The organism is Pseudomonas sp. NFACC14 (genome assembly GCF_900106885.1).
Taxonomy (GTDB): domain Bacteria; phylum Pseudomonadota; class Gammaproteobacteria; order Pseudomonadales; family Pseudomonadaceae; genus Aquipseudomonas; species Aquipseudomonas fluorescens_AA.
In genome coordinates this window covers 16,463-72,198 of record NZ_FNOA01000026.1, presented here as the reverse complement: position 1 = coordinate 72,198, position 55,736 = coordinate 16,463, and the positions used below count along the sequence as shown (strand labels likewise).

The window sequence follows — 55,736 nt, the reverse complement described above, 5'->3', positions numbered from 1 at the left end:
CTGCCAGGGTGACAAGGAGCACGGCATGATCCGCAGCGGTTTTGATGAAATGTACGATGCCGACGGCCAGGTCCGCCCGCACTATCAGGCATTTGCCCGCTGGCTGGCCGACACGCCTGACGAGCTGCTGGCGCAACGCAGGCGCGAAGCCGATCTGTTGTTTCACCGTGCCGGCATTACATTCACGCTCTATGGGGACGAGCAGGGGACCGAGCGCCTGATCCCGTTCGACACTATTCCGCGCAGCATCCCGGCCAGCGAATGGCGGGTGGTCGAACGTGGCTGCATCCAACGGGTCAAGGCGCTGAACATGTTCCTGGCCGACCTCTACCACGAACAACGGATCATCCGGGCCGGCATCATCCCCGCCGAACAGGTGCTGGCCAACGAGCAATACCAACTGGCGATGCAAGGGCTTGATCTGCACCGTGACATCTACGCGCACATTTGCGGTGTCGACCTGGTACGGGACGGTGACGGCACCTACTACGTGCTCGAAGACAACCTGCGTACGCCCAGCGGCGTCAGCTACATGCTCGAAGACCGCAAGATGATGATGCGCCTGTTTCCCGAACTGTTCGCCGCCCAGCGCATCGCCCCCATCGATCATTATCCGAACCTGCTGCTCGACACCCTGAAAAGCTCCAGTCCGCTGGACGACCCCAGCGTCGTGGTACTGACGCCGGGGCGTTTCAACAGTGCATTTTTCGAGCACGCCTTCCTGGCCCGGGAGATGGGCGTGGAGTTGGTGGAAGGCGCTGACCTGTTCGTACGGGATGACAAAGTGTTCATGCGCACCACCGACGGGCCGAAGGCGGTGGATGTGATCTACCGTCGCCTCGACGACGCGTTCCTCGATCCACTGGCCTTCAATCCGGATTCGATGCTCGGCGTACCGGGGCTGTTGTCCTCCTACCGTTCCGGCAATGTGGTGCTGGCCAATGCCATCGGCACGGGGGTGGCGGATGACAAGTCGGTGTACCCCTTCGTCACCGACATGATTCGTTTTTACCTGGACGAAGCGCCGATCCTGAAGAACGTTCCCACCTGGCAGTGCCGTAATCCTGCAGAGCTTTCCCATGTACTGGCGAATCTTCCCGACCTGGTGGTCAAGGAAACCCAGGGCTCCGGCGGGTATGGAATGCTGGTGGGGCCGGCTGCGACGACGGCGCAAATCGATGCCTTTCGCGAGCGGATCAAGGCCAGGCCGCACGCCTACATCGCCCAGCCGACGCTGTCGCTCTCGACGTGCCCGACCTTTGTCGAGAACGGCATCGCCCCGCGTCACATCGACTTGCGCCCGTTTGTGCTGGCCGGCCGCGAGACCCGCGTGGTCCCTGGCGGGTTGACACGGGTGGCGCTGCGCGAAGGCTCCCTGGTGGTGAACTCATCCCAGGGTGGCGGTACCAAGGACACTTGGGTGGTCGAGGATTGAGGAGCTGCCATGCTGAGTAGAACCGCCTCGGACCTGTACTGGATGTCGCGTTACCTGGAGCGGGCGGAAAACCTCGCGCGGATGCTCGACGTCAGTTATTCGTTGTCACTGATGCCCCAGGACGGGCGTGGCGACGGCCTGCATGAACTGGCCATGCCATTGCTGATCACTGGCACGCTGGACGATTACCGGGAGCGACACGGCGATCTGCACGCCGAGCGCCTGCTGCATTTCTTTGCCCTGGAAGCGGCCAACCCGGCCAGCATCTACAGCTGTCTCGGTTCCGCGCGGGCCAGTGCCCATGCGGTACGTGGCCGAATCACCGCCGACATGTGGGAAAACATCAACGCCACCTGGCTGGAAATTCGCGGTATCGGCCAGCAAGGCTTGAATCGCTACGGCATGAGCCGTTTCTGCGAGTGGATCAAGGAGCGCTCGCACCTGTTTCGTGGCGCGACCTACGGCACCATCATGCGTAACGACGCGTTCCGGTTCATTCGCCTGGGGACCTTTATCGAAAGGGCCGACAACACCCTGCGCTTGCTCGATGCCCGCTACGAAATGGCCGGTGACCAGGCCGACGCAGTCAGCGACGGCACGGCCCACGCCTACTACCAATGGAGCGCCTTGTTGCGGGCCTTGTCGTCCTTCGAGGCCTACACCGAGATCTATCGTGAGGCCCCGGGCGCTCGCCATGTGGCTGAGTTGCTGCTGTTGCGCGCCGACGTGCCGCGCTCGCTGCGTGCCTGTACCGAAGAAATCGACCAGATTCTCGCGAGCCTGCCGGGCACCAACGGTCGGCAGGCACAACGGCTGGCGGCGGAAATGGACGCACGCCTGCGCTACACCGGCATCAACGAAATCCTCGACGGGGGCCTGCATGCCTGGCTCACCGAATTCATCCCACTGGTCCGTGAACTGGGCAACACCATTCACAGTTCCTACCTGGAGGTCATATGAGACTCTCGATCAGCCACGAAACGGCCTACCACTATGACGATCAGGTTCGCGCCAGCATCCAGTACCTGCGCCTGACGCCCCACGACAGCGAACGCCAGCATGTGCTGAGCTGGCAGCTTGATTTGCCACGGCCGGTGCGGGCGCAACTGGATCCGTTTGGCAACATCCTGCACGTGCTGACCCTGGATGAGCCCCACGAAACGGTCATCATCGGCGCCCGCGGACAGGTGGATATCGATCCGTTGCGCGAAGCCGAACACGAGAGCCAGTCGGCGCTGCCATTCCTGCGCTTCACGCGGCTGACCGAGGCGGACGAGGCCCTTCGAAACTTCGCCGCGCAGCAATGCCAGCAGCGTCGCGACCGCACCGCGTTGATCGACCTGATGCATGGGTTGAACCAGCACATGATCTACACCCCTGGCACCACGGCAGTCGAGACCAGCGCAGCCCAGGCGTTCGCCGGTCGTAGCGGGGTGTGCCAGGACCATACCCATGCCTTCCTGGCCTGCGCTCGTAGCCTGGGTGTGCCGGCGCGGTATGTGTCGGGTTATCTGTTCAGCGAAGAGAGCGAGCACCTGGCGAGCCATGCCTGGGCAGAGGCCTGGCTGGACGACGCCTGGTACAGCTTCGACGTGACCAACCAACTGGCCCGCCCGGAGCGCCACCTGAAACTGGCCGTGGGCCTGGATTACCTGGACGCCTGCCCAGTGCGTGGCATGCGCCGCGGCGGTGGTGGCGAGCAGATGCATGCCAAGCTGGTCGTGACTCCGGCGCCGGTGATCACGGTGCAACAACAATAACCTCGCCTCCGTAGGAGCTGCCGAAGGCTGCGATCTTTTGATCTTTTGCTTGAAACTCAAGCGTCGGGGAAAAGATCGCAGCCTCGTTGTACTCGTCAGCTCCTACGGCTTGAGGGGACAACCTCGTCACAGTGGTAGCGGATTATTGGACCGAGGGGTGCTTGCGTCCCGCCATATGCTTCAAGTAACCCACCAGCAAATCCAGCTCCGAATCCGGCAACACCGCTGCCGAGAACCCGGGCATCTTGCCCTGGGGCCAGTGTCGCAGGCCTTGGGGGTCGCGAATGTAGCGCTTGAGGAAATCCCCGGAGAAGTATTCGGTGGGATTGAAAGGAATGTTCAGGTCAGGGCCGAACTGTGCATCGCCAGCGCCATTGAGCCGATGACACGCCAGGCAGTTCTTCTGGAACAGCTCGAAACCTTTATTGATCGGGTCGTCCTTGGCCAGGTTGGGCGCAGGTAGCAGGGCCGGGAAGCGTTCAGCCACCGCCGACAGGCGCTTGATGCTCGCCACCGCATAGGGCCATTGTTCCGGGCTGATGCGGCCTGCCTGCGGGTCGGTCCAGACCAGATAGAAAGGCCCGGCACTGGACTTGCCTTCCCCCAGCGACGGCCACGGCCTGGCCGGGTCTTCGATCGCCAGCCAGGCCCGGGCCCCGCTCTTGTTGAGTAATGGTGCCGCGGGCATTTCGGCAGCGAAGCCGTCCAAGGCAACGGCCTGCAGGTGGTCGTCCGGCTGGATGCCCGTCAACAATGACGTCAGCGGCACGGCTCGATAACTCATGGGTTTCTTGTAGGAAACGTCCTCAGCAATCTCGACCGTTTGAGCGTCCGGATGCTTGAGCAGTTCTTCGGTTTGCCAGGTACGCGTGCTCGCGCCCAACTCCAACACCAGTTGCGCGGCATACAGGGGCGTGCTGAGCAGCAACGCCCCGAACACAATGAGAGCTTTCAAGTCGATCGCCTTCCATGTCGAGGGGGGGCTGCAAAGGTTGGCACAGCCATCGCGGCTCGAACAGTGAACCCATCACATTTTTTGGCGACACAACGTATTGGATGAAGCAGGTGCCCCCGCGCAGGATTCAGCCAATCACCTTGGTGATATTCGGCAAAATCAACAGCAGCGTCGTGGCAAAGAGAATGAGTCCGGCTTGACGAACTTTCGAATGTTTGAACATGGCTGATCCGCCTTTTTTGTTATGTCCTGAAAACCAGCCTGCATATCCATGACAGCTGGCGTTGCACTTCCTGTTCCGACAAGCGCCTCGGCAAAACCCGACGACTAACTTGTACAAGGATTACATTAGGGGCCGCAGCCGCCTTGGCTTAGATCCAATTCGTATCAGCTTGGTAAATATCGCTATTAAAAAGGTATGAGGCCTAGTGCCACCTTCCTGCTGGCCCTTTTGCTAGACAGCTTGCCCTCCTGAATCGGTTAACCCGATAGCTCGCTACCGTTCGTCTGAGCGTGCCCGTCAACGCCATTGAGCGCTGTGGTCATTGAATCCGGCGCCGCTGGGCTTATGGTTGGAGGCGTCGCATTACCCCCGTGGTTTCGAGGATGTCATGACCCAAGCTTTGATTTTCGACGCATTACGCACGCCTCGTGGCAAGGGCAAGGCTGATGGCGCCCTGCACAGCGTCAAGCCGGTGAACCTGGTGGGTGGCTTGCTCAGTGCCCTGCGCCAGCGCATGGATTTGGACACCAGCCAGGTCGACGACATCGTGCTCGGTTGCGTAACGCCAGTGGGCGAGCAAGGTGCCGATATCGCAAAGACCGCAGCGTTGGTGGCCAATTGGGATGTCAGCGTGGCGGGGGTGCAACTCAATCGTTTTTGCGCCTCGGGCCTGGAAGCGGTGAACCTGGCGGCGATGAAGGTGCGTTCCGGTTTCGAAGACCTGGTGGTGGCCGGCGGCGTCGAATCCATGTCCCGGGTGCCCATGGGCAGTGATGGCGGTGCATGGGCGCTGGACCCGCAATCCAACCTGCAGGGCCACTTCATTCCCCAGGGTATCGGCGCCGACCTGATCGCCACCCTGGAAGGCTTCAGCCGCGAGGACGTCGACAGTTATGCGTTGCACTCCCAACAAAAAGCGGCACGCGCCCGGGCCGACGGTTCGTTCGATAAGTCCCTGGTTGCCGTGCGGGACCAGAATGGCATCGTGTTGCTGGACCACGACGAATTCATCCGCGCCGACTCCACCCTCGAAGGCCTGGGCAAGCTCAAGCCGAGTTTCGAAGCCATGGGCCAGATGGGTTTCGACGGCACGGCGCTACGGGTCTACAGCCATGTCGAACGCATCCATCATGTGCACACGCCGGGCAACAGCTCCGGCATCGTCGATGGCGCGGCGCTGATGTTGATCGGTTCCGAAGCCAAGGGGCGTGCCATGGGCCTGCAACCCCGGGCCCGGATCGTCGCCACGGCCGTCACCAGTACCGACCCGACCATCATGCTCACCGGCCCGGCGCCGGCCACCCGCAAGGCCCTGGCCAAGGCCGGGCTGCGGGTGGAGGACATCGACCTGTTCGAAGTCAACGAAGCCTTCGCCTCGGTGGTGCTCAAGTTCATCCGGGACATGGCCATCGATCCCGCCAGGGTCAACGTCAACGGTGGCTCCATCGCCATGGGGCATCCCTTGGGGGCCACCGGCTGCGCAATCCTTGGCACGTTGCTCGACGAATTGGAGGCGCGTCGCCTGCGCTATGGCCTGGCGACCCTCTGTGTCGGCGGCGGCATGGGCATTGCCACCGTCATCGAACGCCTCTGAGCCCCTTCAAGGAACATTTTTCATGACCGCTGCCATCCGTTACGAAACCGGCCAGGACCGGATCGTCGTCCTGACCCTGGACATGCCGGGCCAGAGCGCCAACACCATGAATGCGCGCTACCGCGAGGCCATGGCCGCTTGCGTCACCCGTTTGAAGGCTGAAAAGGACTCGATTGCCGGTGTGATCATCACCTCGGCCAAGCAGACGTTCTTCGCCGGTGGCGATCTCAATGAACTGGTCAAGGTCGGCAAGCCCGAGGCCAAGGCATTCTATGACATGGTCCTGCTGCTTAAAGCGCAACTGCGAGCCTTGGAGACCCTGGGCAAGCCCGTGGTGGCAGCCATCAATGGCGCGGCCCTCGGCGGTGGTTGGGAGATCTGCCTGGCTTGTCATCATCGCGTGGCGCTGGAGCAGCCATTGGTGCAGCTCGGCTTGCCGGAGGTCACTCTCGGGCTGCTGCCGGGGGGCGGCGGAGTGGTGCGGATGGTGCGCCTGCTCGGTTTGGAAAAGGCCCTGCCGTATCTGCTCGAAGGTAAGAAGGTCAGTGCACAACAAGCGCTGCAGGCCGGATTGATCGATGAGCTGGCCAAGGATCGTGAGGAACTGCTGGCCAAGTCCCGGGCCTGGATTCTGGCCAATCCCAACGTCGTGCAACCCTGGGATGCAAAGGGCTATCGGCTCCCAGGCGGCACGCCGTCCGACCCGAAGGTCGGGCAAATGCTGGCGATCGCCCCCTCGATCCTGCGCAACAAGACCCAGGGCTGCCTGCCGGCACCGGAGAAAATCCTCTGCGCGGCGGTGGAGGGGGCCCAGGTGGATTTCGACACTGCGCACCTGATCGAAACCCGCTACTTCACCGAACTGACCACCGGCCAAGTGGCGAAGAACCTGATCGGTACCCTTTGGTTCCAGCTCAACGAGATCAAGGCCGGTGGCTCTCGCCCACAAGGTGTGGCGCCTTATCTGACGAAAAAAGTCGGCGTGCTCGGTGCAGGCATGATGGGGGCGGGAATCGCCTATGTCAGCGCCCTGGCCGGCATTGCCGTGGTCCTCAAGGACGTCGACCTGGCGGCCGCCGAGAAGGGCAAGGCCCGCTCGGCGGCGTTGCTGGATAAAAAGGTCGCCCGCGGCCAACTCACGGCCGAGCAGCGCGACGCCACGCTGGCGCGGATTCAAGCGACCGACAGCAATGCTGACCTGGCCGGTTGCGACCTGATCATCGAAGCGGTGTTTGAAGATCGCGCCCTGAAAGCCAGCGTGTCGGCTGCGGCCCAGGCGGTGGCGGGCGACGACGCGGTGATCGCTTCCAACACCTCGACCTTGCCCATCACTGGCCTGGCCATGGCCGTGCCGGACCCGACGAAGTTTATCGGCCTGCACTTCTTCAGCCCGGTGGAAAAAATGCCCTTGGTGGAGATCATCAAGGGCGCGCGTACCAGTGATGCCACCCTGGCCCGGGGTTTCGATTTTGTCCTGCAGATCAACAAGACGCCGATTGTGGTCAACGACAGTCGCGGTTTCTTCACGTCGCGGGTGTTCGGTACGTTTACCCATGAGGGCATCGCCATGCTCGGCGAGGGCGTGAGTGCGCCGATGATCGAGACCGAAGCGCGCAAGGCCGGGATGCCGGTCGGGCCTCTGGCGATCTCTGACGAAGTTTCCCTCAGCCTGATGAGCCATATCCGCGCTCAAACCGCCAAGGACCTGCACGCAGAAGGCAAAACGCCGATTGAGCACCCGGCATTCGCCGTGATTGACTTGCTGCTCAACGAATACAAGCGGCCGGGCAAGGCCGCCGGCGCCGGTTTTTATGAATACCCGGCCAACGGGCAGAAGTACCTGTGGCCGCAGCTCAAGAGCCGCTTCGAGCAAGCCGATGGGCAGATTTCGCCCCAGGATATCCGTGATCGCCTGCTGTTCATCCAGGCCTTGGAGACCGTGCGCTGCGTGGAAGAGGGGGTGCTGACGTCGACGGCCGATGCCAACATCGGCTCGATCTTTGGCATTGGTTTCGCGGCCTGGACCGGCGGTGCGTTGCAATTCATCAACCAATACGGCCTGCAGGACTTTGTCGGTCGCGCCCAATATCTGGCCGAGCAATACGGCGAGCGCTTCTCACCGCCGGCCCTGTTGCTGGAGAAAGCCGCCCGGCACGAACGGTTCTGACAGACCAGGGGAAAGGGGCTTGCCTTGGAACCGTGTTTCAGGGCAGGCTCTGGGGTGTGCAATATTCCCATCATCGTGTCAGGTATTTTTTATGTCGCTACGCATCTGCATTCTGGAAACCGATATCCTGCGTCCGGAACTGGTCGACCAATATCAGGGTTACGGGCAGATGTTCCAGCGCCTGTTTTCACAGCAGCCCATCGCCGCCGAATTCATCGTGTACAACGTGATGGAGGGGCATTACCCCAGCGATGACGAGGTGTTCGACGCTTATCTGGTGACGGGCAGCAAGGCTGACTCCTTCGGCACCGACCCTTGGATTCAAACCCTCAAGACCTACCTGCTGGAGCGCTACCAGCGGGGCGATAAATTGCTCGGTGTGTGCTTTGGCCATCAGTTGTTGGCGTTGTTGCTGGGCGGCAAGACCGAACGCGCCACCCAAGGCTGGGGCGTCGGCACCCATCGCTACAAACTCGCCGCCAAGGCGCCGTGGATGAGCCCGGTGATGGAAGAGCTGACCTTGCTGATCAGCCATCAGGACCAGGTCACTCAACTGCCAGAAAGCGCGACCGTCATCGCCTCCAGCGATTTCTGCCCCTTCGCCGCCTATCACATCAACGACCAGGTGCTGTGCTTCCAGGGCCACCCGGAGTTCATCCACGATTATTCCCGGGCCTTGCTGGAGATTCGTCAGCAGCACCTCGGCGAACAGATCTACAGCCAGGGCATGGCAAGCCTGGCCCACGAGCATCATGGCACCACGGTGGCGGAGTGGATGATGCGTTTCGTCGCACACAAGCCGCAGGCCGAAACCACCCAAGGCTAACGATCACCGCTCCCACAGGGTATTTGGGTAGACCCCAATCCGAAACAACTGTGGGAGCGAGCTTGCTCGCGATGAATGCCACCAGACACCCTCGAAAAACGCTTGCCTACAACCATCCCGATCGCTTGAAGCTCCACCACAACGAGGAGCATCCCACCGCAATAACCCCCAGCACCGCGAAATACCCATACTGCCAACTCAACTCCGGCATGTCCTGGAAGTTCATCCCATAAATCCCGGCCACGGCCGTGGGGAACGCCAGGATCGCCGCCCACGCCGCGAACTTGCGCTGCACCACGCTCTGGCGCGACGCCTCAAGCAGCACGCCGACTTCGATGGTCTGGCTGGCGATGTCGGCCAGGGTCGCCAGGTCTTCCATTTGCCGCGTGACATGGATCTGCACATCGCGGAAATAGGGGCTCATGTTCTTATCGATGAAGGGGAAGTCGAGTCGCTGCAACTCTTCGCTGATCTCCACCATCGGTGCCGCGTAGCGACGCAGGCGCAACACGTCGCGGCGCAAGCTGTGCAGGTTCTGGATATCCCGCTCGTTCAGGGAACTGCACATGACGTTGCGTTCCAGCTCATCGATTTCGGCGTGAATGGCTTCCCCCATCGGCTGATAGTTTTCAATCACGAAATCAAGGATGGCGTAGAGGACGAAATCTTCCCCATGTTTCAGCAAAAGCGGACGTGCCTCACAACGTTGTCGGACGTGTGCGTAGGAGGCTGAATGACCGTTGCGAGCGGTGATGATGTAGCCCTTGCCGGCAAAGATATGGGTTTCGATGAACTGCAGCTTGCCGTCCTTGCGTATCGGCGAATACGTGACGATAAACAGCGCATCGCCAAAGGTCTCCAGCTTGGGCCGGCTGTGCTTCTCCATGGCGTCTTCGATGGCCAATTCGTGCAGGTTGAATTGACGTTGCAGATTGGTCAGCTCCAAGGCACTGGGCTCTTCGAGACCGATCCACACAAAATGACCAGGTTTGGCAGCCCAGGCACTGCCTTCGTCGAGGGTGATATTGGTGACTTTCTTACCGGCGCTGTAGACCGCAGCAGCAACGACTCTACCCATAATGGTGGTTCACTTCTTATTGGAAAATGGCAGTGGCAGGCAACGCTCAGCTTAGCGCGCCCTGTAGCTTGAGAGTCAGCAAAATCTGCGGAGTTCGGCGGCAAAAGAAAACCCGCCGAGGGGCGGGTTTTCCATTACGCGGCTTGTAACTGCCGGTCCATTGTCGCAATGCATTCACGCATTTGTTCACGGCATTGGGCGATGAGCCGGGGCATGTCATCCATGCTCAATCCGGCCGTAGGAATCGCTGGCAACGAGCGTATGAGGATGTCACCGCTGCGCCAGCGATCGAGGCGCATGTGCTTGATGTAGCTGCTGACGCACACCGGAATAATCGGGACCCCGGCGGCGATTGCCATCTGGAATGCGCCTTTCTTGAAAGGCAGCAGATCTTCGCCCAGATTGCGCGTGCCTTCCGGAAAAACCCAGATCGAGGTGTCCTCGTGCTGCAACGTATGGGTGGTGGTCAGCATCGACCGTCGTGCCTTGATCGCGTTGCCACGGTCGATCAACACATTGCCTGCCAGCCAGAACAACTGCCCGAACAGCGGCACCCATTTCAGGCTCTTCTTGCCGATGCACACAGTGCGGCGCGGCACTACGTTGCCGAACATGAACAAGTCATAGTTGGATTGATGGTTGGCGATGATCACGCAGCCGTTGGGCTTATCCACCAGGGTGTCGACCTGCGCCCGGACCCGCAGGCGCAAGATGCACATGGCCGGCAAAGCGTACAGCCTTGCGCATAAACGGCTGTTGTCCGGATTGAACGGTCTGCACAGACCCAGAATCACCCCGAGCACACCCGCCAGGACAAAGTGCAGGCCCATCAACAACATACGCAATACAAACAGCATCTACAGGCCCCATCGGGACAAAAGGTGGCGCAGTGTACGGATGTGCACTGTTTTCGGCAATTGCCCCTATAGAGGTAGGAAATGGATGATGTTTAAGCGCATGTTTCCACATTGCGTGATGGAAGCGGCCTAGAGCGGTTGCGGACTTTTAAACGACGCGCGTAGGAAAAAGCCCCGCTCTAGGGGGGGCATCTGTGGGCCCGCAGGAGCTGACGAGCGGAGCGAGGCTGCGATCTTTCCCTTAGCAATTGAGTCCGGAGCGAAAGATCAAAAGATCGCAGCCTCGCTCCGCTCGACAGCTCCTACAAGCGTCAGCCCATATGCTCCTGATCCAGCAAAATCGCAGTGTCCAGCGTCTCCAGCAGGGCCTTGCGAACTTTCAGCTTGGTGTTCTTGTGGGCGGACATGTTGATTTTCTTCAACTGACGGGCTGCTTCCAGGGCCGCGCCTCGCAGTTCCTCGGCCGACACCACCTTGTCGAGGAAGCCCGCATCCACAGCGCTCTGGGGATTGAACATCTCGGCATTGATCACCGAACGGTGAAACGCCGACTTGCGCAGGCGATCACGCGCCAGCTCGATACCGGCGTGGTGCATGGTCATGCCGATCTGCACTTCGTTCAGGCCAATGCTGAACGGCCCTTCCACACCAATGCGGTAATCCGCCGAGAGCAGCAGGAACGCCCCCTTGGCCACCGCATGCCCGGGGCAAGCGACAACGACAGGGAAGGGGTGCGACAACAGGCGACGGGCCAGCGTCGAGCCGGCCGTGACCAGGCTTACCGCTTCCTTGGGACCGGCGGTCATCACCTTCAGATCATAGCCACCCGACAGAATCCCCGGCTGCCCGGTAATGATCACCACCGCCCGATCCGCCGTCGCCTGGTCCAGCGCAGCGTTGAACGCGGCAATCACATCCGGCGAGATGGCATTGACCTTGCCGTTGTTCAAGGTCAGGGTCGCGATACCGTCTTCGAGATGGTAAGCAATCAAGTCGCTCATGACGCTATTCCTTGTAAGAGAAGTGTCGCAGACGTTACCCACCGCCGCAGGCCAGGTAAAGCACCGTGACTGACTCACCGGTCAGCCCCAAGCCCCGTAAACAGCCTGGCCCGCCCATCCCACCAAGCCTTCATCTATAGAGCCTTGCCTGTATACAGCCCCGAAGATTGGCCGGTTTGCCCTGCCCAGACGCGTTTGAAATGCCCAACGAAGCTTAACCGCATGAAAATTCTGAAAAAAACCTTTGCCATCGGAAAAGCTTTCGACTACATTAGCGCGCCTCGACAGACTGAACAGTTTGCCGAGATACGGTGAAGTGTCCGAGTGGCTTAAGGAGCACGCCTGGAAAGTGTGTATACAGGAAACTGTATCGAGAGTTCGAATCTCTCCTTCACCGCCAAATTCGATACACACAAAACCCCTGGTTTCCCAAGAAACCAGGGGTTTTGTGGTTTCTGCCGTCTGAAAAAATAGCGATCTCGACACTATCCGCCCAGCCCCTTCGCCAAACAGCATCAGGCAAATCTGCAACAGCATCGAGCAACAGCCGCCAAGCGCATGCCGTTAAGGTTCCCCTTTATCGACTGCATTGCTGGAGAGAAAACATCATGACTACGCGGATGAGTTTGGCTTCGAGCCTTCAGGCTGTCGCTTTGTCCTGGATCGTTTCATCGAGCCCCGTCTGGGCATCGGAAACAGTGACTCACGCCAATACGGACCTGGTGCGCCAGGCGTTCACGAACTGGCAGCAGGGCAAAGGCACGGTATTCGACTTGCTGGCGCCCGGCGCCATATGGACTGTCAGTGGGTCGAGCCCGGTTTCAGGCGTGTATAGCAGCAAGGCCGATTTAATGGAGCAAGCCGTAAGGCCCATCACTGCGCGGCTGGCGACGCCTATTTCCCCCACTGTCCAAAGCATTGTCGCCGAGGACGATGTCGTGGTGGTGCTGTGGAACGGTGAGGCAACGGCCCTGGATCGTAAGCCTTACCGCAACACTTACTTGTGGCATATGACATTCAAGGACGGCCAGGTCACCGAGGTACAGGCCTTTCTGGACACCTACGCGTTGAACGATCTTATGCGTCGCGTAGAACCTGCGAAGAAATAAGTCAGCGCTATGTGTCCGACATGCCGGGCACATCCATGTTGATCTTGCGCCAGGCGGCTTCGGCAAAGCTGTAGGCCGAAAAAGCGATCAGGCCCAGCGCCATCGCCATCAAGAGCACACCGCCAGCCGGCAGGTTCTGCAGCGCGTCGAGGGCGTCTTTCATGCCGGGTGGGTCCATGGCCTTGTAGGTCGAGCCGCTGATGCTCAGCAGCAGGGCGATTTCAATGAAGACGACGCCGCGGGCGATCAGACCGAAGCGCGATACCGGGCGCACATAGCGCATGACGTCTTCGTCCGCTTCAAAGTACTTCTCGAACGACGCCTTCCAACCCTTGATGATGTGAGCGATGCCCACTCCGAAGGGCACCAGGGCGATGAGGTAGATCAGCAGGTTCGAATGGTCCCAGGACAGCAGGCGTGCCAGCAGGTCCTGGGTCTGTCCGCCACCGGAGCCGCCGGAGCTTTTCAGCCCGCTGACGAGCAGGCTCAACGCGAAGAACGCCAGCGCGCCGTTGATGAGCCCGCCCGCCAGCAAGCCTGCGCGGATCACCAGGCCCTTGAGTTCCTTGCCGTGATGATCGACATCGCGAGTGGCCTGCAACACGCGCCATCCGGCGAAGGCGAGCAGGCCCATCACCACCAGACCCACCAGGGCATGGCCGAAGGGCTGGCTCAACAGCGTTTCCAGGCTGCTGTGGCTGTCTTTCGGATTGCTTGAGTCGCGAGCCGCCAGCAGGGCGAAGATACCCATGATCAGGTAAATAACGCCTCGAGCGGCGTAGCCACCTCGTGCCAGGAAAACGAGGCTTTGGTGTGGGGACATAGGAACAGATTCCAAAGAGGTCATACAGAAGCAGACCCATGGCATGGCGAGTGGGTTCGATCAGTGTGATAGCGGTAGCGGCGGTGTTGATCCTGCGTTGATTTTTAGAGTGGCAATGCGTCCGTGGCGAGGGAGCTTGCTCCCGCTTGAGTGCGAAGCACTCACAGGAAGGCGACACAGACAACCTGGCTACGCCGACTCAAGGCCTGGAAGTCCCTAGCCATTGTTCAACGGCAACTGCGGACTGTCCGGATTCAACTGCTGGCGCCTGAACTGCCCCGGCGGCTGTCCATGTATCTGGCGAAAACGCCTGGAAAAATAAGCCTCGTCGGCAAAACCGCACAACCTCGCCACTTCGCCCACAGGCCGTGTGCCATTGAGCAAGTAATTGCGCGCCGCATGCATGCGACGTTCGAGCACCAGTTCGGTAAAGGTCTTGCCGATTTCCTTGCGCAGCCAGTGGGTCAGGTACGTCGGCGACAGGTAGGTCGCCGCCGCCACTTTGATGAGGTTGAGGTCCGGGTCGGCGATGTTCTTGCGCAGGTATTCGGACATTCGGCCCAGCGCATCGCGTCGGCTGACTTCGGCGGCGTTTTCTTCGGCCAAGCGCTTGAGCGGCTCGGCGTACAAGGTACAGACGCTGCCGATCAGTTGCAGCAACAAGCCCTTGAGCATCTCGCGGGTACCGAATTGTCGATTCTCGTCCAGCGCGCGCATCTGCGTGATCAACGCGCACACCTTGGCGAAATCGTCGTCGCCGAGAATGAAGTCCAGATGCTCCTGGAAACGAAACGGCGAGAGTTCCGGCGCCAGCAGAATCGAGACTTCTTCCAGGTCCATCGGGTCGCACTGCAAATGTGGCAACAGGAACGTCTGGGAAAAATTGATCACCATGAAGTTGCTGTCCGCCGGGTGCGGAATCACATGCACGCGGTGAGGCAGGATGAAGGCCAGGGTGTTGCGTGGAAACGGACGCTCGACGTTGCCAATGTGTTGCACGGTGTCGCCACCGAGGTTGATCTGGATCTGGAAGTACTCATGGCGATGCGGGCTGGTTTCGGCGCGTCGGCCCTTTTTGTCGCGGATGTAGAAGTCCGTCAATTCGCTGCGTTGCTGCATGACATAAGTGGGGACTCGGCTCGGTGATGACATCTCCTGGGAATCCTTTGCGGGGCATGGCGGTGACGATGATTGTGACGGTGCATCTGGCCGATTTTCAAGGCGTTATACGATGACGGGGTTCCTGGGCTGAATTTTCTGTGGCCCGAGGATGGCGGCTGGTTGTCCAAAACGACAAATTCGTATTTATAGTATTTATCCTTTAAAAACAGTTACTTATGTTTATTTAGAAAGCGCTTCTAAAAAACTCAGCGATCTTGTTTTTTTGGACAGGTTTCTTGGACACGGTTTCAACCGGGAAAAATGATCTAACACCTCAGTTGATTTTGAATGGTTGTACGACCACTGTTGGGTCACGCAACCCGCCCCTCCATCCAAAAACAATCAAAGGTGCGCACATCATGAGCCTGTTCCTGTTTCACCCTGACCCTCCCGACTGCTCCTGCGACAGATCCTGTTGCAAGGCCTCTTTGAGCACCTGACACCAGCTGTTCGCGCCTCTCATTCCTGTAGCGATTGTTCTGCCCCGGCATCGAGGGCATTGATTTCGGCTGCTCGTAAACATTTCGACGCTTCTAACAATAATGAGGTCCACCATGTCGAATTCCCACACCTCCCAAATTGCCAGCGTCCGGGACGCCGCGGTGCCTGAGCGCCTGCCGTCGCGGCGGCGTTGGTTCATGCTGTCGTTGCTGCTGATCGCGACGATCATCAACTACATCGATCGAGTGAATATTTCGATTGCCGCACCCTTCCTTGCCAAGGACCTGGGCCTGGACAAGGTCGAGATGGGGCTGATTTTTTCTGCGTTTGCCTGGACCTACGCCATTGCGCTGGTACCCGCCGGGTTCATCGCCGATCGCTTCGGTTCCCGGTTCACCTACGGGGTGTCGCTGATCAGTTGGTCGGCCGTCACGGTGTGCCAAGGCTTTGCCACGGGCTTCGCTTCGCTGTTCGGTCTGCGCCTGGCGGTCGGTGCGATGGAAGCGCCGGCGTTTCCGGCCAACAGCCGGGCGGTCACGGTGTGGTTCCCGGCGCGTGAACGGGGCCTTGCCAGCAGTATTTACGTCTGCGGCCAGTACCTGGGCACGGCGCTGTTTACCGGTGCGCTGCTGTGGCTGGCGACTACCTACGACTGGCGCCATGTGTTCTACAGCACCGGTGCGCTCGGCATCGTTTTCGGTGTGGCTTGGCTGTTCCTGTATCGCGACCCGATGAACTGCAAGAAGGTCAGCAAGGAAGAACTCAAGTACATCGAAGCCGGGGGCGGACTGGTCAAGAGCAGCCAAGAGCGAACCCGGTTCAACTGGCGCCAGATCGCCGAGCTGTTCAGCTATCGGCAGGTCTGGGCGATCTGCATCGGTAAGTTCGCCAGCACCTCGGCGCTGTACTTCTTTCTCACCTGGTTCCCCACGTACCTGATCGAAGAACGTCAATTGACCATGATCAAGGCCGGGATCTTCGCCGTGCTGCCGTTCGTGGGCGCGACAGTAGGAATCCTGCTCGCCGGGATTGTCTCCGATCTGCTGATACGCCGCGGTTATTCGCTGTCCTTTGCCCGCAAGTTGCCGCTGGTGGTCGGCTCGATGCTGGGCATGTCCATCGTGCTGGTGAATTTCACCGATTCGAACGTGATCTGCATCGCCGTGCTGACAACTGCCTTCTTTGCCCAGGGCATCGCTTCGTCCTCGTGGGCGGCGGTGTCGGAAGTGGCGCCCAAGGAACTGATCGGGCTGACCGGCGGGATCACCAGCCTGGCGGCCAACATCGGCGGAATTGTCACCCCCATCGTGATTGGCGCGATCGTTCACAAGACTGGCTCATTTGCCTTGGCCTTCTGGTTCATCGGCGGTGTGGCGCTGATCGGCACCTTGTCCTATTCGTTGCTGCTTGGCCGTTTGTATCGCATTGAACTCAAGGCGCGCTGAGCCCGGAAAAAAGCTGTTTTTCTCCAATACGAGGCGGCATTCCTCCAACTTAGCCAGGGGTTGCCGCCGTACGCTGACGCTTCCATCAGGACTTTTACCAGGATGAACATGCCCGAGTATGTCTTTACCCCGGACCTGCCAGTGACCCTACCGGTTGTCGGCACTCCGCAGCGTTTTCCCGTCGGCCGGGTCTTTTGCGTCGGTCGCAACTACCCTTGGCCCGATACCCAGGGGGAATCCCGAGTTCCCCCCGTGTTTTTCATGAAGCCTGCCAGTTGCGTGGTGGAGGCGACCGGCGACGTGACGTTTCCATCGGTAACCGAGGAGTTCGCTCACGAAATCGAATTGGTCGTGGCTATCGGGGAGGGCGGCGCCAACATCCCTGAGAGCCAGGCGCTGGCCTATGTGTGGGGCTATGCGGCAGGTTTGGATCTGACCCGGCGTGATGTCCAGCGTGAGGCCAAGCGCAACGGTTTGCCGTGGGAGGGTGCCAAGGTGTTTGACGGCGCCGCGCCGATGACGGCCATTGTGCCAGTGTCGCGGGCGGGGCACCCCGGAGGCGAGTTGTGGCTGAACGTGAACGGTCAAGAGCGCCAGCGCGACAGCCTCGACAGCCAGATCTGGTCGGTCAGTGAAGTGATCGCCCGCATCTCCCAATCGGTGGCGCTGCGGGCCGGCGACCTGATCATGACCGGCAGCCCGGCAGGTGTCGATGTGCTGCAGCCGGGGGATGTCATCACGGCCGGCATCGATGGCATCGGCGAACTGGAAATGCGCGTCGGTCCGCGTTCATCTGACTGAATTCGAGAAGGGAGAATCCACATGTCCAACACATTGAAAGTGGCTCTGGTGACTGGCGCCGGCAGCGGGATTGGCCGAGCGGTGGCCCTGGGCCTGATGGCAGACGGCTACACGCTGGTGCTGGCCGGGCGCCGCCCCGAGCCCTTGCAGGCATTGGTCGAGTTGGCGGCCTGCGAGGGGCGCGAAGCCTTGGCGGTGCCCACCGATGTGCGCGATCCGGCCAGTGTCGATGCACTGTTTGCCGCCATCGCCGAGGCCTATGGACGCCTGGACGTCGTGTTCAACAACGCCGGCGTCAATGCACCCGCCGTGCCGCTGGATGAACTCACGTTCGAGCAGTGGCGAAACGTGATCGACACCAACCTCAACGGGGTTTTCCTGTGCGCCCGTGGTGCCTTTGGCCTGATGCGCCGGCAACAGCCCCAGGGTGGGCGGATTATCAACAACGGATCGATCTCGGCCCACACCCCACGGCCGTTCAGCAGCGCCTACACGGCCAGTAAACACGCGGTGCTGGGGCTGACCAAATCCCTGGCCCTGGACGGACGCGAATACAACATCGCCTGCAGCCAGATCGACATCGGCAACGCCCTCACCGAAATGTCCGTGCGCATGACCAAGGGCGTGCGGCAGGCCAACGGCAGCATCGCGGTGGAACCGATGGTGGACGTCAAGCATGTGGCCGACGCGGTGCGCTACATCGCGGGCCTGCCGTTGTCGGCCAACGTCTTGAACATGACCGTCATGGCCACGGCCATGCCGTTTGCCGGTCGCGGTTGAGCCAGCGCGCTGTTCATTTTTGAAGGTGTGCATGCGTGGCGAGCACGCCTGATTGCACTTGAATCAGTTTTTCCTATTACGAGGTCTCCATGAAGCCAGAAGTCTTGCAGCTCAGCCCGATCCTGATCCCTGAAATCAACACCCGGCTCAACGAGCTGTTCACGGTACGGCGCTATTTCGAACAGGCTGACAAACAAGCCTATCTACAAGAGCACGGCGCCAACATTCGCGGTGTGATCACCGGTGGGCATACGGGCATCAGCCAGGCGCTCATGGCGCAACTGCCCCAACTGGAAGTGGTGGCGGTCAACGGCGTGGGCACCGATGCGGTGGACCTGGCCTACGCCCGGGATCGCGGAATCCGCGTGACCGCCACCATCGGCGCGCTGACCGAAGACGTCGCCGACTTGGCGATCGGCCTGTTGATTGCCGTGTGCCGAGGGCTGTGCACCGGTGACCGCTACGTGCGTTCCGGCCAATGGCCCCAGAGCCCGACGCCACTGGCTCCGTTGCCATTGGCCCGGCAGGTGTCCGGCATGCGCATCGGCATCGTCGGCATGGGCCGGGTCGGTCGCGCCGTGGCAACCCGCGCCGCGGCGTTCGGTTGTCCGATCAGCTATACCGATCTGCAACCGATGAGCGACGTGAACCACACCTTCGTCGCCGACCTCAAGCAACTGGCTCGCGACAGCGATGCCCTGATCCTCGCGGCGGCCGCCGACAAGGCTGAAGCCATCATCGATGCCGAGGTGTTGCGCGCCTTGGGCCAGGGCGGTTACCTGATCAACGTGGCCCGCGGCAAATTGGTCAACGAGCCCGACCTGGTGGCGGCGCTGACCGCCGGGGAAATCGCCGGCGCGGCGCTGGATGTGTTTGTCGATGAGCCGCACGTGCCCGAGGCGTTGTTTGGCAATGAGCAGGTGGTGCTGCAACCGCACCGGGCGAGTGCGACGTTGCAGACCCGCACGCGGATGGGGGAGATGGTGGTGGCGAGTCTGGTGGACAGTTTTGCTGGGAAGGTGCCGCAGGGGTGTGTGACGGGGTGAGGCGCACATTGCAGAGGATGTTGTTGAAATAGTGTCGGCTGATCAGGAGGCTGCGCTGGTTGTCGGTCCCCGAGTCGTCAGGATGATCCGCACCGCCATGATCACCCCGACAAGCACAGCCGCAAGACCTGACGTCTCCAGAAGTGTCGGTAGCCGATCATGAAACCACAAGCCAAGTAGCGTCGCGAACAGCGACTCCAAGGCGATCAATTGCCCGGAAAGCACCATGGGCAAACGCCGGGACGCGGCGTTCCAAGCCCAGGCCCCGACAACGGATGACATCAGTGCAATCACGAAACCCCAGAGATACAACCCCCCCGCAACGGAAATACTAAACCCTAGGCTCGGCAGTTTGAGCAGATCGAGTGCTTGTACCGCCGGTAACAAGCACAAGGTGCCAACTCCGGCGCCAGCCATCATGAGGCCGGTCCAGGCCCCTGACGCGTGTGGGGGCAGCGTCAGCAGGGCGTGCTGGTTCAACCAACTGAATGCGAGCCACAAGACCACGGCACCGATTGAAAACAACAAGCCCATCGCCCACGAGCCCTCGCTTGCAACGGGTTGATGGACAGCGCCGAGATTCGACAGCAGAAGACCCACCGTCAAAAAAACCAGGGGGATCGCCAGTTTGCGCCATTGGAGGGTTTTGGTCGTGGCGTTGCCCAGCAATGCCAGCAAGACCGGCACCATGCCAATAAAGGCCGGGGTCAGCACCGGCCCGCCGAAAATGATGCCGGCGGCGATGCAGGCGCTATAGCCGAGGTAGCCGACCACGCCCAGGCCTGCGGCCAGCAGCACCTGATTACGGCGCAGCAGCCGCAACTGGGTCCGATAGAGCAGCACGACACCCAGGCCTAGGGCACCGGCGATCAGGAACCTTACGATCATCAAGTCATAGATCGTGTAGTCGCCGGTGACGTAGGGCGCAATGAAGTTCAACGCCCAGCTCAGTGTCGCGACTACCGCGAGGGCCAATCCGGTGATGAGGTTTGAATGGGGCTTCACTATCACGCAGGTTCCCCGATACACCACCAATGAACGTCGACTTCATCATCGCTCTGGGTTACATCGTGCCCATGTTCGATGAAGGATTCGGGCACATTCAAAGCAAGTCGGTCGCTCAAGCGCAGCGGTGCAAGGGTGTTGTGTTGCCCCAGGAAGCTCAGGTAGTAGTCACGGTCGTAGAACACCGTGACTTCACTTTGGTGAACAAAGGGCCAAACCAGCAGGCAGGCGACACGGTAGTAGCCTTGGCTGCGATCTGCCGCACGGGAAAGATGGGCGGCTGCTTCTAGCAACTGTTGAATACAGAAGGCCTGCACTTCGATGTGTGCGTGTGGACCCTGGACAAGTGAATTGATGACTGGGATTTTCCAATGCGCGTAGCGCTCGCTTTTATGGATGTGAGGGTAGAACCTGCCGTTGAATTTCGCGGCCCAGCGCTCCAGCGCTCGGAGACGGCGGGGGATACCTCGGAGTTTTCTGTCGCTGAGGGCAATTTGTCGCAAGGTGATGTCCTTATGCGATTCAATGGTACTGAGCGCATCCAGTGTAGGCCGCGAAACGATGTGATTGGAGTTCGCCGTGGTTGAGTGTGCAACTTGGTTTTTCCGCCCTACGCGGGCAGCATCCGTTTCGCAGCATGCCATAACGTTAGAAAAGGAATTCACCTTGGAACCCATCCCCACATTCCAAACCCGCCGCCTCATCCTCACACCCCTTGAACTGACGGATGCACCGGCGATTCAACAGTTATTCCCACACTGGGAAGTGGTCCGTTACCTGGACAGTCGCGTGCCCTGGCCCTACCCGGATGACGGCGCGCTGACATACGTGCGCGACCACGCGCTCCCCGCTGTCGCCGCCGGATGCGAGTGGCACTGGATGATCCGGATTGCCGACGATCCGCCACAGCGCATCGGCAGCATCAGCCTGTACGACCAGCCTGGCAACCACCGAGGTTTCTGGCTGGCGCCGCAGTGGCAGGGAAAGGGCTACATGCGCGAAGCGTGCGAGGCGATCAATACCTATTGGTTTGAAACCCTGGAACGCCCCGTCATGCAAGTGCCCAAGGCGGTGGGCAACCTGGCTTCGCGCAGGGTTTCGGAGCGCGAAGGCATGCGCATGATCGGGACTCAGCAGGGGGACTTTGTCTGTGGACGTCTGCTTAAAGAGGTCTGGGAGATGACGCGTACGGAGTGGCTTGAGAGAAAACCCGTCGTTAATGAAAGGGCGGGGAGAATCTGAGAGCCGCCAACCTCAATCGAATGGCCATTGTCGGGGGTATCGCTCCTCGCACCTCGTCAACAACAAGTAACAAGGAAGAGCACATGCAGCCTTCACTCATTTCCAGCAGAGCGTTTGTATGCCACTGAGCTTTCATAAGATGCATGCCAATGGCGATGACTTCGTGATTGTCGATTCGCGAAATTCGGCCACTGCGGTGACGAGTGCCATGGCCCAGCGGATGGGTGATCGGAACCGGGGCATAGGCTTTAACCAACTCGCGGTGTTGCTCGACTGCGACGATGCCGCTGCGCGAGTGATGTTCTGGAACGCGGATGGCTCCGCGCTGGACGTTTGTGGCAGCGCGACACGAGGTGTGGCGGACCTGCTCATGCGCGAAGCCAATGTGACTTCGCTGGTGCTGCGCACTAACCGTGGTTTGCTTGCTTGCGAACGTACCCCCACCGGCGACATTTCCGTCGACATGGGCGTGCCGCTTTTCGGCTGGTCGGACATTCCCTTGGCACAGGAACTGGACTCCGCTGCCTTGCCACTTGCTGGCAGTCCAGCCGCCTGCAGCATGGGAAATCCCCACTGCACCTATTTTGTCGATGACCTGGCTAGCGTTGATCTCGCGACGATCGGCCCGGCCATCGAAACCAACGTGCTGTTTCCGCTCAAGACCAACGTTCATTTTGTCCAGATCATTGATCGCACGCATATTCGGTTGCGCATCTGGGAGCGCGGGGCGGGTATCGCGCTGGGGTCGGGGTCCTGTTCGTGCGGTGCGGTTGTCAATGGGATTCGTCGTGGTTTGTTGGACAGTACCGTCGAGGTTGAATGCGATGGCGGCAGCGTGACGGTGCAATGGGATGGCCTGGGTGCGGTCTTTCTCATCGGGCCGGTGGAGGCGAGTTTTTCGGGGACGATGAGTCAAGCTTGAGTGGATAGGATGAACTCCACAGAACCGGTATGCATTGAGTCAAACCGAGCGAAGGCAAGCGCGAAGTGATTTGTGCGTTGATTGGGTTGGTCATTGCTATGCTCATCAAACTTTCGACCGTCAACGTCATATCCATCCTTTTGAAATCGATCCAGGCGTAGTGACTGAGCCTACATCAACTGCAATTTTCGGATAGGAACGCCCATGAATTTCTTCAAGAAACTCTTCGGTTCAGCGAAAACCCCTGAAATCCAAAACGACCAGCCCGCGCCGCAATCCTCCGAACTTGGCGACCTGACCGAGGCTGAAGCAGCCAATCTGGCCGTCCGGGAAGCCGGCGCAGCGTGCCTGGATCGTCATTGGAGCGCTGTCGGCACGGTCGAGCGGGATGTTCTTTCCTACTTGATCAGTCCGACCTTTTCCGGCGGCCCGTACTGGCCTTCGACCCGCCAGGCCTACCGTGTGGTGCGCCGTGGCGACGCGATCATTCTCGCCACCGAAGGTCTGTCCGATCCATTCGATGATACGGAAGGAATGGGCAACGGCTTCGAAATGGAACTGTTCGTCGAAACCGCGGATATCCCCGAGCACGCTTATGGCCCGGTGGGAGAGGTCGACCCTTTCAAACGCAGTTGGGCATTCGAGCTGGTGGAACACGTCGCCAAGACGGTGGCTGACGCGGGTGGCATCACCCACCAACTCGACCAGCACGGTGCGCTATCCCTTGAACTGCCCGGGCTGAGCCAATCGCACCACATGAGCGATCAACTGCCCAAACTCTTCGTGACCGATGACGACTCCACCGGCGTTCTGCTCGGCGCTCCACTGCCGGATTTCCCTACCCAGCTGGATGACATGCCCTTGTCCCCGGTCAGGTTGGTGCCGGTGGTATTGATCACGGCGGCGGAGCTGGAGTACGTGCGTTCCGGTGGACGGGCGGCACGGGAGGATCTGGTGAGCCGTTTCAAGGCGGCGGGCGTTGGGCATATGAGCAGTCTGCATCGGGCGAGTGTGGTGTGAGGCCGGAGGGCTGTCGGCCCAAAAACCAGCCTCAGTGAACGGTCGCTTTTTTGTAAGATCGATTGATACCGCGTCCCATCCAATACCCTTTCGAGACATCAATGACTGACTACCGTGGACTCATCCTCGACGACACCCGTGAAGGCGCCACCGACCTTGCTATCGCGCAACTGGAAGCCAACCTGGGTGCCCGCTTGCCGGACGACTATCGCCAGTTCCTAAAAACCTGCAACGGCGCCTACCTGGAATACGATGTGCTGGCCACGCTCGCCAATGGCGATGAGGAGTTGCTCAGTTTTTCACTGTATGGGCTGGATCCGGACAAAGAGTATGAATCCAACCCCTTCGAGCTGGAGCAACTGCGGGCGCAGCCCGGCTTCCCTGCGACGGAATTATTGCCGATCGGGCGCGACGGCGGCGCGAGTCTCTTGCTGCTGGATCTGCGCCAAGGGCGCCAGGACGTGGCGGCGATGGTGGCGGGCTTACCGGCCTGGACCGGGCGCCGTCAGCAGGGCGATGAATATGTGGTGCTGGCGGATTCTTTCAATGGTTACTTGGACGCGCTGCATCTATCGCAAGAGCGGATCGAGGAGCATATCAATCACTTCATCATCAGCCCTGAAAGTGTTGAGGCGACGTTGGCGTGGCTGGATAAGGGGAGTCCGGGGTGGCGGGAGCGGTATCGGGAGTTGTGGAATGCGAGGGTTGTGGATCGGTTGATTTGAAGGGCTGATCAGATGGCTGAATCCCGCTTTCCCGAATGACGCCAGTCTTCAGTCGAGACGGTCGATGGCGCGTGCAAGATTGGCCCGTGCCTGCTGCTCGAATGCGTCGAAGTACGCTGCAGTCGTATAGATGCGCCCACGTGCCAGAAAACCTTCAAGGACCTGGCGGCGCTTTTGGCGGTACACAGGCAGAGGTACAAACGAGTACTCGCGGCGGATTTGTTGGTCGTACTCCTCGAACCGCTCGAACGCTGCCCCAAGGATCGCCAGATCCGTGTCCACCAGCACTGCTTCGTCTGCCGACGCCGGAGCGGCGTCGTGCCGCGTCACCATCACCAGTTCGTAAAGCCTGCGTCGCGTTTCATCGCCCAGGCCACTGTCGCGTGCCACGTCATCCAACCATTGGGCACTGCGCAGCTCGTTGTCGCTGCGAACAGGGTCGTAGATCGCATCATGGAACCATAGCGCGAGGTCGACTTCGGCGGGGGCCGGGCAGACCGCGTTGACGAATCGGCGCACCTGGAGGCATTCCAGCAGATGCTGGAGGGTGTGGTACGCGCGATGCGGCTCGCCGTAGCGTCGAATGAGTGCTTCGTACGTCTCTTGTGACGCGCATCCGACGCCAAGCTCCGCCCAGACGCAAGCCCAGGCAGCGAAACCCGTAGCATCAGCCACGTCGAGGTCGCCGTGTGTGCTGGCCGGCAACAGCGCACTTCCTTCTGGCGAGTCCGTCATTGTTTCTCCTGCGCTTCAAAAATGAAAAAGGGCACACCCATTTTGAATTACTGGGCATCACCCGCTGGCGCCTCGTCGGCACCGTCCGGTGGCGCTCCGTAAGGTACACCAATCTCGACCCGGTCCGCCTTTACCCAACCGGTGTAGTCGTCGCCACTCTTGGCGATGAAGTTCACTTCCAGCCATGATTCGTCTTCAAGGCTGGCGTAAACGGTGAGAGAGTCGCCGGGTATTACGAAAATCTTTTTATTGGCACAGGCTTCATCCGGCGCTTCGTGAAAATGCAGGCGTCCGGTGCCAATGACCTTGCCTTGCACCGACGGATGAAACTCAGGCACGGTGCCAGAGATCTTTTCTGCCAGGGCAGAACAGTTGACAGCGGCCTGGCTCAGGCTGCTGAAAAGGCACAGGCATAACACGCTTGAACGCAGATACATCTTGGCGAATCCGTTTGGGATGGAGGCGTAGGATAGTTAAGTCGGAAACTATTGGGAAAGAGACATCCTACAGTGCTCACGCGCTCACGTGGCTTTCCTGGATATCGCCCTGGGCATTACCAGTCCATTTGCAAACTTTTTGACCCGCGCATATGACTGCGGCTAGAGGGCTACTGCTGTAGGCCTGGCGTTTGTCGTGGCAGTCGGGCTGCTAATGAGCACCCGCCCGGCGCGAGCGGCGGGATTAGCCACCAACGCTTTGCGGCAGCAACACCAGCTCAATCTGGGTGCCCCACGGTGCTTGAAAATAGAACCAACGAACGCCGTCCGTGTTGGTGATGGGTTCGTTGAGAATGGTCACATTCAGGCGCTTGAGGGTCGCTAGGCTGCCGTCAATATCGGCGGTGCGCAAGGCCACATGGCTGGCTCCGGCGTCGTCGCCGTGGGGTTGGACCTGATTGACCTCGGAGCCTTGGTATTGGAACAACTCCAGCTTCGCACCGCCATCCATTTGCAGCATCACAAAGCGTTGCAGCTCGCTGGAGCCATGCCAGCGGAATTGGCTTTTCCACTGATCCGGGATCTTTCCAGGGCTGATATCCGAGATCACCCGTGCGCCCATCAGCGCGGAGAAAAAGCGGGTAGCGGTGTCGATATCCGGCACATTGATGCCGACATGGTCGATGGCTGAAACCTGAAGCGGTGCGGCTGAGTGGGTCGCCGCCTGAGTAGCGGCAGTCAGGGTCACGCTGGCGGCCAGCAATACCGATTGCAATGGGTTCACAATCTGTTCCTCTTGAGATGGGTTGGCGGGCGACCGTGGCAGTCGCCCGCTGGGTGGTCAGATTTGCGCTTGGCCGCCGTCAACAAACAGCTCGATACCGTTGACGAAGCTGGCGTCATCCGAGGCCAGGAACAACGCGGCGCTGGCAATTTCATCCGCTTCACCGACACGCCCCATGGGGATCAGCGATGCCATGTAGTCGAGCAAGCCCTGCTGCTGAGCGGCATCGGGGCCGGCCAATTCAACCAGGCCAGGAGTGCGGGTGGCGCCGGGGCTAATGGTGTTGATACGTACCTGGCGGTCTTTCAAATCCAGAATCCAGTTGCGTGCAAATGAGCGCACGGCGGCCTTGGACGCGGCGTACACACTAAAGGCGGCGGTGCCCGAGCTGCCCGCCGTGGAGCCGGTGAGAATCACCGAGGCTTTTGGGGCCAGCAGCGGCAGCGCCTTTTGCACGGTGAACAGCACGCCTTTTACGTTGCGATTGAAGGTGTCGTCGTACTGCTGTTCCGTGATGTCACCGAGCGGCAGCATGGAGCCGCCACCCGCATTGGCGAACAGCACATCGATTCGACCGTGGGTCGCGCCAATCTGGCGATACAACGCGTCCAACTGATCGAGGTTGGCTGAGTCCACCCGCACGCCGGTGGCGTTGCCAACAGCGGTGACAGCGGCGTCCAGTTCGGCTTGGCGACGGCCCGTGATATAGACATGGGCGCCTTCCTGAGCGAAGCGTTTGGCAGTGGCCAGACCAATGCCCGTACTGCCGCCGGTCACCAATGCAATTTTGCCTTCGAGTTTGTTAGCCATGGTGTTTCTCCCGTATTTCGATTGAGTGAGTTGCGGTGTGGGAGAAGCTTATCGACGGGGCAAAACTTTCAAAATAGAATTGTCTGAAACCTATCGTTGCAGAAATGAAATGAGCAAGCTTCCAGATTTCGAAGGGTTGGCGATGTTTGCCAAGGTGGCCGAAGAAGGATCGTTCGCCGGCGCGGCACGCGTCATGAGCGTGTCGGTGCCAACGGTATCGCGGGCGGTCGCGCGCCTGGAGGACCGCCTGGGCGGGCGCTTGTTCAACCGCACTTCGCGGCAACTGGCACTCACCGAATTCGGCGCGAGCATGGCGGCCAAGGCGGGGGAGATTTATCGGCAGGCTGAAGAGGTGGAAAGCGAGGCTCAGGAGTTATCGGTCCAGCCCCGCGGCCAAGTACGCCTTGCGATCCCCATGTCGTTTGGCCTGCGTTGGGTGGCACCGCTGATGCCGCAGTTGATGCGGCAGTATCCCGAGCTGTCGATTGACCTGCACCTTTCAGACGCCTCGGTAGACCTGATCGCCGAGGGCTTTGATGCGGCATTACGCATTGCCGTATTGCCGGACTCCTCGCTGGTTGCGCGGCGTCTCTGCGCGGTCACCCAATACCTGGTCGCTTCACCGGCTTATCTGGATGCCCATGGCCACCCTGGCCATCCCCGCGAACTGGCAGTCCGCACGTGCCTGAGTTATGCCTACCGAGCCCGCAGCCAAGTATGGCGGTTCACCCACAAAGACGGCACCGAAGAAGACGTCGTGCCCAGCGGCCCGTTAAGAGTAACCAATTCGGATGCGTTATTGCCGGTGTTGCTTGAAGGCTTGGCTATCGCCGAACTGCCGGAGTTTATTGCCAGCGAATACTTGGCAGATGGGCGCTTGGTCGTGGTGCTACCGGAATGGAGCATGACCCGTGGTGGCCTGTATTTCGTCACCCCCTCGGCCCGCACACGGCCGGTAAAAATCAAAGCGCTGTCGGACTTCTTCGCCGAGCATTTAAGCGAGCCCGTATGGCGATGGCCGTCATAAGACGATGGGGGCAGCTCTTTCAATTATGAAATGATGACTTTCATTAACTGCTATTTTTGAAAACTGGTGGATGCCTTAACGTGGTTTGGTCGGCACAACACAGCGTGCCATCCAATTATTCGTTTCGGGAGAAAGTCGTCATGAAAAATGCCGTGGAATTACTTCAACAGTACTTGGATGCCATCCAGACGCCTTACTTGGCAGCGGCCCTGTTCGCCGAGGACGGCGTGCTGGAGCTGCCCTACCTGGAGTCGCTCGGCATTCCACACAGCGTGAAGGGGCCTGCGGCGATCGAGGGTTTTATCGGCTCATTGCTCGGTAAAGTGCCGGATTTCAAATTCCGTAATGTGCGCTTTTTGATCGACACCCCCGATCAAGTGTTTGCCGAATACAGCGTAGAGGCCCTGGTGCCTGCCACAGGCCGCATCTACCGGCAGATGTACGCAGGCCGCCTGGTGGCCAAAGACGGCAAAATCCAGCTGCTGCGCGAATCCTTGGATACCGTGGCCGCTGCCAAGGCGTTCGCGCCGGTTGAGGCGGCGTAAGGCTATTAAACTGCGGCACTAAAACTCGTGGCTATAACCGCTTCTACTGAAAGCCAAATGTCCTTGTGGAAAGGCTTTAGCTTCGATTCTTTTCCTGATGCGCAAACCATGGCCGACTGTTTTCAACAGGATCGGCCGATATCAGCTATCCAGCTCTGATCCCAAGCCAACGATCCGAGAGATTGTATGGGCGCAAAAATGGCTACTCCGGCGTTTTTGTCGAACCGCTTCAAGTCAGCAGCACCCGATTACAAACGACCTTCTTTATAACCCGATGACTGCGCCAAAAACTCTGCAATCAGCGATGCAACCTGCTGCTGAATCACCCCCCGAGCACGACCGCCATCACCATCCCGACAAATGATCCCATCCCCCGGCACTTCCTCTTCAAGCATTTCCTGCGCCCCAGGCTTACACATCGACATGAAACTGAAATGGCTCGCATCGCTGATCTCTATGTAACGGCTGGACGCTGGGGGCAGGCGCTTGGCCAGGTTGGCAGATTCCAACTCGGCGGGAAGTTCTTGCGACGGTACACCGGCAGCGATCACCAGGGCGGGGACAGGCAGCGTGGCCAGGCTTTTATCGGTCAGGCCTCGCGAGAGGCCGGGGCTGCGGTGGTTGCGCTTGGGTACCAGACGACCATTTCCAGTGCGCGGCCATTGTGTGGCTCCGGCAGGGTGGAAGATTGAAAACCGATGGAGGGGGCGTCAGCCAATGCGGTCGTTGTCAGGCAGGCCAACAACAGGGTGCCGAAAGCTGTTTTCAATGTTGTTTCTTCCTTGAATGGGGTTCTCAAAAAGCACGGGCATTAAAGCTCAGATTCGAACCGTTGCGCACAACTTTCATCGACCCAAAAAACTAGCCCTCGAAAGTAAACGCCGCAGGGGCGAATCGCTCGCGGGTGTCCATGCGAATATTGCGCAGCGCCACGGTTTCCAGGTGTGACGCGTAGAGCGATTCCGCGAAATAGCTGATCAGGATGGAGCGACGGCGTGCGCCGATCGCGTTCAGGCTGCCCGCGTGCACCAGGTCGACATCGAACACCAGGATGTCACCGGCGTCGCCTGAAAGCTGTACAGCGCGTGACTCGTCATTGAAGTCGAAGGGGGGCGCATCCGGCTCGGAGCGATGGCTGCCGGGGACGATCCGTGTCGCGCCGTTCTCGGGGCCATAATCGTCGAAGAATGCCAGGGCGATGGCGATGTCGCCTGGTCGTTGGGCCGACAGATCGCGGTGCAGGGGTTGCTGGCCGCCACCGGCAAGAGGCTCGCGGCCTTCCACTTGGGAGAGGAAGAATTGCTCGCCGATCAATTCACCTGCCACGGCCAGTAGCCGGGGTAGACGACACACGGCCTGAATCCTCGAATCATCGTCCAGCATCGAATAGCGCCAGTCCATGCCACGGGGCACTGGCCATTGATCCGACGGCCGCACGCCTGCATCGAACACGCAGCGTAAGTCAGCCAGCCACTCGTTCGGGATCGCTCGACGGAGCAGGGCGTAGCCGTTTTGGTGGAGTTGTTTGCGGTCAGCCATGGTTCGTCCTTGGGCGGGCATCTGGAAGGCTAGTCTGTAAACCAAAGTGGGACCACCCGACACTGGAAAACGGAGGCGACAGAGACAATCCCGGAATGTTTTGCAATGATCATCCAACCACCATCCAAGAAAAGGACTTCACCGATGAAGCGTTTGCTCGCCTGCACCCTCCTGACACTGGCCGTCGTCGGTTACGCCAAGGCCGATCAGAGCACCTTCGAAGAAACGAACTCGTGCTCGGAAGACATCGATTGCCAAGGCGATTTCATCTGCAAAAACGGCCAATGCGACAGCCCCCAACTCCAGCGAAGCCCTGTTGCAAAAACCACCGCCAAGACTCAAGCCGCACCTCCCGCGCCGCCGGGCGTTGCCTATCAACCGCTGCCCGTCAATACCGAGCGTGCCGGACCTTTCACGACTCAGACTGAGGCGATGGCAACTGCGCTGAATTACCAATCGCGGGCCGGTGTGATGAACGTCATGGAGTCCGTTGTCGAGCAGGCCGAGTACACCGGTTATGTGACGATTGAAAAGGCTTACACGTTTGGCCCGAGCAAGTATGTGCTGGTGGTTTCCACAGGCGAAGGAGGCAATGCTTGCCCGGCGTCCACCTATGTATTCAGTTTCGACACCCAGGCCGAGCGTGTTGATGGCAAGCGTGAAGTGGAGGGGTGTTCTGAGTTGGTCGAGGCCATGGCGGAAGGGAACAAGCTCATGGTCAAGAAGGAGGGCGCTGCGACTGTTGTTTATAACGGGATTGTCGAATAGTTCAGGTCGACGATGCACCCGTGGCGAGGGAGCTTGCTCCCGCTTGAGTGCGCAGCGCTCACAAAAGGGGCCGCTGCGCAGCCCAGCGGGAGCAAGCTCCCTCGCCACAGGTTGTCGGCGGGCAGGCTTATAGGGTGGTACCTACCGGTGCCGCATCCAATCTTCGGGCAATCACATCCATCACGTCGCACCCATCGCGCAGTGGGATGCAGCACAGTTGTGCGAGGTCCTGAAGGGTTGCGGGATCGATGGTCAATTCATCACGCATCGCCAGGTTCTCCAGGAATTGGGTGGCGGCACGGATTCGGTAGGCGGCTGAGTCGAGCAGGATGTGTAGCGGGGCGGTGGTATCGACGTAGAGGGGTTGGTCGTCGGCGTTGCTGGTAAGGCTCATGTATCGGTTCATATCAATTCCTTGTGTCATGAATGAACTGCCACACTCTGTCGCCAAACAAAGGGTGACAGCTGTACGCAGGTTGGCGAACCGGAGACACAAGGAGCCGGCAGACCCGAAGGTCTCCCGCGCACAGCTGCCATAAAGCAGTTTCTGTGAGCACGAGTGTGCTTCTACCACAGCAGAAAGCACCGTTGCACTTGTATCAATCGAGTCGCCAAACCCGGTCGCCATCTGGGCGACGCCAAAACTATAGACGTCACTGCAAAAAATACGCAAGGGATTGATAGCGAAGGGGTTTCCCAATCATATGTAGGACGTTGCCATCGTCGTAAGCATCCGAGCTGTATGTCTTACAACTTGGCAGTCTCTTCACCTACATCAAGCCCATTCCCAACGATATGTAAGACATTTCTGTAGCCTAACCCCCGATTTCCGCCCTTCACCCCCCATTTGCCCCCCGACGCCTCCCACAATCCAATCGCGCATTCCTATCCAGCGCGGGATAATACGGCCCTGCCTGGGGTCACAAGCGTTTCCCCCCTCGTTGGTATTGGCGTCTCAGAAGGATCGAACGCAATGACAGATTGGCTTCAGAGCTCTGGAGAAATGGCTGAACGGGTTCGGCGCCATCCTTGGGAGGGCACGCCGCTCGGGCCGCCTTCGCAGTGGCCTGATGTGCTGAAGACCACCGTGGCGCTGAGCCTCGCCTCGCATTTTCCCCAGGCCATTGTGTGGGGCCCGGACCTGATCACGTTGTACAACGATGCGTTCCTGACGATCCTTGGCAGCAAACCCGAGGCGCTGGGGCGGCGGTTCGATGAGGTATGGCGGGAGGTCTGGAACGATATCGGGCCGATCGTGCGCGCGGCCTTCGATGGGCAAGCCACTTATATAGAGAACTTCCCCCTGGTCATCGAGCGCGGCGGCGGTCCTGAGCAGGCTTATTTCACGTTCTGCTACAGCCCCATCCGTGACCAGTTCGGCACAGTGGTGGGCATGTTGGATACGGTCACCGAAACCACGTCCACGGTGTTCATGACCCAACGGCTGGCCGTGCTGGATGCCATCGGCAATGCCGTGGCCAACGCCACCGACCCACAGGCCATCATGGCGACCACCACGCGGATTCTGGCGGCGCACTTGAATCTGTCCAATTGTGCCTACGCGGACATGGATGAAGACGAGGACGGTTTCACCATTCGCGGTGATTGGGCCAGGGCCGGTTCGCCTCACATTCTCGGGCATTATCGGTTGGCTGATTTCGGGCGGCTGGCTGTCACCAACCTGCGGGCCGGCAAGCCGCTGGTGATCAACGATAACCTCAAGGAACTGGCGCCGGAGGAAGCGGCGACGTTCCAGGCCATTGGCATCGCGGCCACCATTTGCGTGCCATTGATCAAGGGCGGGCGCTTGACCGCGCTGATGGCCATTCACGACAAAACGCCGCGGGTCTGGTCATCCAACGATCTGGCGTTGCTGATGGAAGTCACCGAGCGCTCCTGGGCCCACATCGAGCGCGCCCGTGCCGACGCTGCCGTGCGCGAAGGCCTGGCGGCCCTGGCCGAATTGAACGCGACGCTGGAAGAACGGGTCGAGGAGCGCACCACGCGCTTGAAACAGACCGAAGCGGCGCTGCGCCAGTCGCAAAAACTCGAAGCCATCGGCCAGCTCACCGGTGGCGTGGCCCATGACTTCAACAACCTGCTGACGATCATCCGTTCTTCGGTGGACTTCCTGCGCATGCCCAACTTGTCCGAAGAGCGCCGGCAACGCTACATGACGGCGGTTTCGGAAACGGTGGAGCGCGCCTCCAAGTTGACCAGCCAGTTGCTCGCGTTTGCCCGGCGCCAGCCGTTGAAGCCAGAAGTCATCGATGTGGGCAAGCAAGTGCTGGGCTTGGGGGACATGCTGCAAACCGTCACCGGGGCGCGGATCCAGGTCAACGTCGAGTTGTGCGATCGGCCCTGTTACATCCGCGCGGACCTGAGCCAGTTCGAGACGGCGTTGATCAACATGGCCCTCAATGCCCGGGATGCCATGAACGGCCAGGGCACGTTGTGGCTTCGGCTCAGTTGCGGCGGTGGCATACCGCCGATCCGTGGTCATGCCGGGGCCGGGCAATCCTTTGCCGCCATTGCCTTGGCTGACACCGGTACCGGTATTGACTCGCAAGTGCTCGAGCACATCTTCGAACCCTTCTTCACCACCAAGGAAGTGGGCAAGGGCACGGGGCTGGGCTTGTCCCAGGTGTTCGGTTTTGCCAAGCAGTCCGGTGGCAACGTCGATGTTTCGACCGTGGTGGGCGAGGGCACGGTGTTCACGTTGTACCTTCCGGAAGTGGCGCCCGAGCAAAACCACGAGCCGGCCAGGGAAGAAGTCGCGCACCTGGTGCTGGAAAAGGGCAAGCGCCGGGTGCTGATCGTGGAAGACAACCTGGAGGTAGGGCGTTTTGCCAACCAGATCCTCCAGGACCTGGGCTACGAAACCGCCTGGGCGACCAACGCCGAAGAAGCGCTGGAAATGGTCGGGCCGGATGCGATGGCATTCGACGCGGTATTTTCCGACGTGGTGATGCCAGGCATCGGCGGTATCGCCTTGGCCCGGGAACTGCGCCAGCGTCGCCCGGATCTGCCAGTGGTGCTTACTTCCGGCTACAGCGAAGAGTTGGCCCACAGTGGTCATGAAGGCTTTGAGTTCTTGTCCAAGCCCTATTCGGCCGACCAGGTTTCCCGGGTTTTGAACCGGACGATACTGGGCGCTGAATGAGTGTTTCCTTTCTGAAACAGTGAGTTCCACTCGTCGGCAAAGGGCTTTGTTGAATTAGCAGTCTGTTGATGACCGACTAGTCTCAATGTCGTGAAGGTCGATATTGTCAGGCAACCGGTTGTTGCCGGTATGGACCTGAATGAGAGGGGAAGGCAATGGGAGCATCGTACAGCGAGGAGCACGGAGCCGCGTATCCGATCAATGAAGGATTGCAATGTGGTCAGTCGACCTACCATGCAGACTTTGGCGACGAGCCGATCAAGTCCATCAGGACGAAGGTGGCCAAAGTGCAGCGAGGTGAGAAAGCCAAGTTCTTGCCCAGGGTTCCGGTCAAGAAATGACAGGCTTCCCACGCTGGCTGCGTAGGAGCTGTCGAGTGCAACGAGGCTGCGATCTTTCCCTATCGATTGAATCCAAAGCGAACGATAAAAGATCGCAACCTTCGGCAGCTCCCACAGGGGGCATCCGATCCTTGCGAAAATATTTTTCATCTTTTCTCAACCATCGGTTTCTTTCACGTTTCTTTCACAAGCAGGTACGTACTCTCAGCTCATCCGTTAGAAAGCAGTACCTGCCCGTTTCCCCAGCGGGCTTTTTTTTGCCTGTCACAAAATAATCCGCCGTTTCGTTGTCCAACCGTCATGGCTGAGGCTGTTTGGCGTACACTCGCGCCCGCGCGCACCGGCCATTTCTCCCCGATGCGGCATTCTTGAGGTTTCTATCATGCGTTTGACTTTGTCCACCTTGGTACTTGGGCTGCTGGTTGCCCAAGGCGCGATGGCCGCCGGCGACGGTACCGCTGCAGTCGGCGGTGGTCTGGGCGGTGTGTTGGGCAATGTGGTCGGCCAGCAGATGGGCGGCAGCACAGGCGCCGCGATCGGCGCGGGTGTCGGCGGCGCAGCCGGCAGCGCCGTGGGCGCGCGCAAGGGCAGCCGCACGGAAGCCGCCATCGGCGGTGGCCTGGGGTCGGCAGGTGGTTCGATCGTCGGTAACCGTCTGGGCGGCTCCACCGGCTCCACCATCGGCGCTGGCGTCGGCGGCGCGGCGGGTGGCGCGTTGGGCAGCAACCTGTCCAATGACAACGACGGTCACTCCGGCGGCAAGAAGCACAAGTACAAGCACAAGAGAAATCATCGTTAAGCGGATGCTTGGATGAAAAGACCCGGCCTGGTGCCGGGTTTTTTATTGACCTGCCATTCCCGTGAACAGGGCCCCTGAACATTTCTCCGGAACGATTGCCGCCCCCCCCACCTCAAATTCATACATCCATCAGCGATTGCGAGGTGTGCCATGACGCCGGAAACCGAAGGCAAGGAAGAGAAGGGCCCTACGGGCGTGCCTTTCATCAACGATCCGGGCCCCAACGACCCGGGCAATGAAGACCCCGGTTCCCTGATGGATGACGCCCAGGTGCCCTTGCTCGACGATGAAGACGTTGAACTTGAGGACGAATCCTACGAGTGAAGGCGTTCAAACTGATCGTCCGCGTTCTCTAGGCTGCAGGACAGGTGCGTGCACCTGTCAGGAGATTGTATGACTGCCGATTCCCCCGTTCCCAATGACGAAGAAACCCCGGAGTACCCGCTGCCATCGCCCACCAATCCGTTGAGCCGTGACCAGCTCCCGCCCGATGACGAGGCGGGCGTCGAACAGGTACCCAGCGACGACGAGGACGTCGAAGCGACTCCGGATGATCCGGACATCGCCGGTGACGACGCCTCTGGCACGCCGAGCTGATCCACGGGGCCGCCTGTCGATTCAGTGGCACCATCGCCCCGCCCCGCGTGCCAGACATCAGGTAAGCATCTTGAAAAGGAGACTCACCATGATGAAGTCCAACATGACAGCTCTGACGCTCGCCGGAATTCTTTCCGTCAGTTCATTAGCCGCTTTCGCACAATCTTCGAGCGGCACGCCCCCCGTGGACAAGGGCGGGATGCCACCTTCCTCGGAAATGGAAGCCGGCTCCAATTCCGGTGCCAGCGGGAACGCCTTGCCTCCGGGCTCTGTAGGCGGCGGCAATGGCGGCGATGCCAGCGGCAGCAGCACCAGCCCCGGCACGGGCAGCGGTTCGCTGAGCGGCGGCAGCACGATGGGCGGTGACGATGCGGGCGGTGGGACCAACGGCGGAAGCGGTAGCAGTGACAGCGGGGGCAGCTCGGGCGGCAGTGGTTCGGGGGCGGGCGGCTCCGGCAGCTCAAGCCAGTAGCCGTCCGGTCATCATCCAACACCGATCCACCTCTGTGTTGAGCAAGAAAACTCGCTCCCGCTGGGTCCCATGGGCGCTGTGTAGGAGCCGTGTAGGAGCTGTCGAGTGCAACGAGGCTGCGATCTTTCCCCAGACACTTGAATCTCAAGCGAAAGATCAAAAGATCGCAGCCTTCGGCAGCTCCTACAGTGCACAACCGAGCCGTAAGTCACTCGATTTCCCATTGCCGGTTCCAAGCCCCCTTCGTTATCCTGCTGAATCCTTTAAGGCGAACACGCTGCCCTGGCCGCACCTGAGCCATCCCTGGAATGTTGTGTTGATAACGGATCAGATGCGATGAATGCACCGCTGAAAGAGTTTGGCCCGATCAAGGCTGTGATTTTCGACATGGATGGACTGTTGCTGGACACCGAGGGGATCTACACCGAGGTCACCTCCATCATCGCCGAGCGCTACGGGCGCACGTTCGATTGGAGCGTCAAGCAGAACATCATCGGGCGCGGGGCCACGGACCTGGCCAATTACGTCGTCCAGGCCCTGGAGTTGCCGATCACTCCCCAGGAGTTCCTGGTCATCCGTGAGCCCTTGATGCGCGAGCGTTTTCCTCATGCCCTGGGCATGCCCGGCGCCGAGGAACTGGTGCGGCATCTCAAGGCTCACAACATTCCCATTGCGGTAGGCACCAGTTCGTCGAGCCCTACGTTCGCGCTGAAAACCACCTTGCACCGGGACTGGTTCGCGCTGTTCGATTGCATCGTGACAGCGGACGACCCTGAAGTTGGTGCGGCGAAACCGGCACCGGATATCTTCCTCACCGCCGCCCGGCGCCTGGGTGTCGAGCCGCGCGATTGCCTGGTGTTCGAGGATTCGCCGTTCGGCGTGACAGCCGCGAAAGCCGCCGGCATGACCGCCATCGCCATTCCGGACTCGGCCATGGCGGACGAAAAATACGCCCATGCCGACGGGATCATCCGCTCCTTGCGAATGTTCCAGCCAAGCCTTTGCGGTTTGCCGGAGTTGGAGTGGGTCTGACAGCGAAGGGCTGCTGCGCAGCCCCGCGGCAGCAAGCGCCCTCGCCACAATGATCGGCTCGGATCAGGCGCCGAAACCACCGTCGATGGTCAGGCTGGCGCCGGTGATATAGCCGGCTTCCGGCCCTGCCAGGTAGGCGACGAAACTGGCGATTTCATCGACATTGCCGTAGCGCCCGACGGCCATCAGCGACAACAGGCTGGAGGCGAAGTCGCTGTCGGCCGGGTTCATGTCGGTGTCCACCGGGCCGGGCTGCACGTTGTTGACGGTGATGCCGCGCGGGCCGAGGTCGCGGGCCAGGCCTTTGGTCAGGCCCACCAGTGCGGATTTGCTCATGGCGTAGGTCGCGCCGCCGACGAAGGGCATGCGGTCGGCGTTGGTGCTGCCGATGTTGATGACCCGGCCACCTTCGCCCATGTGCCGCGCTGCCGCCTGGGTGGCGACGAACACGCTGCGCACGTTGACGGCCAGGGTCTGGTCGAAATCTTCGAGTTTGAATTCATCCAGCGGCCCCATGGCCAGCACGCCCGCGTTATTGACCAGGATGTCCAGCCGCCCGAACGCTTCGACGGTGGCGGCGACGGCGTTACGGACGGCGTCGGCGTCGGCGCTGTCCGCCTTGATTGCCAAGGCCTTGCCGCCCGCTGCGGTGATGCTGTTCTGCAGTTCTTCGGATTTTGCGCCAGAGCTGACGTAGGTGAAGGCCACGGCGGCGCCTTCTGCGGCAAGACGTTTGACGATGGCGGCGCCGATGCCGCGAGAACCGCCCTGGATCAAGGCGACTTTACCGTTCAGTGCTTGGGTACTCATGATGTTCTCCAAAAAGTGCCGGGGCGAGGTGCCGCGGTGATGGAGCGAGTATCAAGAAGACGTCATGGGCTGTGTAGACCGTCATTGCTATAGTCTGTCTAAACCAAAAGTTTAGAGTGGGGCTCATGGAGACCTTCAACAGTATCGAATGCTTTGTGCGCAGCGCCGAAGTCGGTAGCTTTGCCGAAGCGGCGCGACGCTTGAGCGTGACCCCGGCGGCGGTGGGCAAAAGCGTCGCCAAGCTGGAGGCGCGGATGGGGGTGCGCCTGTTCCAGCGCAGCACCCGCAGGCTGAGGCTGACCGAAGCCGGCCAGTTGTTCCTGAGGGAAGTCGGCAGCAGCTTCAACACCATCCAGAACGCCGTCGCCAACCTGGCCAGCGCCGGTGGGCAACCGGCGGGAACGCTGAAGGTGAGCATGGGCACGGCGTTCGGTCGCTTGTATGTCGTGCCGTTACTGGGGGAATTTCTGCGGCGCTACCCGGCGATCAATCCGGATTGGCATTTCGATAACCGCCAGGTAGACCTGATCGGCCAGGGTTTCGATGCCGCCATCGGCGGTGGTTTCGAGCTGCCCCAAGGCGTGGTGGCGCGCAAGCTGACGGTGGCTCATCGGGTGCTGGTCGCGTCCACGGACTACCTGAACACTCACGCTGCATTGGTGGAGCCGGAAGATCTGGCGCAGCACCAGGGCATCCTGATTCGCTCGCCACAAACCGGTCGCGTGCGTTCCTGGCAACTGACCAGCCGAACCCAGCAACACAGCCCGCTCATGCTCAAGACCCGCATGACCATGAGCGATTCGGAAGCCGACTGCGCGGCCGCGGCCCAAGGGCTGGGCATCGGGCTGGTGAGCATGCCGGTGGCCGTGCCCTACCTGGAGTCCGGCGCGCTGCAACGGGTGCTGCCGGACTGGTACGTCGATGACGGCAATATCTCCATTTACTACGCCGAGCATAAGTTGCTGCCGGGAAAGACCCGGGCGTTCGTGGATTTCATCATCGAGCAGTTTGCCGAGCAGGGGTTGGCGCGGCGGTTCAGTGCGGTTTGAGTTGGGCTCTGGACCGAGGTGCCCCTAATCGCGAGCAGGCTCGCTCCCACAGTTGGTGGATGATCAGCAGTTTCGTGAGCACCACAAACCCTGTGGGAGCGAGCTTGCTCGCGATTAGGGGCACCTCGGTCCAACCTGTGAACTCACCGCCCAAACCGCCCCGGCCAGCCAATGATGGTCTTGGGCCGAGGCGTGGCGTAGGTGCGCACTTTCGAGGTCGACAACCCCAGCCGCACCAGCGACTCGGCAATGGTCACCGCCGCCGTTACGCCATCGACCACCGGCACCCCGGTGCGCTGGCGGATCTGCTCATCGAGCCCGGCCATGCCGCCGCAGCCCAGGCAGATCACTTCGGCCTTGTCCTGGCTGACCGCCAGTTCGGCCTGGTGCACGATGGCCTCGACCGCCCGTTGCGGGTCTTGCTCCAGTTCCAGCACCGCCAGGCCGCTGGCCCGTACCGAGGCGCAGCGGTCGAACAGGCCGGACAGCTTGAGCCGGTCTTCGATCAGCGGCACGGTGCGGTCCAGGGTGGTGACCACCGAATAAGCGTGACCGAGGAACATGGCGGTACTGGCGCCGGCATCGGTGATGTCCACCACCGGCACGTTCAGCAGTTCTTGCAGACCTTCGCGGCCATGCTCGCCGTAGCCGGCCTGGATCACCGCGTCGAACGGCTGGTCGTAGGACATCACCCGGTCCATCACCGCAATGGCCGCCAGGTAACTTTCAAAATTGCCCTCGATGGAATCGGCACCGAAATGCGGCGTGAGCCCGACGATCTCTGTGCCCGGCGCGGCCACGGCCTGGGCCTGGCGGGCGATGGCCTGGGTGATGGATTCGGTGGTGTTGACGTTGACCACGAGAATTCGCATGAGCTGTCCTCCTTGATGCATGAAAGTAAGCGGCCCGTACCGGCCGGGCCGTTCGAGGGATCAATGATGAACGTTATCCACAGCGATGGATTCGCCGCTGACGTCGTCGTAATACGGTTCGCGCTTGGCAATGATCAGGTACAGCAGCCCTGCAATCGAAGCGCCAATCAGCCAGGAAAACGGTGAGACGGCGTCAAAACCGGGCACCAGGGCCAGGATGATGGCGATCAGCGCGGCCGGAATGAACGCCGCCACCGCACGCAGGTTGACCCCATTGCTGTAGAAATACGCACCGTTCGGGTCCTCGCTGTACAGTTGCGGCACGTTGATGCGGCCTTTTCGCAGCAGCCAGTAGTCGACCATGATCACCCCGTACAGCGGCCCGAGCAGGGCGCCGAGACCGGACAGGAAATACACGATCACCAGTGGGCTGTTGTACAGGTTCCACGGCAGGATCAGTACGGCAATGGCGGCGCTGATCAGCCCGGCGCGGCGAAAGGTCAGGTACTTGGGCGCCAGGTTGCTGAGCACGAACGCCGGGGCGACGAAGTTGGCCATGATGTTCACCGCCACGGTGACGATCAGGAAGGCCAGGCAGCCCAACACCAGAAGGAACGTGTTGGGGATCGAGGCGACGACCTGGGTCGGGCTTTCGATGATTTGCCCGTTGATCTGGAACTGCGCACCGCAGAGCAGGATGGTGATCCCGGCAAACACCAGGATGTTCACCGGCAGGCCCCAGAAATTACCGACGATGATGGTTCGGCGGCACGGCGAGGAGCGGGCGAAGTCGCAGAAATTGAGGATCAAGGTGCCGTAGATCGACAGCCACAGCGCGCCGCCGGCAAAGATATTGCGCCACATTTCGCCACCGGTCAGCGGCTCGCGGATCGACCAGGCTATGGTGGCGCCGGCCTGGGTGTACATCCAACCGGCCAGGGCCGCGACGGTCACCAGGATCACCGGGCCGGCGAAACCTTCATAACGGCGCACCGTCTCCATGCCGTAGGCCAGGATCACCAGTTGCACGAACCAGATCGCCACGAAACACACCCAGCCCAGGCTCGACAGGCCCAGGATTGAGTCGCGGTCGTAGTCGGCGAAGCCCGGGTGGACCGCCACCAGCAACACGCGGAACACCACCGACGCCAGGTAGGTCTGGATTCCGAACCAGGCAATCGCAATGACCGCCCTGATCAACGCAGGAATCTGCGCGCCGTGGATCCCGAAGCTGATCCGGCTGATCACCGGGAACGGCACCCCGGTTTTCTGACCCATGTAGCCGGACAGGTTCATGAAGCCATACACCAGTGCCGCGCCTATCCCCAGGGACAGCAAGATCTGCCAGCCACCCAGCCCCAGGGCATACAGGCCGATGGCGAAGGAATAGTTGGCGATGTTGTGCACGTCGTTGGTCCACAGGGCAAAGATGCTGTAGCGGCCCCAGCGGCGACCTTCGGCCTTGGTCGGCGCCAGGTCCTTGTTGTGCAGCCGCGGGCTCAGGGCCAGGGAGGCTGCGGCGTTGTCATCGGGGGCAGTGGTGGAGGAGGGCAGATCCAGCGCGATGTTATTGGAGAGACTTGTACGCATTCCGGCAGGCTCCTGATTCTCGGCGCTGCGATGACTGTGCATGAGCGTGGGGCTCGACAAATCTTCGTCGCGGCGGGCGAGCATCATTGGTTACGGGGCATCTGCAGCCTGTACGGGATAGGGCGCTTCAGGCTTGCGGATCTAAAGTGTGTGTATGTTTTATAAATGTTGTATACAAAACACTTGTCGACTCAAGCCAGATTTATGCCACTTGTGGATCTATCCAACATGGCACTAATTTCGTTTCGTTATGATCTTTGAATAACTTGCTGAAATACGGAGATTTAAAGCTGACCATTTAAACAGGTATTTATTTTCTGGCGAACGCCAGCGAAGGAAGGACGCCAGTTGGGGCGGGGAATTGAGTGTAACTTTTTGGGGCGGTAACGACATAAGTGCACACAAAAATGCCACTTGTGGTGACATTTTTGTGTACAGAGAGTGGCGAGTGCTTAGACGGTCTTGGATTTGGCGATGATGTTTCCGGCGTGCAGCCCGCATTCTTTCTGCGTGGCTTCTTCCCACCACCAGCGGCCTTCACGTTCGTGCTGGTTCGGCAGCACCGGGCGGGTGCAGGGTTCGCAGCCGATGCTGATGAAGCCACGTTCATGCAGGCTGTTGTAAGGCAGCTCGAGCATGCGGATGTAGCCCCAGACTTCTTCGCTGGTCATCTGCGACAGGGGGTTGAACTTGTACAGGGTGCGTTCCGGGGTGGAAAACGCCGTGTCGATTTCCAGCACGGCCACCTGGCTGCGGGTGCCGGGGCTCTGGTCGCGCCGCTGGCCGGTGGCCCAGGCGCGGACATCGGTCAGCTTGCGGCGCAGCGGCTCGATCTTGCGGATGCCGCAGCACTCGCCGTGACCGTCCTTATAGAAACTGAACAGGCCTTTTTCCTTCACGAAGGGTTCGAGTTTCGTGTAGTCCGGCGAGACCAGTTCGATGTCGATCTTGTAGTGCTCGCGCACCTGATCGATGAAGCGATAGGTCTCCGGGTGCAGGCGACCGGTGTCGAGGCTGAACACCTTGACGTTCTTGTTCAGTTTCCAGGCCATGTCCACCAGCACCACGTCTTCGGCACCGCTGAACGATATCCACAGCTCGTCGCCGAATTCGGCGAAGGCCAGCTTGAGGATGTCCTGGGGGGACTTGTTGGCATAGGTCGTGGCGAGTTCCACGACGTCGAACGATGGGCTCATCAGGGCGGTTTCCTACAGGTCGGTGGCGCTGGGCGCTCTATATGGGGCTGATGGTAACAAAAGCTGTCGGGGCTGGCGCGCTCCTGTGCGTTGCGCGGGCTCTGGCGAATGGCTAGAGTCGGCAAGCCTTTTATTCGCTCAACCGATAAACATCAGAAAAAATGGGAGTGTCTTGTGGAAATTGCCTGTCTCGACCTGGAAGGTGTGCTGGTCCCGGAGATCTGGATCGCCTTTGCCGAAAAAACCGGGATTGAATCCCTCAGGGCAACCACTCGGGACATCCCCGACTACGACGTGCTGATGAAGCAACGGTTGCGCATCCTTGATGAGCATGGTCTCAAGCTCTCCGACATCCAGGAAGTCATCGCCACCCTCCAGCCGCTGGACGGCGCCATCGAATTCGTCGACTGGCTGCGCGAGCGCTTCCAGGTGGTGATTCTTTCCGACACGTTCTACGAATTTTCCCAACCCTTGATGCGCCAGCTGGGCTTCCCGACGTTGCTCTGCCATCGCTTGATTACCGATGACAGCGGGCGGGTGACGGGGTACCAGTTGCGTCAGAAAGATCCCAAGCGCCAGTCGGTTCTGGCTTTCAAGAGCCTGTACTACCGAGTGATTGCGGCGGGGGATTCCTATAACGACACCACGATGCTGGGCGAGGCCGACGCCGGGATTCTGTTCCATGCGCCGGAGAACGTGATCCGTGAGTTCCCGCAATTCCCGGCGGTGCACACGTTTGCCGAGTTGAAGCAGGAATTCATCAAGGCTTCGAACCGCGATCTCAGCCTGTAAGTAAAAAAACCTGTGGGCGAGCTAGCTCGCGATAGCGGTGTGCCAGTCGGCTCAAATGCTGCTGATCCAACGCAATCGCGAGCAAGCTCGCTCCCACAGGGGTATAGCGCCAGTCTGTGGGAGCAAGGCTTGCCCGCGATGCTTTTAGAGGTTCTGCAAGGTTTCCAGCAACACCCGAACCTTGGTAATCGACTCCTGATACTCGGCCTCCCAGTCCGAATCCGCGACAATCCCGCCGCCGCCCCAGCAGCACACCTGCCCATCCTTGACCAGTAAACTGCGGATGGCGATGGAGCTGTCCATTTCCCCGCGCACGTCCATGTACAGCAACGAGCCGCAATACAGCCCGCGCCGGGTCGGTTCGAGTTCGTCGATGATTTGCATGGCGCGGATTTTCGGCGCGCCGGTGATCGAGCCGCCGGGGAAGCTGCCGGCGATCAGGTCCAGGGCGTCCTTGTCGTCGGCCAGTTCGCCGGTCACGCTGCTGACCAGGTGATGCACGTTCGGGTAGCTTTCCAGGCTGAACAACTCCGGCACCCGCACCGAGCCGATACGACAGGTGCGGCCCAAGTCGTTGCGCAGCAGATCGACGATCATCAGGTTTTCCGCCCGGTCCTTGGGGCTGGCCAGCAGTTCGGCGGCGTGGGCCGCGTCTTCCTCGGGCGTCGTGCCGCGGGGGCGGGTGCCCTTGATCGGCCGGGTTTCCACCTGGCCTTCGCTGACCCTGACAAAGCGTTCGGGCGACAGGCTCAGCACCGCGCCGCCCTCCGGCAGGCTCTGGAAGCCGGAGAACGGTGTCGGGCAGGCCGTCCGCAATGCCTGGTAAGCGGCCCAGGCATCACCCTGGCAGGGCGCGCGGAAGCGTTGGGCGAAGTTGACCTGATAGCAGTCGCCGGCCTGGATATACGCCTGGATACGTTCGAACGCCTGTCGGTAGGCTTCGGCACTGAGGTCCGGCGTCATCGGTCCTTCAAGGCTGAACGAGGGAACGGCGGCGGTGGTCGGCTGGCTGAACAGCGCGATCAGGCGTTGGCGTTCGTCTTCGCCACAATGGGGATGGAACACCAGTTGGCTGGTGCCCGCCTGGTGGTCGCTGATCAAAGCCCAGTCGTACATGCCAAAACGTGCATCGGGCAGTCGCAGGTCGTCCTGGGCGTGGGACGGCAGGGTTTCGAGGTGTCGACCGAAGTCGTAGCTCAAGTAGCCGATCAGGCCGCCGGCAAAAGGCAATTGCACCGTGGCCGGCAGTACCGCGTCGCCCAGTTGCGTCAGCTGAATGCGCAGGCGCTGCAGGAAATCGCTGCCGCTCTCGTTCGGCAACACCGCCAATTGTGCCAGCGGCCAGGCGCTGAGCAGGTCGTAACGCCCACGCTCGGCACTCGGCCGGCCACTGTCGAGCAGCACGCTGCCCGGGGCATGACGGATCGCCGCGAAATACTCGGCGGGGTTGGTGCGGTAGGGCAGCGGGTGTACGGAGCAGGTTGGCATGGGCGGGGCGGGTCAGCCATTCAGGCGGGGGAGCGATTGTAATCCCCTGTAGGATTTGCTCCTAGGGGGATGTCGGAGATGAGCAAATTAACGGTAGGAGAGAAACCTGTGGGAGCAAAGCTTGCTCGCGATGCAGGCGCCCCAAGCCCCAGGATCTCATGATCTTCATCGCGGGCAAGCCTTGCTACCACAGGCTGTTCCCCACAGGTTGTTGCCTTCAGGGATCACCCTTCAACTGGCGGAATATGCCCAAACAGCTCCTGGGCAAACGCCACGCGTTCTTCCGCGGTTTCGATAACGCCCCGTTCCTTGAGTTCTTCCAGGCGGGCTTCCACCGCGTGGGTGCGCAGGGTCAGGCCGCAGTCGTTGGCGATCTGGATGTTCAGGCCCGGTCGGGCATTCAGTTCCAGGATCAACGGCCCTTTCTCCTGGTCCAGCACCATGTCGACGCCGATGTAGCCCAGCCCGCACAGTTCATAGCAACCGGCGGCCAGCTTCATGAAACCGTCCCAGTAGGGCAGTTGCACGCCGTCCACCGCGTTGGTGGTGTCGGGGTGTTTGGTGATGATGTTGTTCAGCCAGGTGCCGCGCAGGGTCAGGCCCGTGGCGAGGTCGACGCCCACGCCGATGGCGCCTTGGTGCAGGTTGGCCTTGCCGCCGGACTGTCGGGTTGGCAGCCGTAGCATGGCCATCACCGGATAGCCCATCAGCACGATGATGCGGATGTCCGGCACGCCCTCGTAGCTGATGCTCTTGAAGATCTGGTCCGGCGTCACGCGGTACTCGATCAGCGCCCGGTCACGGTGCCCGCCCAAGGAATACAGGCCCGTGAGGATGCTGGAGACATGGTGCTCGATTTCCTCATGGCTGATGATCTTGCCGGACACCGTGCGGTAGCGGCCTTCGAAGCGGTCGGCGATGACGATGATGCCGTCGCCGCCAGCGCCCTGGGCCGGCTTGATCACGAAGTCGGTGCGCCCGCCGATGATGTCGTCGAGCTTGTCGATTTCTTTCTCGGTGGAGATCACCCCGTACAGCTCCGGCACATGGATGCCGGCGGCGATGGCCCGTTCCTTGGTGATGATCTTGTCATCGACGATGGGGTACAGGCTGCGCTTGTTGTACTTGAGCACGTAATCGGCGTTACGCCGATTGATGCCCATGATGCCCCGGGCTTCCAGGGCCTTCCAGGTCTTCCAGAAGCCGAACATCAGGAGTCTGCCTTGAGGAAGGCCTTGAACCGCACCAGCTCGGTCAGGCGGTAGCCGCGATAACGTCCCATGGCCAGCATGAAGCCCACCAGGATCAGCAGGATCGCCGGGAAGGTGAACACGAAGTACACCAGTTCCGGCACGCTCATGATCAGGTGCGCCAGGGACGCGGCGAACAAGGTGCCGATGGCGACTTTCATCGCGTGGCCGGCGCCGCGCTCTTCCCAGGTGATGGACAGGCGTTCGATGGTCATGGTCAGGATCACCATCGGGAACAGCGCCACCGACAAGCCGCGCTCCAGGCCCAGCTTATGGCTGAACAGGCTGATGGCGGCGATCAGCACCACCACGAACGTCAGCACCACCGAGAGCCTTGGCAGCATCTGCAGCTTGAGGTGTTCCAGGTAGGAACGCAGCGACAGGCCCAGCGTGGTGATCACCGTGAACAGGATGATGCCGAAGCCCAACTGGGTCTCACGGAAGGCCAGGGCGATCAGCACCGGGGTAAAGGTCCCGAGGGTTTGCAGGCCGATCAGGTTGCGCAGTATCAGGATCACCAGCACGCCGATCGGGATCATTACCATGATCATGAAGGTTTGCTGGGTTTGCAGCGGCAGGCCGTAGAGCGAGTATTCGAGGAAGTTGGCGTCGGTGTTCTCGTCCGTCAGCTTGGCCAGGCGAATGGCGTTCATTTCGCTGTTGTTCATGCTGAAGGTGACGGTGGCTTTCTTGCCGCCATCGACGGTGATCAGGTTTTCATCGCCGGTCCACCACAGCAGGCGGTCGGTGGGCAGGCCCTGTTCGCCGGAGTCCGGGTTGAAATACAGCCAGTCGGTGCCGTTGAAGCTGCGCAGCCACAGCTCGGGCGTCTGCGGCTGGTCGGCCACCAGGCGGATGGTGTGGACCTTTTCCACCGGCACGTGGGCGATGGACAGCACCAGTTCGACGATCCTGGCCTTGTTGGCCGAGGAAGGATCACCGGCCAGCAACAGCTTGACGTTGTCGTCGTTGAGGTTGTTGACCCGCTTGATCGCTTCGCTGATGAACGTCTCGACGTCGGCCGAGTGCTGGCGGATCGGCGCGAGCAGGGCTTCGGCGGCCAGTTTCTCCGGGCCTTCGACGGCGATGCTGTCGCGGAAGGTCGGACCCTTGACCTTGGTTTTCTCGGCGCTGTAGCGCTTGGTCAGCACCAGGCGGTAGTAAAGGGTCTGGTTGCCCTTGGCGCGACGGGCTGACCAGGTCACTTTGCGGTTACCGTCGACCCGGTTCACCGCCACGCCGTAATTATTGGAAATGAAACTCTCGTTGAGGCTCACGTAGTCGCGGCTCAGGGGCGGCACGAACATCTGGATCTTCACCGGGTCCTTGGCGTTGGGCACGAATTCGACCTTGGCGTCGATGTTCCACAAATCGTCGGTGGCGTCTTCGGTGACCGGGATGCCGAGCACGAAAATCTGATAGGCCGTCACCGACAGGCCCAGCACCACCAGGATGGCGATCAGCATTTTCAGATGGAGGGTAAGGGAGCGCATTGGAATTACTCTGCGGTTTGAGCGGCATTGGCGCAGGCGGGTTTGCCGGCAGCGTATTTAAGACTGGGGTCGACCAGCGCGTCGAAGCGCTTGAGCGCCTCGGAGCCGATCAGCAACGGGTATTGGAAGGCGCTGCGGTCGGTCAGGTTCACTTCGATGCTGCGCAAGGCCGAGCCCATGCAGATGTCCAGTTCGATGACCGGCCGGGCCGTGTATTTCTTGCCTTCTTCCGGGTCGTAGTCACCGGCGCGGCGCTTGATCTTGCTGACCCGGGCCAGCGGACGTTCGATGGGGTGCGAGTGGGCGGCGTCGATGGCCAGGTAAAAACGCACCCAGGATTCGCCATTGCGCTTGAAGCGCTTGATGTCCCGGGCGCTGAGGGATGCGGTCTTGGCGCCGGTGTCGAGCTTGGCGGCGACCTCCAGGTCGATACCCTGCAGGGCGGCGTATTCGTTGAGGCCGTACACGGTTTTTTCACCCGCCACGGCAAGCCCCGGCAGGCACATGAAATAGAAAGCGGCAGATAAGGGCTTGAGTGTCATAGATCCTGGTGCGCAGCGTTCCGTTTATCGGTTCAGGCCCTGGCATTACTGCACAAGCTCCCTAGGCAGCCTTTCTCTAATAAAAGGAGAGCGGCGAATAACCGCGGCATTCTAGCACGGTGGTTTTCTGACGCCACCGCTGGCCGGAGGCTACGAGTCTTCATGCAACAGGGTTATCTTCAGGGCGTTTATTAGACGATTGTCGACAATGTTGATTTTTGTTTTGACGTAAAGGTCGTTGTTGGTTAGTTTTTGCCATATTGATTTCCAAGGTGTCGACAATATGCTCGATCAGCTCGAAACCCCGGTGATGGTCCAGGACGACTCGGAGACCCTGTCCGAGAACGTCTTCCGGCGTATCCAGGCCGCCATCGTCAAGGGCGAGATCGCCCCCGGCAGCAAGATCTCCGAGCCTGAGCTGGCGCGCACCTACGGCATCAGCCGCGGGCCGCTGCGCGAGGCCATTCACCGCCTGGAAGGCCAGCGCCTGCTGGTGCGGGTGCCTCACGTCGGTGCCCGGGTGGTGTCGCTGAGCCACGCCGAGCTGCTGGAACTCTACGAAATCCGTGAATCCCTCGAAGGCATGGCCTGCCGCCTGGCGGCCGAACGCATGACCCTGGAAGAAATCGACGAACTGCGCCGGGTGCTGGAAACCCACGAGCGCGATGCGGCGTTCCAGGCCGGTGTCGGTTATTACCAGCAGGAAGGCGATTTCGACTTTCACTACCGGATTATCCAGGGCAGCGGCAACCGCACCCTGACGCAGATGCTGTGCGGCGAGCTCTACCAACTGGTGCGCATGTACCGGATCCAGTTCTCCACCACGCCCAACCGTCCGCGCCAGGCCTTTGCCGAGCACCACCGGATTCTCGATGCCATCGCCGACCGTGACGGCGAACTGGCTGAATTATTGATGCGCCGGCACATCGGCGCTTCCAAACGCAATATCGCGCGTCATTTCCAGGACAGCGCCGCCACTGAACGAGGTGAGTCATGAGCAACAGCACTCCAGGCCAGCGTTTCCGCGATGCGGTCGCCAGCGAGCATCCGCTGCAAGTGGTGGGCACGATCAACGCCAACCACGCGCTGCTGGCCAAGCGCGCCGGTTTCAAGGCGATCTACCTGTCGGGCGGCGGCGTGGCGGCCGGTTCCCTCGGCGTGCCGGACCTGGGCATCACCGGCCTGGATGACGTGCTGACCGATGTACGGCGCATCACCGATGTGTGCGACCTGCCGCTGCTGGTGGACGTGGACACCGGCTTCGGTTCCTCGGCGTTCAACGTGGCGCGCACGGTCAAGTCGATGATCAAGTTCGGCGCCGCGGCGATTCATATCGAGGACCAGGTCGGCGCCAAGCGTTGCGGCCATCGTCCGAACAAGGAAATCGTCTCCCAGCAAGAGATGGTCGACCGCATCAAGGCCGCTGTCGATGCCCGTACCGACGACAGTTTCGTGATCATGGCGCGTACCGATGCCTTGGCGGTGGAAGGCTTGGAGTCTGCCCTGGACCGCGCCGCCGCGTGCATCGAGGCCGGTGCCGACATGATTTTCCCCGAGGCCATCACCGAGCTTGAGATGTACAAGCTGTTCGCCAGCCGTGTGAAAGCGCCGATCCTGGCCAACATCACCGAATTCGGTGCGACCCCGCTGTACACCACCGAACAGCTGGCCGGTGCCGACGTGTCCCTGGTGTTGTACCCGCTGTCGGCCTTCCGGGCCATGAACAAGGCGGCCGAGAACGTCTACACCGCGATCCGCCGCGACGGCACGCAACAGAATGTCATCGACACCATGCAGACCCGCATGGAGCTTTACGATCGCATCGACTACCACACCTTCGAGCAGAAGCTCGATGCGTTGTTCGCGGCGAAGAAGTAAGGCGCGACTCCCCTACAAATTCAAGAAAATGGAGACAGCAAATGGCCGAAGCAAAAGTACTCAGTGGCGCCGGGCTCCGTGGCCAGGTGGCCGGGCAAACCGCATTGTCCACCGTGGGCCAATCGGGTGCCGGCCTGACCTATCGCGGCTACGATGTTCGCGACCTGGCGGCAGATGCACAATTTGAAGAGGTGGCCTATCTGCTGCTGTACGGCGAACTGCCGACCCAGGCACAGTTGGACGCCTACACCGGTAAACTGCGCCAGTTGCGCGACCTGCCCCAAGCCTTGAAGGAAGTGCTGGAGCGCATTCCTGCCGACGCCCACCCGATGGACGTGATGCGCACCGGCTGCTCGTTCCTGGGTAACCTGGAACCCGAGCAGGATTTTTCCCAGCAACATGACAAGACCGATCGCCTGCTGGCCGCGTTCCCGGCGATCATGTGCTACTGGTATCGCTTCAGCCATCAAGGCCAGCGCATCGAATGCGTGACCGACGAAGTGTCCATTGGTGGCCACTTCCTGCACTTGCTGCACGGCAAGAAGCCGAGCGAGCTGCACGTCAAGGTGATGAATGTCTCGCTGATCCTCTACGCCGAGCACGAATTCAACGCCTCGACCTTCACCGCCCGGGTCTGCGCCTCCACGCTGTCGGACCTGTTCTCCTGCATCACTGCCGCCATCGGCTCGCTGCGTGGCCCGTTGCATGGCGGTGCCAACGAAGCGGCGATGGAAATGATCGAGCGCTTCGGCTCACCGCAGGAGGCCATCGAAGGCACCCTCGGCATGCTCGCGCGCAAGGACAAGATCATGGGCTTCGGCCACGCGATCTATAAGGACAACGATCCGCGCAACGAGGTGATCAAGGGCTGGTCGAAAAAACTCGCCGACGAAGTGGGCGATACCGTGCTGTTCCCGGTGTCCGAAGCCATCGACAAGACCATGTGGGAACAGAAGAAGCTGTTCCCCAACGCCGATTTCTATCATGCCTCGGCGTACCACTTCATGGGCATCCCGACCAAGCTGTTCACGCCGATCTTCGTCTGCTCGCGCCTGACCGGCTGGGCCGCCCACGTGTTCGAACAACGCGCCAACAACCGCATCATCCGACCGAGCGCCGAATACACCGGCGTCGAACAGCGCAAGTTCGTGCCAATCGAACAACGCTGAGCTGGAGGGCGCTGACGCAGGAGCTAAAGAACCGAAAACCCCTTTTGTGGGAGCGAGCCTGCTCGCGAATACGGACTGACATTCAACATCAATGTCGACTCATGCACCGCATTCGCGAGCAGGCTCGCTCCCACAGGGGAATGGGTTGATTTCAATGGCTGCGCCAGCCCCTTCTGAAACCACCGTGACCGAGTCCTGACGATGAACACAGAATTTCGCAAACCGCTGCCTGGCACTTCGCTGGATTATTTCGACGTTCGCGGCGCCGTGGAAGCCATCCGCCCCGGCGCCTATGACGGCCTGCCGTACACCTCCCGCGTGCTGGCGGAAAACCTGGTGCGTCGCTGCGACCCGGCCACGCTGCGCGAGTCGCTGTTGCAACTGATCGAGCGCAAGCGTGACCTGGATTTCCCGTGGTTTCCGGCCCGCGTGGTGTGCCATGACATCCTCGGCCAGACCGCCCTGGTGGACCTGGCCGGCCTGCGCGACGCCATCGCCTTGCAGGGTGGTGACCCGGCGCAGGTCAATCCGGTGGTGCCGACGCAGCTGATTGTCGACCACTCCCTGGCGGTGGAAAGCGGTGGTGCCGATCCGCAAGCCTTCGCCAAGAACCGCGCCATCGAAGACCGGCGTAACGAAGACCGCTTCCACTTCATCAACTGGACCAAGAAAGCCTTCAAGAACGTCGATGTGATTCCGCCGGGCAACGGGATCATGCACCAGATCAACCTGGAAAAAATGTCGCCGGTGATCCAGCAGCGTGACGGCGTGGCCTTCCCCGACACCTGCGTCGGCACCGACAGTCACACCCCCCACGTCGATGCCCTGGGCGTGATTGCCATCGGCGTCGGTGGCCTGGAGGCCGAAAGCGTCATGCTCGGTCGCGCCTCGTGGATGCGCCTGCCGGAAATCATCGGCGTCGAGCTGACCGGCAAGCTGCAGCCGGGCATCACCGCCACCGACATGGTGCTGGCGCTGACCGAGTTCCTGCGCAAGCAAAAAGTCGTCGGTGCCTGGCTGGAGTTTTTCGGTGAAGGCGCCAGTGCCCTGACCCTGGGTGACCGGGCGACCATTTCCAACATGGCCCCGGAATACGGCGCCACGGCGGCGATGTTCCATATCGATCAACAGACGATCGACTACCTGAAGCTCACCGGCCGTGAAGACACCCAGGTGCAGTTGGTGGAAACCTATGCCAAGCACGTGGGCCTGTGGGCCGATAGCCTCAAGGGCGCGCAGTACGAGCGTGGCCTGACCTTCGACCTGTCCTCGGTAGTCCGCAACATGGCTGGGCCGAGCAACCCCCATGCCCGCGTCGCGGTGTCGGAGCTGGCCGCCAAAGGCATTTCCGGCCGGTGGGACGATGTGCCCGGGCAAATGCCCGACGGCGCGGTGATCATCGCCGCGATCACCAGTTGCACCAACACCAGCAACCCGCGCAACGTGATCGCCGCCGGCCTGCTGGCGCGCAACGCCAACCGCCTGGGCCTGGCCCGCAAGCCGTGGGTGAAGTCGTCCCTGGCGCCGGGTTCGAAAACCGTGGCGCTGTACCTGGATGAGGCCGGCCTGACGTCCGAACTCGAGAAACTGGGCTTCGGCGTGGTGGCATTCGCCTGCACCACCTGCAACGGCATGTCAGGCGCGCTGGACCCGGTGATCCAGCAGGAAATCATCGACCGCGACCTGTACGCCACCGCCGTGTTGTCGGGCAACCGCAACTTCGACGGGCGTATCCATCCGTACGCCAAGCAGGCGTTCCTGGCATCGCCACCCCTGGTGGTCGCATATGCCATCGCCGGGACCATCCGTTTCGACATCGAAAAAGATGTGCTGGGCGTGGTGGACGGTCGCGAGATCCGCCTCAAGGACATCTGGCCGAGCGACGAAGAAATCGACGCGGTGGTCAAGGCTTCGGTGAAGCCGGAGCAGTTCCGCCAGGTGTACATTCCGATGTTCGCCATCCAGGAAGACTCCGGGCCGAAAGTGACGCCGCTGTACGACTGGCGCCCACAAAGCACCTACATCCGTCGTCCGCCCTACTGGGAAGGGGCGTTGGCCGGTGCGCGGCCGCTCAAGGGCATGCGCCCGCTGGCGGTGCTGCCGGACAACATCACCACCGACCATTTGTCGCCGTCCAACGCCATCATGCTGGACAGCGCCGCTGGCGAGTACCTGGCGAAAATGGGCCTGCCGGAAGAGGACTTCAACTCCTACGCGACCCACCGTGGCGACCACCTGACCGCGCAGCGCGCCACCTTCGCCAACCCGAAACTGTTCAACGAAATGGTCCAGGAAAACGGCAAGGTCAAGCAGGGCTCCCTGGCCCGTGTCGAGCCGGAAGGCAAGGTCATGCGCATGTGGGAGGCCATCGAGACCTACATGGAGCGCAAGCAGCCGCTGATCATCATTGCCGGTGCCGACTACGGCCAGGGTTCGTCCCGGGACTGGGCGGCCAAGGGCGTGCGCCTGGCGGGTGTCGAGGCGATCGCCGCCGAAGGTTTCGAACGCATCCACCGCACCAACCTGGTGGGCATGGGCGTGTTGCCGTTGGAGTTCAAGCCGGGCACCGATCGCAAGACCCTGGGCATCGATGGCAGCGAAGTCTATGACGTGATCGGCGAACGCACGCCGCGGGCGACGCTGACCCTGGTCATCACTCGCAAGAACGGCGAGCGCGTCGAAGTGCCGGTGACCTGCCGTCTCGATACCGCCGAAGAAGTGTCGATCTACGAAGCCGGGGGCGTGCTGCAACGCTTTGCCCAGGACTTCCTGGAGTCGGCGGTGGCCGTTTAAATCGCTTGGGTGGCCCGTTCTCCGGCCATCCTTTTTTTCAGGAGTTAGAGCACATGGCTCACTCGCCTCAAATCAAGATCCCCGCGACCTACATGCGTGGCGGCACCAGCAAAGGCGTGTTCTTCAGCTTGCAGGACCTGCCCGAAGCGGCCCGCGTGCCTGGCCCGGTCCGCGATGCCCTGCTGTTGCGGGTAATCGGCAGCCCTGACCCGTATGAGAAGCAGATCGATGGCATGGGTGGCGCAACGTCCAGCACCAGCAAGACGGTGATCCTGTCCAAGAGCACCCGGGCCGACCACGATGTCGATTACCTGTTCGGCCAGGTGTCCATCGATAAGCCGTTCGTGGACTGGAGCGGCAACTGCGGCAACCTGTCGGCGGCGGTGGGCTCGTTTGCCATCAGCAGTGGTTTGGTGGCGTCCGACCGTGTTCCGCAAAACGGCGTGGCCGTGGTACGGATCTGGCAGGCCAACATCGGCAAGACCATCATCGCCCATGTGCCAATCACCGAGGGTGTGGTGCAGGAAACCGGGGACTTCGAACTCGACGGCGTGACCTTTCCAGCGGCCGAAGTGCAATTGGAATTCATGGACCCGGCGGCCGAGGAGGAGGGCGGTGGTGGCTCTATGTTTCCCACCGGCAACCTGGTGGACGACTTGGAAGTGCCCGGTGTTGGCACCTTCAAGGCGACGCTGATCAACGCGGGGATCCCGACGATTTTCATCAATGCCCGCGATGTCGGCTACACCGGCACTGAATTGCAGGGGGCGATCAACAGCGATCCCAAGGCGTTGGCGATGTTCGAAACCATTCGCGCCCACGGTGCCTTGCGCATGGGCTTGATCAAGCACCTGGACGAAGCGGCCCAGCGTCAGCACACACCGAAAGTGGCGTTTGTCGCACCGCCGGCGGATTACCTGTCCTCCAGCGGAAAAGCCGTGGCGGCGGGGGATGTCGACTTGCTGGTGCGGGCGTTGTCCATGGGCAAGCTGCACCACGCCATGATGGGCACCGCAGCCGTTGCCATCGGCACGGCCGCGGCGATTTCCGGCACCCTGGTGAACCTGGCCGCCGGCGGCATCGAACGTAACGCTGTACGCTTCGGCCACCCCTCCGGCACCTTGCGCGTCGGTGCCGAGGCCAGCGTGGTCAACGGCGAATGGACGGTAAAAAAAGCCATCATGAGCCGCAGTGCGCGGGTGTTGATGGAAGGGTTCGTGCGGGTGCCGGGGGATGTCCTGAACTGAGTCGAAAAAACTGTGGGAGCGAGCTTGCTCGCGATGGCGGTGTGTCAGCCGACACCAATGTTGAATGTGCTGGCCTCATCGCGAGCAAGCTCGCTCCCACAG

At 60.8% G+C, this 55,736-nt stretch carries 54 protein-coding genes, 1 tRNA gene and 1 pseudogene; 32 read left to right on the top strand and 24 right to left on the bottom strand.

The window, feature by feature from the left end; genetic code table 11:
- Positions 1–25: 25 nt before the first annotated feature.
- The 3 genes from BLU85_RS26500 to BLU85_RS26490 are packed head-to-tail and all read left to right on the top strand — an operon-like array spanning position 26 to position 3,195.
- On the top strand, positions 26–1,435 hold the full coding sequence (locus BLU85_RS26500) for a circularly permuted type 2 ATP-grasp protein (protein ID WP_092204676.1): 1,410 nt from the start codon (positions 26–28) through the stop codon (positions 1,433–1,435).
- A 9-nt stretch (positions 1,436–1,444) separates the two neighbouring features.
- Positions 1,445–2,395 carry an alpha-E domain-containing protein gene (locus BLU85_RS26495; protein WP_092204677.1) on the top strand — a complete coding sequence of 317 codons (951 nt, stop codon included), beginning with the start codon at positions 1,445–1,447 and terminating at the stop codon, positions 2,393–2,395.
- On the top strand, positions 2,392–3,195 hold the full coding sequence (locus BLU85_RS26490) for a transglutaminase family protein (RefSeq protein WP_092204678.1): 804 nt from the start codon (positions 2,392–2,394) through the stop codon (positions 3,193–3,195). Before BLU85_RS26495 ends, BLU85_RS26490 begins: the two co-directional genes overlap by 4 nt.
- A 142-nt stretch (positions 3,196–3,337) precedes the next feature.
- Here the strand turns inward: BLU85_RS26490 and BLU85_RS26485 are convergent, their stop codons facing one another.
- Positions 3,338–4,150, bottom strand: a complete 813-nt coding sequence (locus tag BLU85_RS26485) for a c-type cytochrome (RefSeq protein WP_092204679.1) — start codon at positions 4,148–4,150, stop codon at positions 3,338–3,340.
- A 611-nt stretch (positions 4,151–4,761) separates the two neighbouring features.
- On the opposite strand from BLU85_RS26485, the gene BLU85_RS26480 reads away from it, so the two are divergent.
- The 3 genes from BLU85_RS26480 to BLU85_RS26470 all read left to right on the top strand — a co-directional run bounded on the left by BLU85_RS26480 (position 4,762) and on the right by BLU85_RS26470 (position 8,960).
- On the top strand, positions 4,762–5,967 hold the full coding sequence (locus tag BLU85_RS26480; protein WP_092204733.1) for an acetyl-CoA C-acetyltransferase: 1,206 nt from the start codon (positions 4,762–4,764) through the stop codon (positions 5,965–5,967).
- A gap of 22 nt (positions 5,968–5,989) precedes the next feature.
- Complete coding sequence (locus BLU85_RS26475; RefSeq protein WP_092204680.1) at positions 5,990–8,134, top strand: 3-hydroxyacyl-CoA dehydrogenase NAD-binding domain-containing protein; 2,145 nt, start codon at positions 5,990–5,992, stop codon at positions 8,132–8,134.
- 91 nt (positions 8,135–8,225) lie between these two features.
- Entirely contained in the window at positions 8,226–8,960 is a 735-nt protein-coding gene (locus tag BLU85_RS26470; protein WP_092204681.1) for an amidotransferase, read from the top strand.
- 106 nt (positions 8,961–9,066) lie between these two features.
- Here the strand turns inward: BLU85_RS26470 and BLU85_RS26465 are convergent, their stop codons facing one another.
- From BLU85_RS26465 to BLU85_RS26455, 3 genes are all read right to left on the bottom strand, one after another.
- Entirely contained in the window at positions 9,067–10,038 is a 972-nt protein-coding gene (locus tag BLU85_RS26465; protein WP_092204682.1) for a magnesium and cobalt transport protein CorA, read from the bottom strand.
- Between the two features lie 134 nt (positions 10,039–10,172).
- The gene (locus tag BLU85_RS26460; protein ID WP_092204683.1) at positions 10,173–10,895 is read right to left on the bottom strand and encodes a 1-acylglycerol-3-phosphate O-acyltransferase; all 723 of its coding nucleotides are present in this window, start codon (positions 10,893–10,895) and stop codon (positions 10,173–10,175) included.
- Positions 10,896–11,206: 311 nt separating this feature from the next.
- On the bottom strand, positions 11,207–11,896 hold the full coding sequence (locus tag BLU85_RS26455) for a crotonase/enoyl-CoA hydratase family protein (protein ID WP_092204684.1): 690 nt from the start codon (positions 11,894–11,896) through the stop codon (positions 11,207–11,209).
- Between the two features lie 310 nt (positions 11,897–12,206).
- On the opposite strand from BLU85_RS26455, the gene BLU85_RS26450 reads away from it, so the two are divergent.
- A tRNA-Ser gene (locus BLU85_RS26450) sits at positions 12,207–12,296 on the top strand.
- Positions 12,297–12,504: 208 nt separating this feature from the next.
- Positions 12,505–13,005, top strand: a complete 501-nt coding sequence (locus BLU85_RS26445) for a nuclear transport factor 2 family protein (protein WP_256572897.1) — start codon at positions 12,505–12,507, stop codon at positions 13,003–13,005.
- A 7-nt stretch (positions 13,006–13,012) separates the two neighbouring features.
- Here BLU85_RS26445 and BLU85_RS26440 read toward each other — a convergent pair whose 3' ends face one another.
- Positions 13,013–13,828 (bottom strand): DUF1206 domain-containing protein, encoded by an 816-nt coding sequence (locus tag BLU85_RS26440; RefSeq protein WP_092204685.1) that lies wholly within the window; start codon positions 13,826–13,828, stop codon positions 13,013–13,015.
- A gap of 216 nt (positions 13,829–14,044) precedes the next feature.
- Positions 14,045–14,980, bottom strand: coding sequence for a helix-turn-helix transcriptional regulator (locus tag BLU85_RS26435; protein ID WP_092204686.1), 936 nt, complete (start codon positions 14,978–14,980; stop codon positions 14,045–14,047).
- A gap of 563 nt (positions 14,981–15,543) precedes the next feature.
- Here BLU85_RS26435 and BLU85_RS26430 point away from each other — a divergent pair.
- From BLU85_RS26430 to BLU85_RS26415, 4 genes are all read left to right on the top strand, one after another.
- Positions 15,544–16,875 (top strand): MFS transporter, encoded by a 1,332-nt coding sequence (locus tag BLU85_RS26430; protein WP_092204687.1) that lies wholly within the window; start codon positions 15,544–15,546, stop codon positions 16,873–16,875.
- Between the two features lie 102 nt (positions 16,876–16,977).
- Positions 16,978–17,676: a fumarylacetoacetate hydrolase family protein gene (locus tag BLU85_RS26425; protein ID WP_092204688.1), complete on the top strand. Its 699-nt coding sequence runs from the start codon at positions 16,978–16,980 to the stop codon at positions 17,674–17,676.
- A gap of 21 nt (positions 17,677–17,697) precedes the next feature.
- Positions 17,698–18,456, top strand: coding sequence for an SDR family oxidoreductase (locus BLU85_RS26420; RefSeq protein WP_092204689.1), 759 nt, complete (start codon positions 17,698–17,700; stop codon positions 18,454–18,456).
- 89 nt (positions 18,457–18,545) lie between these two features.
- On the top strand, positions 18,546–19,502 hold the full coding sequence (locus BLU85_RS26415) for a 2-hydroxyacid dehydrogenase (protein WP_060741318.1): 957 nt from the start codon (positions 18,546–18,548) through the stop codon (positions 19,500–19,502).
- 42 nt (positions 19,503–19,544) lie between these two features.
- Here the strand turns inward: BLU85_RS26415 and BLU85_RS26410 are convergent, their stop codons facing one another.
- Together BLU85_RS26410 and BLU85_RS26405 are read right to left on the bottom strand one after the other, a co-directional pair.
- On the bottom strand, positions 19,545–20,510 hold the full coding sequence (locus tag BLU85_RS26410) for a DMT family transporter (protein WP_092204735.1): 966 nt from the start codon (positions 20,508–20,510) through the stop codon (positions 19,545–19,547).
- On the bottom strand, positions 20,510–21,184 hold the full coding sequence (locus BLU85_RS26405) for a DUF3916 domain-containing protein (RefSeq protein WP_256572898.1): 675 nt from the start codon (positions 21,182–21,184) through the stop codon (positions 20,510–20,512). Before BLU85_RS26405 ends, BLU85_RS26410 begins: the two co-directional genes overlap by 1 nt.
- Here BLU85_RS26405 and BLU85_RS26400 point away from each other — a divergent pair.
- The 4 genes from BLU85_RS26400 (at position 21,174) to BLU85_RS26380 (ending at position 24,416) form a co-directional block, all read left to right on the top strand.
- Positions 21,174–21,749 carry a GNAT family N-acetyltransferase gene (locus BLU85_RS26400; protein WP_092204691.1) on the top strand — a complete coding sequence of 192 codons (576 nt, stop codon included), beginning with the start codon at positions 21,174–21,176 and terminating at the stop codon, positions 21,747–21,749. The genes BLU85_RS26405 and BLU85_RS26400 overlap by 11 nt on opposite strands.
- 118 nt (positions 21,750–21,867) lie before the next feature.
- On the top strand, positions 21,868–22,671 hold the full coding sequence (dapF, locus tag BLU85_RS26395; RefSeq protein WP_092204692.1) for a diaminopimelate epimerase: 804 nt from the start codon (positions 21,868–21,870) through the stop codon (positions 22,669–22,671).
- Positions 22,672–22,875: 204 nt separating this feature from the next.
- Positions 22,876–23,691, top strand: a complete 816-nt coding sequence (locus BLU85_RS26385; protein WP_092204693.1) for a suppressor of fused domain protein — start codon at positions 22,876–22,878, stop codon at positions 23,689–23,691.
- 101 nt (positions 23,692–23,792) lie between these two features.
- Complete coding sequence (locus BLU85_RS26380) at positions 23,793–24,416, top strand: SMI1/KNR4 family protein (RefSeq protein WP_092204694.1); 624 nt, start codon at positions 23,793–23,795, stop codon at positions 24,414–24,416.
- A 48-nt stretch (positions 24,417–24,464) separates the two neighbouring features.
- Here BLU85_RS26380 and BLU85_RS26375 read toward each other — a convergent pair whose 3' ends face one another.
- From BLU85_RS26375 to BLU85_RS26360, 4 genes are all read right to left on the bottom strand, one after another.
- Positions 24,465–25,151, bottom strand: a complete 687-nt coding sequence (locus BLU85_RS26375) for an HD domain-containing protein (RefSeq protein ID WP_092204695.1) — start codon at positions 25,149–25,151, stop codon at positions 24,465–24,467.
- Between the two features lie 47 nt (positions 25,152–25,198).
- A complete protein-coding gene (locus BLU85_RS26370; RefSeq protein WP_092204696.1) occupies positions 25,199–25,588 on the bottom strand; it encodes a hypothetical protein in 390 nt (129 codons plus the stop codon).
- A gap of 244 nt (positions 25,589–25,832) precedes the next feature.
- Positions 25,833–26,372 (bottom strand): VOC family protein, encoded by a 540-nt coding sequence (locus tag BLU85_RS26365; RefSeq protein ID WP_092204697.1) that lies wholly within the window; start codon positions 26,370–26,372, stop codon positions 25,833–25,835.
- Between the two features lie 57 nt (positions 26,373–26,429).
- Entirely contained in the window at positions 26,430–27,182 is a 753-nt protein-coding gene (locus BLU85_RS26360; protein ID WP_092204698.1) for an SDR family NAD(P)-dependent oxidoreductase, read from the bottom strand.
- 109 nt (positions 27,183–27,291) lie between these two features.
- Here BLU85_RS26360 and BLU85_RS26355 point away from each other — a divergent pair, with 109 nt between their 5' ends.
- Together BLU85_RS26355 and BLU85_RS26350 are read left to right on the top strand one after the other, a co-directional pair.
- Positions 27,292–28,209, top strand: coding sequence for a LysR family transcriptional regulator (locus tag BLU85_RS26355; protein ID WP_092204699.1), 918 nt, complete (start codon positions 27,292–27,294; stop codon positions 28,207–28,209).
- Positions 28,210–28,349: 140 nt separating this feature from the next.
- Positions 28,350–28,754 carry a nuclear transport factor 2 family protein gene (locus BLU85_RS26350; RefSeq protein ID WP_092204700.1) on the top strand — a complete coding sequence of 135 codons (405 nt, stop codon included), beginning with the start codon at positions 28,350–28,352 and terminating at the stop codon, positions 28,752–28,754.
- Positions 28,755–29,002: 248 nt separating this feature from the next.
- Here the strand turns inward: BLU85_RS26350 and BLU85_RS26345 are convergent.
- From BLU85_RS26345 to BLU85_RS26340, 3 genes and pseudogenes are all read right to left on the bottom strand, one after another.
- A pseudogene (locus tag BLU85_RS26345) lies at positions 29,003–29,362 on the bottom strand (dienelactone hydrolase); the annotation flags it as partial.
- Complete coding sequence (locus BLU85_RS31890) at positions 29,344–29,523, bottom strand: hypothetical protein (RefSeq protein WP_371914258.1); 180 nt, start codon at positions 29,521–29,523, stop codon at positions 29,344–29,346. The pseudogene BLU85_RS26345 and the gene BLU85_RS31890, both read right to left, overlap by 19 nt.
- A gap of 92 nt (positions 29,524–29,615) precedes the next feature.
- A complete protein-coding gene (locus tag BLU85_RS26340; RefSeq protein WP_092204701.1) occupies positions 29,616–30,293 on the bottom strand; it encodes a phytanoyl-CoA dioxygenase family protein in 678 nt (225 codons plus the stop codon).
- Between the two features lie 144 nt (positions 30,294–30,437).
- On the opposite strand from BLU85_RS26340, the gene BLU85_RS26335 reads away from it, so the two are divergent.
- Positions 30,438–31,061, top strand: a complete 624-nt coding sequence (locus tag BLU85_RS26335; RefSeq protein WP_092204702.1) for a hypothetical protein — start codon at positions 30,438–30,440, stop codon at positions 31,059–31,061.
- A gap of 127 nt (positions 31,062–31,188) precedes the next feature.
- On the opposite strand, the gene BLU85_RS26325 is transcribed toward BLU85_RS26335, so the two are convergent.
- Entirely contained in the window at positions 31,189–31,467 is a 279-nt protein-coding gene (locus BLU85_RS26325) for a short-chain dehydrogenase (RefSeq protein WP_092204703.1), read from the bottom strand.
- 567 nt (positions 31,468–32,034) lie between these two features.
- Here BLU85_RS26325 and BLU85_RS26320 point away from each other — a divergent pair.
- The 6 genes from BLU85_RS26320 to BLU85_RS26295 all read left to right on the top strand — a co-directional run bounded on the left by BLU85_RS26320 (position 32,035) and on the right by BLU85_RS26295 (position 37,465).
- Positions 32,035–34,224, top strand: a complete 2,190-nt coding sequence (locus BLU85_RS26320; protein WP_092204704.1) for a GAF domain-containing hybrid sensor histidine kinase/response regulator — start codon at positions 32,035–32,037, stop codon at positions 34,222–34,224.
- Positions 34,225–34,947: 723 nt separating this feature from the next.
- The gene (locus tag BLU85_RS26310; RefSeq protein WP_092204705.1) at positions 34,948–35,364 is read left to right on the top strand and encodes a glycine zipper domain-containing protein; all 417 of its coding nucleotides are present in this window, start codon (positions 34,948–34,950) and stop codon (positions 35,362–35,364) included.
- A gap of 150 nt (positions 35,365–35,514) precedes the next feature.
- On the top strand, positions 35,515–35,688 hold the full coding sequence (locus BLU85_RS31200; RefSeq protein WP_170847657.1) for a hypothetical protein: 174 nt from the start codon (positions 35,515–35,517) through the stop codon (positions 35,686–35,688).
- A gap of 69 nt (positions 35,689–35,757) precedes the next feature.
- Positions 35,758–35,961, top strand: coding sequence for a hypothetical protein (locus tag BLU85_RS26305; protein ID WP_060741340.1), 204 nt, complete (start codon positions 35,758–35,760; stop codon positions 35,959–35,961).
- An 88-nt stretch (positions 35,962–36,049) separates the two neighbouring features.
- Positions 36,050–36,433, top strand: a complete 384-nt coding sequence (locus BLU85_RS26300) for a hypothetical protein (RefSeq protein WP_092204706.1) — start codon at positions 36,050–36,052, stop codon at positions 36,431–36,433.
- A gap of 336 nt (positions 36,434–36,769) precedes the next feature.
- On the top strand, positions 36,770–37,465 hold the full coding sequence (locus BLU85_RS26295) for an HAD-IA family hydrolase (protein ID WP_092204707.1): 696 nt from the start codon (positions 36,770–36,772) through the stop codon (positions 37,463–37,465).
- Positions 37,466–37,528: 63 nt separating this feature from the next.
- Here the strand turns inward: BLU85_RS26295 and BLU85_RS26290 are convergent, their stop codons facing one another.
- On the bottom strand, positions 37,529–38,275 hold the full coding sequence (locus BLU85_RS26290) for a 3-oxoacyl-ACP reductase family protein (RefSeq protein WP_060741343.1): 747 nt from the start codon (positions 38,273–38,275) through the stop codon (positions 37,529–37,531).
- 125 nt (positions 38,276–38,400) lie between these two features.
- On the opposite strand from BLU85_RS26290, the gene BLU85_RS26285 reads away from it, so the two are divergent.
- Positions 38,401–39,324, top strand: coding sequence for a LysR family transcriptional regulator (locus BLU85_RS26285; RefSeq protein WP_092204708.1), 924 nt, complete (start codon positions 38,401–38,403; stop codon positions 39,322–39,324).
- Between the two features lie 143 nt (positions 39,325–39,467).
- Here BLU85_RS26285 and BLU85_RS26280 read toward each other — a convergent pair whose 3' ends face one another.
- The 3 genes from BLU85_RS26280 to BLU85_RS26270 all read right to left on the bottom strand — a co-directional run bounded on the left by BLU85_RS26280 (position 39,468) and on the right by BLU85_RS26270 (position 42,982).
- Complete coding sequence (locus BLU85_RS26280) at positions 39,468–40,196, bottom strand: aspartate/glutamate racemase family protein (RefSeq protein ID WP_092204709.1); 729 nt, start codon at positions 40,194–40,196, stop codon at positions 39,468–39,470.
- Positions 40,197–40,256: 60 nt separating this feature from the next.
- The gene (locus BLU85_RS26275; protein WP_092204710.1) at positions 40,257–41,786 is read right to left on the bottom strand and encodes an NCS1 family nucleobase:cation symporter-1; all 1,530 of its coding nucleotides are present in this window, start codon (positions 41,784–41,786) and stop codon (positions 40,257–40,259) included.
- A gap of 452 nt (positions 41,787–42,238) precedes the next feature.
- Positions 42,239–42,982: a phosphoadenylyl-sulfate reductase gene (locus BLU85_RS26270; RefSeq protein ID WP_013693959.1), complete on the bottom strand. Its 744-nt coding sequence runs from the start codon at positions 42,980–42,982 to the stop codon at positions 42,239–42,241.
- Positions 42,983–43,156: 174 nt separating this feature from the next.
- Here BLU85_RS26270 and thrH point away from each other — a divergent pair, with 174 nt between their 5' ends.
- Complete coding sequence (gene thrH, locus BLU85_RS26265) at positions 43,157–43,774, top strand: bifunctional phosphoserine phosphatase/homoserine phosphotransferase ThrH (protein WP_092204711.1); 618 nt, start codon at positions 43,157–43,159, stop codon at positions 43,772–43,774.
- Between the two features lie 144 nt (positions 43,775–43,918).
- Here the strand turns inward: thrH and pabB are convergent, their stop codons facing one another.
- The 4 genes from pabB to BLU85_RS26245 form a co-directional block, all read right to left on the bottom strand.
- On the bottom strand, positions 43,919–45,262 hold the full coding sequence (pabB, locus tag BLU85_RS26260) for an aminodeoxychorismate synthase component I (RefSeq protein ID WP_092204712.1): 1,344 nt from the start codon (positions 45,260–45,262) through the stop codon (positions 43,919–43,921).
- 224 nt (positions 45,263–45,486) lie between these two features.
- On the bottom strand, positions 45,487–46,473 hold the full coding sequence (locus tag BLU85_RS26255; protein ID WP_092168683.1) for an alpha-L-glutamate ligase-like protein: 987 nt from the start codon (positions 46,471–46,473) through the stop codon (positions 45,487–45,489).
- Positions 46,473–48,005: an osmotic stress tolerance membrane protein RloB gene (locus tag BLU85_RS26250; RefSeq protein WP_060741350.1), complete on the bottom strand. Its 1,533-nt coding sequence runs from the start codon at positions 48,003–48,005 to the stop codon at positions 46,473–46,475. Before BLU85_RS26250 ends, BLU85_RS26255 begins: the two co-directional genes overlap by 1 nt.
- A 5-nt stretch (positions 48,006–48,010) precedes the next feature.
- The gene (locus BLU85_RS26245; RefSeq protein WP_053186065.1) at positions 48,011–48,547 is read right to left on the bottom strand and encodes a retropepsin-like aspartic peptidase RloA; all 537 of its coding nucleotides are present in this window, start codon (positions 48,545–48,547) and stop codon (positions 48,011–48,013) included.
- Positions 48,548–48,830: 283 nt separating this feature from the next.
- Between BLU85_RS26245 and BLU85_RS26240 the strand changes: the two genes are divergently transcribed.
- From BLU85_RS26240 to prpF, 5 genes are all read left to right on the top strand, one after another.
- Complete coding sequence (locus BLU85_RS26240) at positions 48,831–49,544, top strand: GntR family transcriptional regulator (protein ID WP_053186063.1); 714 nt, start codon at positions 48,831–48,833, stop codon at positions 49,542–49,544.
- Positions 49,541–50,425, top strand: coding sequence for a methylisocitrate lyase (prpB, locus tag BLU85_RS26235; RefSeq protein WP_030137801.1), 885 nt, complete (start codon positions 49,541–49,543; stop codon positions 50,423–50,425). Before BLU85_RS26240 ends, prpB begins: the two co-directional genes overlap by 4 nt.
- Positions 50,426–50,466: 41 nt before the next feature.
- Positions 50,467–51,594 (top strand): bifunctional 2-methylcitrate synthase/citrate synthase, encoded by a 1,128-nt coding sequence (gene prpC, locus BLU85_RS26230; protein ID WP_092204713.1) that lies wholly within the window; start codon positions 50,467–50,469, stop codon positions 51,592–51,594.
- A gap of 201 nt (positions 51,595–51,795) precedes the next feature.
- Entirely contained in the window at positions 51,796–54,387 is a 2,592-nt protein-coding gene (gene acnD / locus BLU85_RS26225; RefSeq protein ID WP_092204714.1) for a Fe/S-dependent 2-methylisocitrate dehydratase AcnD, read from the top strand.
- Between the two features lie 53 nt (positions 54,388–54,440).
- The gene (prpF, locus tag BLU85_RS26220) at positions 54,441–55,634 is read left to right on the top strand and encodes a 2-methylaconitate cis-trans isomerase PrpF (RefSeq protein WP_092204715.1); all 1,194 of its coding nucleotides are present in this window, start codon (positions 54,441–54,443) and stop codon (positions 55,632–55,634) included.
- The last annotated feature ends 102 nt before the right edge of the window (positions 55,635–55,736 follow it).

Bases quoted from the DNA above. Each gene is read 5' to 3' on its own strand.
- BLU85_RS26305 (WP_060741340.1), top strand. From the start codon at position 35,758: ATGACTGCCGATTCCCCCGTTCCCAATGACGAAGAAACCCCGGAGTAC.
- acnD (WP_092204714.1), top strand. From the start codon at position 51,796: ATGAACACAGAATTTCGCAAACCGCTGCCTGGCACTTCGCTGGATTAT.
- prpF (WP_092204715.1), top strand. From the start codon at position 54,441: ATGGCTCACTCGCCTCAAATCAAGATCCCCGCGACCTACATGCGTGGC.
- BLU85_RS26310 (WP_092204705.1), top strand. From the start codon at position 34,948: ATGCGTTTGACTTTGTCCACCTTGGTACTTGGGCTGCTGGTTGCCCAA.
- BLU85_RS26480 (WP_092204733.1), top strand. From the start codon at position 4,762: ATGACCCAAGCTTTGATTTTCGACGCATTACGCACGCCTCGTGGCAAG.
- BLU85_RS26255 (WP_092168683.1), bottom strand. From the start codon at position 46,473: ATGTTCGGCTTCTGGAAGACCTGGAAGGCCCTGGAAGCCCGGGGCATC.
- BLU85_RS26320 (WP_092204704.1), top strand. From the start codon at position 32,035: ATGACAGATTGGCTTCAGAGCTCTGGAGAAATGGCTGAACGGGTTCGG.
- BLU85_RS26340 (WP_092204701.1), bottom strand. From the start codon at position 30,293: ATGGCTGACCGCAAACAACTCCACCAAAACGGCTACGCCCTGCTCCGT.
- BLU85_RS26495 (WP_092204677.1), top strand. From the start codon at position 1,445: ATGCTGAGTAGAACCGCCTCGGACCTGTACTGGATGTCGCGTTACCTG.
- BLU85_RS26275 (WP_092204710.1), bottom strand. From the start codon at position 41,786: ATGCGTACAAGTCTCTCCAATAACATCGCGCTGGATCTGCCCTCCTCC.
- prpB (WP_030137801.1), top strand. From the start codon at position 49,541: ATGAGCAACAGCACTCCAGGCCAGCGTTTCCGCGATGCGGTCGCCAGC.
- BLU85_RS26475 (WP_092204680.1), top strand. From the start codon at position 5,990: ATGACCGCTGCCATCCGTTACGAAACCGGCCAGGACCGGATCGTCGTC.
- BLU85_RS26405 (WP_256572898.1), bottom strand. From the start codon at position 21,184: ATGGGTTCCAAGGTGAATTCCTTTTCTAACGTTATGGCATGCTGCGAA.
- BLU85_RS26435 (WP_092204686.1), bottom strand. From the start codon at position 14,980: ATGTCATCACCGAGCCGAGTCCCCACTTATGTCATGCAGCAACGCAGC.
- BLU85_RS26350 (WP_092204700.1), top strand. From the start codon at position 28,350: ATGAAAAATGCCGTGGAATTACTTCAACAGTACTTGGATGCCATCCAG.
- BLU85_RS26460 (WP_092204683.1), bottom strand. From the start codon at position 10,895: ATGCTGTTTGTATTGCGTATGTTGTTGATGGGCCTGCACTTTGTCCTG.
- BLU85_RS26500 (WP_092204676.1), top strand. From the start codon at position 26: ATGATCCGCAGCGGTTTTGATGAAATGTACGATGCCGACGGCCAGGTC.
- BLU85_RS26300 (WP_092204706.1), top strand. From the start codon at position 36,050: ATGATGAAGTCCAACATGACAGCTCTGACGCTCGCCGGAATTCTTTCC.
- BLU85_RS26290 (WP_060741343.1), bottom strand. From the start codon at position 38,275: ATGAGTACCCAAGCACTGAACGGTAAAGTCGCCTTGATCCAGGGCGGT.
- BLU85_RS26285 (WP_092204708.1), top strand. From the start codon at position 38,401: ATGGAGACCTTCAACAGTATCGAATGCTTTGTGCGCAGCGCCGAAGTC.
- BLU85_RS26295 (WP_092204707.1), top strand. From the start codon at position 36,770: ATGAATGCACCGCTGAAAGAGTTTGGCCCGATCAAGGCTGTGATTTTC.
- BLU85_RS26245 (WP_053186065.1), bottom strand. From the start codon at position 48,547: ATGACACTCAAGCCCTTATCTGCCGCTTTCTATTTCATGTGCCTGCCG.
- BLU85_RS26455 (WP_092204684.1), bottom strand. From the start codon at position 11,896: ATGAGCGACTTGATTGCTTACCATCTCGAAGACGGTATCGCGACCCTG.
- BLU85_RS26445 (WP_256572897.1), top strand. From the start codon at position 12,505: ATGACTACGCGGATGAGTTTGGCTTCGAGCCTTCAGGCTGTCGCTTTG.
- BLU85_RS26355 (WP_092204699.1), top strand. From the start codon at position 27,292: ATGAGCAAGCTTCCAGATTTCGAAGGGTTGGCGATGTTTGCCAAGGTG.
- BLU85_RS26430 (WP_092204687.1), top strand. From the start codon at position 15,544: ATGTCGAATTCCCACACCTCCCAAATTGCCAGCGTCCGGGACGCCGCG.
- BLU85_RS26335 (WP_092204702.1), top strand. From the start codon at position 30,438: ATGAAGCGTTTGCTCGCCTGCACCCTCCTGACACTGGCCGTCGTCGGT.
- BLU85_RS26250 (WP_060741350.1), bottom strand. From the start codon at position 48,005: ATGCGCTCCCTTACCCTCCATCTGAAAATGCTGATCGCCATCCTGGTG.
- BLU85_RS26490 (WP_092204678.1), top strand. From the start codon at position 2,392: ATGAGACTCTCGATCAGCCACGAAACGGCCTACCACTATGACGATCAG.
- dapF (WP_092204692.1), top strand. From the start codon at position 21,868: ATGCCACTGAGCTTTCATAAGATGCATGCCAATGGCGATGACTTCGTG.
- BLU85_RS26470 (WP_092204681.1), top strand. From the start codon at position 8,226: ATGTCGCTACGCATCTGCATTCTGGAAACCGATATCCTGCGTCCGGAA.
- BLU85_RS26375 (WP_092204695.1), bottom strand. From the start codon at position 25,151: ATGACGGACTCGCCAGAAGGAAGTGCGCTGTTGCCGGCCAGCACACAC.
- BLU85_RS26425 (WP_092204688.1), top strand. From the start codon at position 16,978: ATGAACATGCCCGAGTATGTCTTTACCCCGGACCTGCCAGTGACCCTA.
- BLU85_RS31200 (WP_170847657.1), top strand. From the start codon at position 35,515: ATGACGCCGGAAACCGAAGGCAAGGAAGAGAAGGGCCCTACGGGCGTG.
- BLU85_RS26465 (WP_092204682.1), bottom strand. From the start codon at position 10,038: ATGGGTAGAGTCGTTGCTGCTGCGGTCTACAGCGCCGGTAAGAAAGTC.
- pabB (WP_092204712.1), bottom strand. From the start codon at position 45,262: ATGCCAACCTGCTCCGTACACCCGCTGCCCTACCGCACCAACCCCGCC.
- BLU85_RS26280 (WP_092204709.1), bottom strand. From the start codon at position 40,196: ATGCGAATTCTCGTGGTCAACGTCAACACCACCGAATCCATCACCCAG.
- BLU85_RS26370 (WP_092204696.1), bottom strand. From the start codon at position 25,588: ATGTATCTGCGTTCAAGCGTGTTATGCCTGTGCCTTTTCAGCAGCCTG.
- BLU85_RS26360 (WP_092204698.1), bottom strand. From the start codon at position 27,182: ATGGCTAACAAACTCGAAGGCAAAATTGCATTGGTGACCGGCGGCAGT.
- BLU85_RS26385 (WP_092204693.1), top strand. From the start codon at position 22,876: ATGAATTTCTTCAAGAAACTCTTCGGTTCAGCGAAAACCCCTGAAATC.
- BLU85_RS26415 (WP_060741318.1), top strand. From the start codon at position 18,546: ATGAAGCCAGAAGTCTTGCAGCTCAGCCCGATCCTGATCCCTGAAATC.
- BLU85_RS26440 (WP_092204685.1), bottom strand. From the start codon at position 13,828: ATGTCCCCACACCAAAGCCTCGTTTTCCTGGCACGAGGTGGCTACGCC.
- prpC (WP_092204713.1), top strand. From the start codon at position 50,467: ATGGCCGAAGCAAAAGTACTCAGTGGCGCCGGGCTCCGTGGCCAGGTG.
- BLU85_RS26380 (WP_092204694.1), top strand. From the start codon at position 23,793: ATGACTGACTACCGTGGACTCATCCTCGACGACACCCGTGAAGGCGCC.
- BLU85_RS26420 (WP_092204689.1), top strand. From the start codon at position 17,698: ATGTCCAACACATTGAAAGTGGCTCTGGTGACTGGCGCCGGCAGCGGG.
- BLU85_RS26325 (WP_092204703.1), bottom strand. From the start codon at position 31,467: ATGAACCGATACATGAGCCTTACCAGCAACGCCGACGACCAACCCCTC.
- BLU85_RS26270 (WP_013693959.1), bottom strand. From the start codon at position 42,982: ATGAGCCCATCGTTCGACGTCGTGGAACTCGCCACGACCTATGCCAAC.
- BLU85_RS26240 (WP_053186063.1), top strand. From the start codon at position 48,831: ATGCTCGATCAGCTCGAAACCCCGGTGATGGTCCAGGACGACTCGGAG.